50 protein-coding genes and 1 riboswitch (1 of these 51 cut by a window edge) are annotated in these 57,526 nt (G+C 68.3%); of the genes, 31 read left to right on the top strand and 19 right to left on the bottom strand.

The annotated features are described in order from the left end of the window. From nuoN to V7778_RS02870, 12 genes are all read left to right on the top strand, one after another. Positions 1-718, top strand: the 3' portion of a protein-coding gene (gene nuoN / locus V7778_RS02925; protein WP_335551960.1) for an NADH-quinone oxidoreductase subunit NuoN. It extends 791 nt beyond the left edge of the window; only the last 718 of its 1,509 coding nucleotides appear in the window; its start codon lies off the left edge, out of view; it ends in the stop codon at positions 716-718. 4 nt (positions 719-722) lie between these two features. Next, on the top strand, positions 723-1,046 hold the full coding sequence (locus V7778_RS02920; RefSeq protein WP_335551856.1) for a DUF2818 family protein: 324 nt from the start codon (positions 723-725) through the stop codon (positions 1,044-1,046). Between the two features lie 100 nt (positions 1,047-1,146). Then, entirely contained in the window at positions 1,147-1,704 is a 558-nt protein-coding gene (locus V7778_RS02915) for an NUDIX hydrolase (RefSeq protein WP_335551855.1), read from the top strand. Positions 1,705-1,708: 4 nt separating this feature from the next. Continuing rightward, the gene (locus V7778_RS02910) at positions 1,709-2,416 is read left to right on the top strand and encodes a hypothetical protein (RefSeq protein ID WP_335551854.1); all 708 of its coding nucleotides are present in this window, start codon (positions 1,709-1,711) and stop codon (positions 2,414-2,416) included. Then, positions 2,413-3,135, top strand: a complete 723-nt coding sequence (gene ispD / locus V7778_RS02905; protein WP_335551853.1) for a 2-C-methyl-D-erythritol 4-phosphate cytidylyltransferase — start codon at positions 2,413-2,415, stop codon at positions 3,133-3,135. Before V7778_RS02910 ends, ispD begins: the two co-directional genes overlap by 4 nt. A 6-nt stretch (positions 3,136-3,141) precedes the next feature. Continuing rightward, positions 3,142-3,651, top strand: coding sequence for a 2-C-methyl-D-erythritol 2,4-cyclodiphosphate synthase (gene ispF / locus V7778_RS02900; protein ID WP_211520208.1), 510 nt, complete (start codon positions 3,142-3,144; stop codon positions 3,649-3,651). Positions 3,652-3,884: 233 nt separating this feature from the next. Then, on the top strand, positions 3,885-5,141 hold the full coding sequence (locus V7778_RS02895) for an MFS transporter (protein ID WP_335551852.1): 1,257 nt from the start codon (positions 3,885-3,887) through the stop codon (positions 5,139-5,141). A gap of 2 nt (positions 5,142-5,143) precedes the next feature. After that, on the top strand, positions 5,144-5,452 hold the full coding sequence (locus tag V7778_RS02890) for a hypothetical protein (RefSeq protein WP_335551851.1): 309 nt from the start codon (positions 5,144-5,146) through the stop codon (positions 5,450-5,452). Positions 5,453-5,531: 79 nt separating this feature from the next. After that, positions 5,532-6,086 carry an NADPH-dependent FMN reductase gene (locus V7778_RS02885; protein ID WP_335551850.1) on the top strand — a complete coding sequence of 185 codons (555 nt, stop codon included), beginning with the start codon at positions 5,532-5,534 and terminating at the stop codon, positions 6,084-6,086. Then, on the top strand, positions 6,073-6,501 hold the full coding sequence (locus V7778_RS02880; RefSeq protein WP_335551849.1) for a VOC family protein: 429 nt from the start codon (positions 6,073-6,075) through the stop codon (positions 6,499-6,501). The genes V7778_RS02885 and V7778_RS02880 overlap by 14 nt, the downstream gene beginning before the upstream one ends. After that, entirely contained in the window at positions 6,498-7,388 is an 891-nt protein-coding gene (locus tag V7778_RS02875; RefSeq protein WP_442920691.1) for an ion transporter, read from the top strand. Before V7778_RS02880 ends, V7778_RS02875 begins: the two co-directional genes overlap by 4 nt. Before the next feature lie 140 nt (positions 7,389-7,528). Further along, positions 7,529-8,095, top strand: coding sequence for a phasin family protein (locus tag V7778_RS02870; RefSeq protein ID WP_335551848.1), 567 nt, complete (start codon positions 7,529-7,531; stop codon positions 8,093-8,095). On the opposite strand, the gene V7778_RS02865 is transcribed toward V7778_RS02870, so the two are convergent. From V7778_RS02865 to ribA, 7 genes are all read right to left on the bottom strand, one after another. Next, the gene (locus V7778_RS02865; protein ID WP_335551847.1) at positions 8,092-9,330 is read right to left on the bottom strand and encodes an acyltransferase family protein; all 1,239 of its coding nucleotides are present in this window, start codon (positions 9,328-9,330) and stop codon (positions 8,092-8,094) included. The two genes, V7778_RS02870 and V7778_RS02865, sit on opposite strands and share 4 nt — an antisense overlap. A 182-nt stretch (positions 9,331-9,512) precedes the next feature. After that, complete coding sequence (locus V7778_RS02860) at positions 9,513-10,223, bottom strand: LytR/AlgR family response regulator transcription factor (protein WP_335551846.1); 711 nt, start codon at positions 10,221-10,223, stop codon at positions 9,513-9,515. Next, entirely contained in the window at positions 10,211-11,281 is a 1,071-nt protein-coding gene (locus V7778_RS02855) for a sensor histidine kinase (protein ID WP_335551845.1), read from the bottom strand. The genes V7778_RS02860 and V7778_RS02855 overlap by 13 nt, the downstream gene beginning before the upstream one ends. 652 nt (positions 11,282-11,933) lie before the next feature. After that, on the bottom strand, positions 11,934-12,170 hold the full coding sequence (locus V7778_RS02850; RefSeq protein ID WP_335551844.1) for a hypothetical protein: 237 nt from the start codon (positions 12,168-12,170) through the stop codon (positions 11,934-11,936). A 100-nt stretch (positions 12,171-12,270) separates the two neighbouring features. Beyond that, positions 12,271-13,206: an FHA domain-containing protein gene (locus V7778_RS02845; protein WP_335551843.1), complete on the bottom strand. Its 936-nt coding sequence runs from the start codon at positions 13,204-13,206 to the stop codon at positions 12,271-12,273. A 20-nt stretch (positions 13,207-13,226) separates the two neighbouring features. Beyond that, complete coding sequence (locus V7778_RS02840; protein WP_335551842.1) at positions 13,227-14,651, bottom strand: S1 family peptidase; 1,425 nt, start codon at positions 14,649-14,651, stop codon at positions 13,227-13,229. Positions 14,652-14,735: 84 nt separating this feature from the next. Further along, positions 14,736-15,368 (bottom strand): GTP cyclohydrolase II, encoded by a 633-nt coding sequence (ribA, locus tag V7778_RS02835; protein ID WP_335551841.1) that lies wholly within the window; start codon positions 15,366-15,368, stop codon positions 14,736-14,738. Between the two features lie 196 nt (positions 15,369-15,564). On the opposite strand from ribA, the gene V7778_RS02830 reads away from it, so the two are divergent. Then, positions 15,565-17,877: an ATP-binding protein gene (locus tag V7778_RS02830; protein ID WP_335551840.1), complete on the top strand. Its 2,313-nt coding sequence runs from the start codon at positions 15,565-15,567 to the stop codon at positions 17,875-17,877. A gap of 79 nt (positions 17,878-17,956) precedes the next feature. Here the strand turns inward: V7778_RS02830 and V7778_RS02825 are convergent, their stop codons facing one another. The 5 genes from V7778_RS02825 to V7778_RS02805 all read right to left on the bottom strand — a co-directional run bounded on the left by V7778_RS02825 (position 17,957) and on the right by V7778_RS02805 (position 22,850). Next, entirely contained in the window at positions 17,957-19,612 is a 1,656-nt protein-coding gene (locus tag V7778_RS02825; RefSeq protein ID WP_335551839.1) for a hypothetical protein, read from the bottom strand. Positions 19,613-19,618: 6 nt separating this feature from the next. Next, positions 19,619-21,043 (bottom strand): glycosyltransferase family 2 protein, encoded by a 1,425-nt coding sequence (locus V7778_RS02820; RefSeq protein WP_335551838.1) that lies wholly within the window; start codon positions 21,041-21,043, stop codon positions 19,619-19,621. Further along, positions 21,040-22,089: a HEAT repeat domain-containing protein gene (locus V7778_RS02815; RefSeq protein ID WP_335551837.1), complete on the bottom strand. Its 1,050-nt coding sequence runs from the start codon at positions 22,087-22,089 to the stop codon at positions 21,040-21,042. Before V7778_RS02815 ends, V7778_RS02820 begins: the two co-directional genes overlap by 4 nt. A gap of 45 nt (positions 22,090-22,134) precedes the next feature. After that, entirely contained in the window at positions 22,135-22,533 is a 399-nt protein-coding gene (locus V7778_RS02810) for a response regulator transcription factor (RefSeq protein ID WP_335551836.1), read from the bottom strand. 101 nt (positions 22,534-22,634) lie between these two features. After that, positions 22,635-22,850: a DUF3820 family protein gene (locus V7778_RS02805; protein ID WP_335551835.1), complete on the bottom strand. Its 216-nt coding sequence runs from the start codon at positions 22,848-22,850 to the stop codon at positions 22,635-22,637. Positions 22,851-22,912: 62 nt separating this feature from the next. Between V7778_RS02805 and V7778_RS02800 the strand changes: the two genes are divergently transcribed. Further along, positions 22,913-23,332, top strand: coding sequence for a DUF1810 domain-containing protein (locus V7778_RS02800; protein ID WP_335551834.1), 420 nt, complete (start codon positions 22,913-22,915; stop codon positions 23,330-23,332). 161 nt (positions 23,333-23,493) lie between these two features. Here the strand turns inward: V7778_RS02800 and V7778_RS02795 are convergent, their stop codons facing one another. Continuing rightward, on the bottom strand, positions 23,494-23,919 hold the full coding sequence (locus tag V7778_RS02795) for a DUF7684 family protein (RefSeq protein WP_335551833.1): 426 nt from the start codon (positions 23,917-23,919) through the stop codon (positions 23,494-23,496). A gap of 132 nt (positions 23,920-24,051) precedes the next feature. Between V7778_RS02795 and V7778_RS02790 the strand changes: the two genes are divergently transcribed. The 10 genes from V7778_RS02790 (at position 24,052) to V7778_RS02745 (ending at position 42,427) form a co-directional block, all read left to right on the top strand. Then, positions 24,052-25,494 (top strand): NYN domain-containing protein, encoded by a 1,443-nt coding sequence (locus V7778_RS02790; RefSeq protein WP_335551832.1) that lies wholly within the window; start codon positions 24,052-24,054, stop codon positions 25,492-25,494. A gap of 104 nt (positions 25,495-25,598) precedes the next feature. Further along, the gene (locus tag V7778_RS02785) at positions 25,599-26,018 is read left to right on the top strand and encodes a hypothetical protein (protein WP_335551831.1); all 420 of its coding nucleotides are present in this window, start codon (positions 25,599-25,601) and stop codon (positions 26,016-26,018) included. A gap of 93 nt (positions 26,019-26,111) precedes the next feature. After that, positions 26,112-27,587 carry a sodium:solute symporter gene (locus V7778_RS02780; protein ID WP_335551830.1) on the top strand — a complete coding sequence of 492 codons (1,476 nt, stop codon included), beginning with the start codon at positions 26,112-26,114 and terminating at the stop codon, positions 27,585-27,587. 33 nt (positions 27,588-27,620) lie between these two features. Next, on the top strand, positions 27,621-29,480 hold the full coding sequence (gene sppA, locus V7778_RS02775; protein WP_335551829.1) for a signal peptide peptidase SppA: 1,860 nt from the start codon (positions 27,621-27,623) through the stop codon (positions 29,478-29,480). A gap of 257 nt (positions 29,481-29,737) precedes the next feature. Further along, a complete protein-coding gene (locus V7778_RS02770) occupies positions 29,738-31,117 on the top strand; it encodes an efflux RND transporter periplasmic adaptor subunit (protein ID WP_335551828.1) in 1,380 nt (459 codons plus the stop codon). Positions 31,118-31,262: 145 nt separating this feature from the next. Further along, on the top strand, positions 31,263-34,358 hold the full coding sequence (locus V7778_RS02765) for an efflux RND transporter permease subunit (protein ID WP_335551827.1): 3,096 nt from the start codon (positions 31,263-31,265) through the stop codon (positions 34,356-34,358). Further along, entirely contained in the window at positions 34,355-37,600 is a 3,246-nt protein-coding gene (locus V7778_RS02760; RefSeq protein ID WP_335551826.1) for an efflux RND transporter permease subunit, read from the top strand. The genes V7778_RS02765 and V7778_RS02760 overlap by 4 nt, the downstream gene beginning before the upstream one ends. A 5-nt stretch (positions 37,601-37,605) precedes the next feature. Then, on the top strand, positions 37,606-39,018 hold the full coding sequence (locus V7778_RS02755; protein ID WP_335551825.1) for an efflux transporter outer membrane subunit: 1,413 nt from the start codon (positions 37,606-37,608) through the stop codon (positions 39,016-39,018). 139 nt (positions 39,019-39,157) lie between these two features. Next, positions 39,158-40,138: an HDOD domain-containing protein gene (locus tag V7778_RS02750; RefSeq protein ID WP_335551824.1), complete on the top strand. Its 981-nt coding sequence runs from the start codon at positions 39,158-39,160 to the stop codon at positions 40,136-40,138. 117 nt (positions 40,139-40,255) lie between these two features. Further along, on the top strand, positions 40,256-42,427 hold the full coding sequence (locus V7778_RS02745) for a TonB-dependent receptor plug domain-containing protein (RefSeq protein ID WP_335551823.1): 2,172 nt from the start codon (positions 40,256-40,258) through the stop codon (positions 42,425-42,427). Here the strand turns inward: V7778_RS02745 and V7778_RS02740 are convergent. Continuing rightward, the gene (locus V7778_RS02740; RefSeq protein WP_335551822.1) at positions 42,337-42,978 is read right to left on the bottom strand and encodes a hypothetical protein; all 642 of its coding nucleotides are present in this window, start codon (positions 42,976-42,978) and stop codon (positions 42,337-42,339) included. The two genes, V7778_RS02745 and V7778_RS02740, sit on opposite strands and share 91 nt — an antisense overlap. A gap of 216 nt (positions 42,979-43,194) precedes the next feature. Here V7778_RS02740 and V7778_RS02735 point away from each other — a divergent pair, with 216 nt between their 5' ends. The 3 genes from V7778_RS02735 (at position 43,195) to V7778_RS02725 (ending at position 46,541) form a co-directional block, all read left to right on the top strand. Beyond that, positions 43,195-45,333 (top strand): S46 family peptidase, encoded by a 2,139-nt coding sequence (locus tag V7778_RS02735; protein WP_442920687.1) that lies wholly within the window; start codon positions 43,195-43,197, stop codon positions 45,331-45,333. A gap of 87 nt (positions 45,334-45,420) precedes the next feature. After that, positions 45,421-46,026 carry a nicotinamide riboside transporter PnuC gene (gene pnuC / locus V7778_RS02730; RefSeq protein WP_335551821.1) on the top strand — a complete coding sequence of 202 codons (606 nt, stop codon included), beginning with the start codon at positions 45,421-45,423 and terminating at the stop codon, positions 46,024-46,026. Further along, positions 46,023-46,541, top strand: a complete 519-nt coding sequence (locus tag V7778_RS02725) for an ATP-binding protein (protein WP_335551820.1) — start codon at positions 46,023-46,025, stop codon at positions 46,539-46,541. Before pnuC ends, V7778_RS02725 begins: the two co-directional genes overlap by 4 nt. A 3-nt stretch (positions 46,542-46,544) precedes the next feature. Here the strand turns inward: V7778_RS02725 and V7778_RS02720 are convergent, their stop codons facing one another. The 3 genes from V7778_RS02720 to V7778_RS02710 form a co-directional block, all read right to left on the bottom strand. Beyond that, a complete protein-coding gene (locus tag V7778_RS02720) occupies positions 46,545-48,662 on the bottom strand; it encodes a TonB-dependent siderophore receptor (RefSeq protein ID WP_335551819.1) in 2,118 nt (705 codons plus the stop codon). 79 nt (positions 48,663-48,741) lie between these two features. Beyond that, positions 48,742-48,840, bottom strand: a riboswitch (TPP riboswitch). Between the two features lie 177 nt (positions 48,841-49,017). Then, positions 49,018-50,175, bottom strand: coding sequence for an iron-containing alcohol dehydrogenase (locus tag V7778_RS02715; RefSeq protein WP_335551818.1), 1,158 nt, complete (start codon positions 50,173-50,175; stop codon positions 49,018-49,020). 72 nt (positions 50,176-50,247) lie between these two features. Next, positions 50,248-51,168, bottom strand: coding sequence for a DUF535 family protein (locus V7778_RS02710; protein ID WP_335551817.1), 921 nt, complete (start codon positions 51,166-51,168; stop codon positions 50,248-50,250). A 322-nt stretch (positions 51,169-51,490) separates the two neighbouring features. Between V7778_RS02710 and V7778_RS02705 the strand changes: the two genes are divergently transcribed. Then, complete coding sequence (locus tag V7778_RS02705) at positions 51,491-52,198, top strand: glutathione S-transferase (RefSeq protein WP_335551816.1); 708 nt, start codon at positions 51,491-51,493, stop codon at positions 52,196-52,198. Positions 52,199-52,204: 6 nt separating this feature from the next. On the opposite strand, the gene dkgB is transcribed toward V7778_RS02705, so the two are convergent. Then, positions 52,205-53,005, bottom strand: coding sequence for a 2,5-didehydrogluconate reductase DkgB (gene dkgB / locus V7778_RS02700; protein WP_335551815.1), 801 nt, complete (start codon positions 53,003-53,005; stop codon positions 52,205-52,207). Between the two features lie 35 nt (positions 53,006-53,040). Then, positions 53,041-54,246, bottom strand: a complete 1,206-nt coding sequence (locus V7778_RS02695) for an MFS transporter (RefSeq protein WP_335551814.1) — start codon at positions 54,244-54,246, stop codon at positions 53,041-53,043. Positions 54,247-54,348: 102 nt separating this feature from the next. On the opposite strand from V7778_RS02695, the gene V7778_RS02690 reads away from it, so the two are divergent. The 3 genes from V7778_RS02690 to V7778_RS02680 all read left to right on the top strand — a co-directional run bounded on the left by V7778_RS02690 (position 54,349) and on the right by V7778_RS02680 (position 57,355). Beyond that, positions 54,349-55,245 carry a LysR family transcriptional regulator gene (locus V7778_RS02690; protein ID WP_335551813.1) on the top strand — a complete coding sequence of 299 codons (897 nt, stop codon included), beginning with the start codon at positions 54,349-54,351 and terminating at the stop codon, positions 55,243-55,245. Between the two features lie 42 nt (positions 55,246-55,287). Then, on the top strand, positions 55,288-56,055 hold the full coding sequence (locus V7778_RS02685) for a hypothetical protein (RefSeq protein WP_335551812.1): 768 nt from the start codon (positions 55,288-55,290) through the stop codon (positions 56,053-56,055). A gap of 112 nt (positions 56,056-56,167) precedes the next feature. Further along, positions 56,168-57,355, top strand: a complete 1,188-nt coding sequence (locus V7778_RS02680) for a PEP-CTERM sorting domain-containing protein (RefSeq protein ID WP_335551811.1) — start codon at positions 56,168-56,170, stop codon at positions 57,353-57,355. Positions 57,356-57,526 lie beyond the last annotated feature (171 nt).

The raw sequence follows: 57,526 nt of genomic DNA, 5'->3' as shown, positions 1-57,526 counted from the left end.
CTTCGCCATGGTGATCCGCGTACTGGTCGAGGCGCTGCCTTCGGTGGCCTTCGACTGGCAGCAGATGCTGATGGTCCTGGCCGTGCTGTCGCTGGCCTTCGGTAACCTGACCGCGATCGCCCAGACCAACATCAAGCGCATGCTGGCCTACTCGACCATCGCGCAGATGGGCTTCGTCCTGCTCGCCATGGTGGTGGGCGTGGTCGACGGCAATAGCGAGAACGCCGCCAGCGCCTACAGCGCCGCGATGTACTACGCCATCACCTACGTCCTGACCACGGTCGGCAGCTTCGGCCTGATCATGATGCTGGCGCGCGCCGGCCACGAAGCCGAGCACATCGTCGACTTCAAGGGCCTGGGCAAGCGTTCGCCGTGGTTCGCGATCGTCATGACCATCCTGATGTTCTCGCTGGCGGGCGTGCCGCCGATGGTGGGCTTCATGGCCAAGTGGGCCGTGCTGCAAGCCGTCGCCAACGCCGGCATGGTGTGGCTGGCCGTCGTGGCGGTGATGTTCTCGCTGATCGGCGCCTTCTATTACCTGCGCATCGTCAAGACCATCTGGTTCGACGAAGCGGTGGACACCAGCGCGATCCACACCCCGGCGGATATGCGCGCCGTGATGTCGCTCAACGGCATCGCCGTGGTGGTGCTGGGTATCGTTCCGGGCTGGCTGCTGGCGGTGTGCTACACCACCATGCAGGCAACCCTCGCAAAATAAGCTGGTGGACGTTTCACTGGCTGTCTGGCTGGTGGTCGCCCTGAGTGTGGCGGCCGCCAACCTGCCTTTCCTCACCGAGCGCGTGTTCGGTTTCATTCCCCTGAAACCCACGCCCGGTGGTGAAGCGCGTTTGAAGCGCTTCCCGCTGCGCCTGCTCGAGTTAATTGTTTTATACTTCCTTGTCGGCGCGGTAGCCCGGCTGCTGGAATCCCGGATCGGTGGCGCCTTCGCGCAGAACTGGGAGTTCTATGCGGTGACCGGATGCCTGTTCCTCGTGCTGGCGTTTCCCGGATTTGTCTGGCGTTACCTGCGCAAGCATCGCGCTTGAACGGCCTGAGGGCCGTTTTTTCGTTGCGCGGTCGGGGCATGCCGGTTGAACGCGTCGGCGGCGAAGCCGCCAACCCTACGTTTCCCCAAATGGAGCCTGCATGACCGTGGAATTGAAAGAAATCCGCCTCGACGGCGGCGTCGTCTACGATGGTCCCTTCCTCAAGGTCGAACGCGACCGCATCCGCTTGCCCAACGGTGCGGAAAGCCACCGCGAATTCATCCGCCACCCCGGCGCGGTCGTGATCCTGCCGCTGCTGCCCGATGGCCGCGTGCTGCTCGAGCGCCAGTTCCGCTATCCGAACTCCCAGGTCTTCATCGAATTCCCGGCCGGGAAGATCGACCCGGGTGAGGAGCACCTGGCCTGCGCCAAGCGCGAGCTGGAAGAGGAAACCGGCTACACCGCCGCCAGGTGGCGCTTCGTGTGCACCATCCACAACGCGATCGCCTATTCGGACGAGCACCTCGAACTCTTCCTGGCCGAGGACCTGACCGCCGGCGAGCAGAAGCTCGACGACGGCGAGTTCCTCGAGACCTTCACGGCCACCGTCCCGGAACTGCTGGGCATGGTCCAGCGCGGCGAGATCACCGACGTCAAGACCATCATCGGGACCTTCTGGCTGGAAAAGATCCTCTCGGGCAGCTGGACGCCGGCTTGATGCGATGAAGCCGCTGTCTGCGCTCCTGCTGACCTGCTCGCAGTTGGTGGCGCAGGAAGCGGCGGCGCAGGCGCGCACGCCCTTGCAGGCGCGCTGCGAAGACACCCTCGAGCGCGCGGTGTCGGTGGTCGTCAGCCGCCAGCAGGGCTACCGTATCGATCACACCCGCTCCTACCACGACCTCACGCGCATGAAGGGCGGGGCGCGCGCGAATGCCTATGTGCTCGGCCTGACGCATACCGAATCGCGGGTCGGCATCAAGGTGGGCGGGCGCATGCTGAGCGACCCCGCCAGCGGCTACGAATGTATCGCCGCGCGCGTCGAGGTCAGCCTGACCTACCTGCCGATCGTGGTCTATATCGGACGCGAGTTTCCGCCGGGCTCCTGCGCTTACCAGGAGGTGCTGGCCCACGAGATGCGTCACCTCAACACCTACCTCGACTACCTGCCCAAGGCCGAGGCCAGGGTGCGCGCCGCGCTGGCCCAGCGCTTCGAAGCCAAGCCCCTGTACGCACGCCTGGGGCAGGCGCAATCCCTGCTCCAGCGCGAGCTCGACAGCGGCTGGATGGCCTATATCAAAAGCGAAATGGCGCGCGTCGAAAGCCTGCAGGCGGCGATCGATTCGCCGCAGGAATACGCCCGCCTCGGCAAGGTTTGCGCAGGTGAGGTACAGTCTCTGATTAAACAGGCAAGACGAAGCAAGACCCAATGACGAACACAGCAATTCCCAGCTACGTGGCGCTGATTCCGGCGGCCGGGGTCGGCGCGCGCATGGCGGCCGGCAGCCCCAAGCAGTACCTGCCGATCAACGGCAAGCCCATGCTGCGCCACACGATCGACGCTTTCCTGTCCAGCCCCCTGATCGCCCACACCTATGTCGTGGTCAGCCCCGGCGACGCCTACATCGACGGCATCCTGCCGGAGCAGGGGGCGCAGTTGCCCGTGACTGTGCTGCGCTGCGGCGGCGCGACCCGCATGGAGTCGATCCGCAACGGCCTGCGCCATCTGGGCGGCACGCTCACCGAGCACGACTGGGTGCTGGTGCACGACGCGGCCCGTCCCGGCCTGAACGCCGAATTGATCGCGCGCCTGATCGAAGAGACGGGCGACGACCCGGTTGGCGGCCTGCTGGCCCTGCCGGTGGTCGACACCGTGAAGCGCAGCGTGGCCGGGGAGGTGAGCACCGTGCCGCGCGACAGCCTGTGGCTGGCCCAGACCCCGCAGATGTTCCGCCACCGCCTGCTGCTGCGCGCGCTCGACGCGGCCACCGACCCGGGAGCGATCACCGATGACGCCAGTGCGGTTGAAGCGCTCGGACTGGCCCCCAAGTTAGTGGAAGGACACCCCTGCAACCTGAAGGTGACGCTGCCGGCAGACATCCGGATCGCCGAGATGTACCTGGCGGCGTCGCAACCGACTGAGAAGAACTGAGAAGATATGGCACTCGCATCCTACAATCCCACTCCGCCGTTCCGCATCGGGACCGGCTACGACTGCCACGCGCTGGTCGAAGGGCGCAAGCTCATCGTCGGCGGCGTGACCATCCCCCACCGTCTCGGCCTGCTCGGCCATTCGGACGCCGACGTGCTGCTGCACGCCATCATCGACGCCATGCTGGGCGCCGCGGCGCTGGGCGATATCGGCAAGCACTTTCCCGACACCGACCCCATGTTCGCGGGCGCCGATTCGCGCACCCTGCTGCGCGAGGTGGCGCACCGCGTGCTGAACGCCGGCTACACCATCGGCAACATCGACGCGACCATCATCGCCCAGGCACCCAAGATGGCGCCGCATATCCCGCAGATGGTGTCGCGCATCGCCGAGGACGTGGGCGTGTCGCCGCAGCAGGTCAACATCAAGGCCAAGACCAACGAAAAGCTCGGGTTCCTGGGGCGGGAAGAGGGCATGGCGGCGGAGGCGGTGGCGCTGTTGATTCGGGCAGAGTGATGCTCGGAGCGCAATTGGGTGTAACTGCACTATAATCCTTCCATTCACCGTCGGGTGGATGGCAACGGCGGTCGTTAGCAGAAAGACCGTCGTTCCGGCGGAGGCCGGGACCCAAGTTAAACGCTGCATCAGCTCGCGCAGAACTTAGGTTCCGGCCTTCGCCGGAGCGACGTTCATACGCTGCCTCATTCCATTACCGTTCACCCAAGGTTTGTGCCAATGAGGAGATAAACATGAGCACCGCCCAACCCGAGATGACACCACGCGCAGCCTGGGCCCTGATCCTGGCCGCCAGCGCCATCCTGATGATCACCATGGGCGCGCGCCTGACCACCGGCCTGTTCATGTCCCCCATCAACACCGCCACCGGACTCGGCATCGCCTCCATCAGCTTCGCCATGGCCGTCGCCCAGCTCCTGTGGGGCGCCTCGCAACCCATCTTCGGCGCCGTCGCCGACAAGTACGGCCCCGGCCGCGTGCTGGTGCTGGGCGGGGTGATGCTGGCCGCGGGCACCGCCGCGACGCCCTTCATGAGCAGCGAGTGGGGCCTGATATTCAGCATGGGCGTGTTGTCGGCCGCGGGCGCCGGCGCGGGCAGCTTCTCGATCCTGATCGGCGCCACCGCCCAGCGCCTGCCGCCCTCGCGCCGCGCCTTCGCCTCGGGCTTCATCAATGCCGGCGGCTCCTTCGGCCAGTTCGTGTTCGCTCCGCTGATGCAGGCGATCATCGCCGGCGCCGGCTGGGTCTGGGCCATGCTGACCATGGCCGCCGCAACCTTGCTCACCATTCCGCTGTCCTGGCCGCTGCGCCGCAAGAAGGCCGCGGCATCGCCCACGGTGAGCAGCACGGCGATTCCGCTGCCCACCGCGATCACGCTCACCGAACAGCTGCGCCAGGCGATGCGCGACCGCAGCTACCTGTGCCTGCACGCGGGCTTCTTCACCTGCGGCTTCCACATCGCCTTCCTGGTCACCCACCTGCCGGGCGAGGTTGCCCTGTGCGGCCTGCCGGCCGGCGTCTCGGCCACGGCACTGGCCCTGATCGGCCTGTTCAACATCCTCGGCAGCCTGCTGGCCGGCGCGCTCTCCTCGCGCTACCGCATGAAGCACCTGCTGGCCATCATCTACGGCAGCCGCGCCTTGATCATCGTTGCCTACCTGATGGCGCCCAAGACCGCCTGGACCTTCTACATCATGGCCGCCGCCCTGGGCTTCACCTGGCTGGCCACGGTGCCGCCGACCGCGGGGCTGGTGGGCAAGCTGTTCGGCATGCGCTACCTGGCCACCCTGTTCGGCCTGACCCTGCTGTCGCACCAGATCGGCGGCTTCTTCGGCGCCTGGCTGGGCGGCCTGTCCTTCGTGCACAGCGGCGACTACACCTGGATGTGGTACGCCGACATCCTGCTGGCCCTGGCGGCGGCCCTGGTCAACCTGCCGATCCGCGAAGCGGCGCCCCGGCAGGCGGCCGGCCTCGCCCCCGCGCAAGGCTGAGCATGGCGCGCGAAGCCTGGGCCTACCGCGACGTGGCCGTCGAGTCGGTGGCGGATCCGCGCAGCGGCCGCCTGCGCATCCGTCCCATGCCCGGCCAGGCCTATGCGACCAGCCTGCGCGTGCAGTGCGCGCGCGCGCTCAGCGACCCGCAGCGGTATCCGGCCGGGACGCGCTTCCTGCTGTCGGCCAAGCTGACCGACCGCCAGGGCGGGGAGCCCTTCCTCTATGCCTGGCACGGCGACCCGGTGCGGGTGCTGGGCAAGCGCGAGTCCGCGGTCTTCCTCGAGCAGTACCGGCGCCTGCGTCTTTGATGCGGGCCCGGCGCCAACACGGCGCCGAAAAAGTGGTTACCATCTGGACTCCACCACCGCACACACGGAAAGGAGCACCATGGCAACACGGAATATCGCCGTCATCGTCGGCAGCCTGCGCAAGGAGTCGTTCAGCCGCAAGGTCGCCAACACACTGATCGAACTGGCCCCCGCATCGCTGCACATGGAGATCGTCGAACTGCGCGATCTGCCGATGTATAACGAGGACGACGAAACGGCCGACCCGCCGGCCGCCTTCACCGCCTTCCGCGAGCGCATCCGCCAGGCCGACGGCATCCTGTTCTGCACCCCCGAATACAACCGCTCCATTCCCGGCGTCCTGAAGAACGCCATCGACGTCGGTTCGCGCCCCTACGGCAAGGCGGCCTGGACCGGCAAACCCTGCGCCATCGTCAGCGTCTCGCCCGGCGCCCTGGGCGCCTTCGGCGCCAACCACCACCTGCGCCAGACCCTGCCTTTCCTGCAGATGCCGGCCTTGCCGGCCGAGGCCTATCTGGGCGGCATCGCGGCCAAGTTCGACGGCGCCCGCATGACGGACGACTCGACCCGCGCCTTCCTCCAGGCCTATGTCGACAATTTCGCCGCCTGGGTGGAACGGCATGCAGCGCGCTGACCGCCACGCCATTCCTGTGCGCGGGCTCGACCACATCGTGCTGCGCGTTTCCGACCTCGAACGCATGGTCGGCTTCTACGGCCAGGTGCTGGGCTGCCCGGTCGAGCGCCGCCAGGACGAGATCGGCCTGGTGCAACTGCGCGCCGGCAGCGCCCTGATCGACCTGGTGCCGGTGACAGGCAAGCTGGGCCGCATGGGCGGGGCCGCGCCGGGCCCGGAGGGGCGCAACCTCGATCACCTGTGCCTGCGCGTCGAGCCTTTCAACGAGGCCGCGATCCGCGCCCACCTGGCAGCGCACGGCGTCGAGGCCGGCCCGGCCGAGCCGCGCTATGGCGCCGAAGGCGAGGGGCCGTCGATCTACCTGCAGGATCCCGAGGGCAACACGGTGGAGCTCAAGGGGCCGCCTTGCCATTGAGCCCGCTGGAAGCCCCGGCGCCCTCGGACCTGCCCGACGTGCTGGGCAGGCCCGCCGGCGGCTGGCGCAGGACGATGTTCGACATCATCTTCGGCATCGACACCCCGGCAGGGCGGCGCTTCGATATCGCCCTGGTGTGCGCCATCCTGCTCAGCATCCTGGTGGTGGTGCTGGACAGCGTGCCTTCGATCGGCAAGCGCCACGCGGGCCCGATGGCGGTGCTGGAATGGGCCTTCACCCTGCTGTTCACGGTCGAGTACATGGCGCGCCTGGCCTGCGTCCGGCGCCCGCTGCGCTACGCCACCAGCTTCTATGGCGTGATCGACCTGCTGTCGGTGCTGCCGACCTATTTCTCCCTGCTGGTGCCGGGCGCCGAACTGCTGATCGACATACGCATCCTGCGCCTGCTGCGCGTGTTCCGCATCTTCAAGCTCACGCTCTACATCGAGGAATACACGCGCCTGGGCGAAGCCCTGGCGGCGAGCCGGCGCAAGATCCTGGTGTTCCTGTCGGTGGTGCTGATGCTGATCCTGATCATGGGCACCGTGATGTACGTGGTCGAGGGACCGCAGAACGGCTTCACCAGCATTCCGCTGTCGATGTACTGGGCCACGGTGACGATGACCACGGTCGGCTATGGCGACATCGCGCCCCAGACCACCCTGGGGCGGGCGATCGCTTCCTTCATGATGCTGCTGGGCTGGGGCATCCTGGCGGTGCCGACCGGCATCGTGACGGCCGAGATGACGGCGCGCCGCACCGACCGCCGCGGCGGCGAGGAAAGGCCGCGCCAGCCGGCGCGCGATTGCGCGGCATGCGGCAGCGAAGGACACGAGGCGGCGGCCCGTTACTGCAAGGATTGTGGCGCGCCGCTGGACGCGGCCTGAGGATCGTACGTCCTTGGCCGCGTTTGGCGCACATCAAGCCTCGCATAGGGCGTCGGGCTAGCCTATCAGGCTCGTGCCGAATCGCCGCGCCGTGGACGCCGTCCGGCACCCGTCCAACCATCATTTCAGCGAGGAACCGCATGTACCCATTTCCGCAATCCGCGACCCCGGCTGTGCGCAGCCACCTGGACGCGCACGCCGCCTTCGTCAACGAGATGTCGAAGTCCCTGTTCCGTTCCTTCCAGCACATGTGCGACCTGCATATCCAGCTGGCCCAGACCCTGCTGGAGGAAACCACCCTGGCCAGCCAGCAGGTGCTGAGCGCCGACCGCCAGACCGAGCTGCTCAGCGCCGCCGCGGCGCGCGCCCAGCCGACCACCGAGAAGCTGCGTGCCTACCAGCAGCACATCGCGCGCCTGGCGGCCGAATCCCAGGTCGAGCTGGCGCGCGTGACCGAGCAGCACGTGCAGAACACGAGCCGCACGGCGCGCGCCCTGGTCGACGAAGTGGCGCGCTCCACCGCCGAGGAAACCGAGCGCGGCATCCGCTCGCAGCAGGAGGCGATGCGCAGTATGGCCGACCCCTTCGCCCGCCCGAACAGCGAGGCCCAGCCTCCCATGGGTGGAAACGGCGGCGACAAGCCCGCGCCGCCGCCCCCGGCCCAGGCTGGAAAGGAGTCGCGCTCGTCCGGCAGCACCGCCCACTAGGCAGCGCGTTCCGGCGCGGATTCCGTCAGTGCTACGACGTCCTGCCCCGTGCGCGCACCGGCAGGTGCGCACAAGGGCGCCAGGCCGAAGAGCGGGCGCAGGAGCCGCACGCGCCGGACCGCCTCGAACAGGGCGAAGCAGCCGCCGATGGTCAGCACCGCCAGCACCAGCGCTTCCAGGCCCGGCGCCAGGCGCAGAGGCTTGAAGGCATGCGCCAGCACCACGATCAGGGTCTGGTGGGCGATGTACACGGGGAACACGGCTTCGGTGAGGTAGCGCCGCGCCGGGCCGTCGCGGTCGAGGTGGCGGCGTGCGAAACCGCAGGCGGCCACGATGGCGCTCCAGGCACACAGGGTATAGACGCAGCGGGCGGCCGGCGTGAGCAGCGCCATGATTTCCTCGTCGGGACCGGTGCGCCAGGTCGCGTACCACAGGATGATGGCGGCCCAGCCGGCAAGGGCCAGCACCAGCGCCTGCCAGCGCAGCGCCGCCAGTCCGTCCCAGAAGCGCAGGCGGCGCGCCATCAGGGCGCCGAGCAGGAAGGGCAGGAAGTAGGCCGCGTGGTTGTACCAGTCGTCGACCAGGGCGTGGGTGGTCTCGAAGCGGTCGAGCAGCAGGATGCGCACCACGCCGAGCACGAGCGCCGGCAGGACGATCAGCCGCCAGCCGCTGAGCAGCCGGTCCAGGCCCTCGGCCAGCGCCTCGATGCGCGCGGCGGGCAGCAGCGCCGCCAGGAAGCCGAGCACCATCGTGTACACCCACAGGTAGGCCACGAACCACAGGTGGTTCCAGGTGGGCAGGTCGAGGCAGTCCTCGCGGCAGAAGCCGCCATAGGCACTGTAGTAGAGGCGCATGAAGGAGAGGAAACCGTCGCCGTAGGCGAGCTTCTCGACCACCTCCAGGTAAGGCTGGGGCGGCACGATCACGGCCATGCCGAACAGCAGCGGCACCAGCAGGCGCAAGCTGCGCTGGCGCAGGAAGGATGCCGTGCCGAGGCGCTCGATGAGGAAGCGCGACGCGGCGCCGGCCACGAAGAACAGCAGGGTCAGGCGCCATGGCGAGGACAGCATCATGAAGGGCTCGGGTCCGTCGGAGGCGAAGGGGCTCTTCACGTGCCAGTCCCAGCTCACGTAGTACATGCCGATGTGGTAGGCGATCAGGACGAAGAAGGCGAGGATGCGCACCCAGTCGAGGAAGTAGAGGCGCGCCGCCGGCTGGTGGGGGAGAGTTTGCATGGTCCGCTCACGAAGTGAAGATGGCGCCAGCTTGCGGCCGCCTGCGCGCGCGGGCCAGCGGAAAGGGGCGAAGCGGGAGTGGGGCGGGGTGAACCGGAAGGCGCCCTCCGGTCAGCTTCGCCAAGGCCTCACGCATCGGCTGGACGCGTCGGCGGCGGAGCCGGCTGCGCGCCCGGCCAACCCTAGGGCTGGAGCTTTTCCACCAGCTCGGCGCGGTATTGGCGGCTGCAGGGCACCCTCGCGCCGCTGCGCAGCACGACCTCGCCATCGCCCTTGTCGAGCGCCACGATCCTGTCGATGCAGCTCAGGCGCACCGCCGCGCGCCGGTGGCAGCGCACGAAGCCGGGACCGAGCCGTTCGAGCAATCCGCCCAGGGTCTGGCGCAGCAGCGGCGCGCCCTGGGCCGTATGCAGCGCCACGTAGTTGTCCGCCGTCTCGAGCCACTCGATATCGGCCACCGGCACCACCCGCGTCCCGCCACGCTCGCTCACCAGCAGCTGGCGCGGCGGCGCCGACGGCAGGGGCGAGGCATGGCCCGCCGCCAGGCGCGCGCGCAGGCGTTCCAGCGCCCGGTGCAGGCGCGCCTGGTCGAAGGGCTTGAGCAGGTAGTCGACCGCTTCGGCATCGAAGGCGCGCAATGCATACTCGTCGTAGGCGGTCACGAACACCACCAGCGGCGCCGGCGCGGGCAGCGAGGCCGCCACGTCGATGCCCGACAGTTCCGGCATCTCGATGTCGAGCAGGAGGGCATCGGGCGCGAATGCGGCGATGCGCTGCAAGGCCTCGACGCCGTCGCCCGCTTCCTCGACCGCCTGGATGCCGGCTTCGAGCGCCAGCATGCGGCGCAGCCGGTCGCGCGCCGGACGTTCGTCGTCGACGATCAGGATGCGCATGGCACCCGCATTTCCGCGCGCACGCCGGCCGGCTCCAGCTGGAACAGGTCCAGGGCGGCGCGGCCGTCGTGCAGCGCCGCCAGCCGCGTGCGCAGGTTGGACAGGGCGATGCCGGACCTGCAGCCGGCGTCGCCCGGTCCTGCATCGAGCCGCCCCGCATCGTCGTCGACGCGCAGGACCAGCATGCCCTCGCGGCAGGCCGCGCTGATGTCGATGCGGGTCGGCGCGCGGCGCCGTTCGACGGTGTGCTTGAACACGTTCTCCAGCAGGGGCTGCAGGCTGACCGCGGGCAGTGCCACCCCGAGCGCCTCGTCGGCGATGTCCCAGGAGAGGTTCACACGGCCTTCGAAACGTTCCGCCATCACGGCGGCATAGCCGCGCGCCAGCCGCAGTTCGTCGGCCAGGCTGGCCTGGGGCCGTTCGCCCAGGGCCAGGGCGGCGCGCAGCACCTCGGCCAGCTGCACCAGGGTGGCGTCGGCGCGCGCGACGTCCTGGTGCATGAGCGACGAGATGGTGTTGAGGGCATTGAACAGGAAGTGCGGCTGCATCTGGCGCGTCAGGCGCTCGAGCTGGGCTTCGCGCAGCAGCGCCTGGGCCTGCTGCGCACGCTCCCGCTCGCCGAGCAGCTGGCGGTAGGACAGCAGTCCGAAGCCGATGGCCGTGAACAGGCCGACGAAGACCGTCATCTTGAGCGCTTCATAGACGAACACATCGCCCCAGGGTTCGTGCTCGTAGCTGGCGCCGGCCAGCGCGTACACCGCATGGCGGATGCCGAATACCAGCGGCGCGAAAGCGATCCAGTACAGCGGCAGCCAGCGCGCCTGCACCAGGGCCCAGCGCCAGGGCGTGGCGATCAGGCCGTCGTGGCGCGCCGTGAAGCGGCGCTGGAGCAGCAGCAGGGAGGTCGCCACCAGGGCCGAGGAAGTCTCCCACAGGATGGGCTGCCAGATCGCCTGGCCCCCATCGCGCCGGAAGTCCTCGACGGCGACCAGCACCATCAGGAGCCAGAACAGGCTCCAGGCGAGGATGGCGGCGATGGTACTGCGGTTTGGAAGCATGGCGGCGGCATGGATGCGCGATGGCCGATGATCGGCCATCAGCCGCCGCTTGTCAAAGTGACGTACGGAACGTACGTCACCCCCGCGAAGGCGGGGGCCCAAGTTCGCAAGCACCTTAGTACGTCGTCCCCGGCCTCGGCGGCCCCCTTGGCGGGGATCCAAGTAATCTTATATGGAACGTATGTCGTTACCGCCACTGGCGGTAACGACCCCCCGCGAAGGCGGGGGCCCAGGTTTGCCAGCGCTTCGATAATGCTGACAACACGTGGATTCCCGCCTGCGCGCACTGCTGTCCGGGATAATCGCTATCCCTGCATTAGCAGGGTTTTGTTCGCAACACTGGCAACGTAAGTAATTCCAAGGACTAATTTACAGCCATTATCTCGTCGTGCCGGGACGCCTAGTCCCGGAACGACGATTTTCAGCTAGATGAAATATCCCGGACAGCAGTGCCCCTGCGCGGGAAGTCATTGCCTCGAGTGGAGGGTATGACGATTTTCAGCCAAGTGAGATTACCCACGACAGGAGTGAGCAAAGGCGGAAGCAGGTCCTGGACAGCAGTCGGCAACGTCGGGACGTAAATCCTGCTCCGGCGAGAAACGATACCGCCCGATCTGCTCATCCTTGCCGATCGCCAGGTGGGCGATCCTGCCTAACTGGCGTTCCGTCTGTTCAAGGGCAAGATGGCCTCCGTTACGCATTGCTCGGGCGTCAGCTTGCGGCGCTGCCCCGGTTGCGTGAGCGTGCGCTCGATTACCGGCTCGGGCACCTGCTTGTGCTCCATGTAGCGGCGCGCGACGAAGGCGTCGCGCACCGACAGGATGTTCAGCCCGCGTGCCACGGCATTCGCCGTGGCCTGGTCGGAGCGTCGCTGGCGCGGTTCGGACATGTCTCCAATCTCCCCTTGACCCATCTGATGCATCTTTTTTTATCAAGGACAGCACTATACGCGCTCATGCGGGCTCGCGCTACGCATGCGGAAAGGCAACTCAGCCGTCGTCGCCCGGCCGCCGCTTGCGCTCGGCGTCGATCTCGGCGCGCATCGCCTTGACCTGGCCGATGAACTCGGCCACGGGCGCATCCGGGCTGGCGCGCATCTCGGGCGGCAGCAGCACCGACATGTAGAGCTCGTCGGCCACGCGGCCGTGGCGCTGCTGGTTGCCGACCAGCACCAGGCCGGAGGCCAGCATGGCCAGCGCCGCGCACATGGCGCGCAGGCGGCGCCGCAACTGGGGTTTGACGGTGGCCAGGTGAAAATAGATAACGCCGGCGACCGTGAGCACAGCGGCATGCGAACCGTAGCGCGTCAGCCATTCCCAGGAATACGCATAGGCCAATACGCTCTCCAGCAGCCGGAAACCCAGCAGGGCGGCCATGCCGCAGCCGAAGATGAACATGTGCCGCCCCAGGCGCGCGTGGCGTCCGAACACGCGGTTGTTGAAGGCCCACATGCCGCTCCACAGCAGGCCGATGCCGATGCCGGCCGCGAGGGCTTGCACATAGCGTTCCAGTTCAAAGCCGCCGCGGTCGGTCAGCCAGGCCGCCAGCAGCGCCACCAGGCCGGTGAGCAGGGCGCCGGCCAGGCCCGGCAGCAGGCCCTCCCAGCCGTGCATGGTGCGGTCGCGCAGCTCGGCCGGAACCGGATAGTCGGCGCCGCGCACGCGCAGGCTGGTGTGGCCCATGCGCACCACGGTGTCGCCGTCCAGCCCGAGCTCGGTGACGCGGCGGCCTTTGTGCACGATGCCGTTGCGGGTGCCGAGGTCGCGCAGCATCAGCTTGCCGTCCTCGCCGGCCTCGATCAGCACGTGGTGGGGCGCCGTATAGTCGTCGTCGACGATGAAGTCGTTGTCGTAGGCACGCCCGACCCGGATCGGCAGGGCCGCCACGCGGTAGCGGTGCAGCACCTCGCCGTTTCGGGCCAACATCTCGATGGTCCAGGGGCCTTTCATCGGCGGCCGCTGCGCCCGAAGGCGCCCAGGAAGGCCTGCGTCACGCGCAAGCCGTTTTCATACGACACGCCGGACACGTCGACCCGGCTTTGCAGGCTGGCCTGGGCCGCGTCGGTGCTGGCCGTGAGCAGGGTGAAGTTGTACAGGCCCTCGAACTTGCGGTAGCCGCGCACGCAGGTGACGGCGCGCAGGGGCAGCGAGCGGGTGTGCACGAAGCGCTCGGTGCAGAAAGGCTTGGTCAGGCGCGGGTCGCCGATGTTGCCGAAGCCTTCGACCCCGAACAGGTCCCCGGCCAGCGCGGCGAAGCGCAGCGGCTCCATGCTGCCGGAGCGGATGTAGCGGTGGCTCACCGCCACCGCGCCGGTCTGCTGCGAGTCCGACACGAACACCGCCGATTGCATCACGCAGTTCATGGCGTCGACGCTGAAGGCGGTTTGTGCCTTGACGGTCGAACGCCCCCAGCAGCGCACCTGGCCCGATTCGCGCACCGGCACCAGGTAGGGACCCATGCCCTTGAGCGTGAGCGGCTCGTCCAGCAGGCGGTCGACCATGCCGCCCTGGTGCGCCAGCAGCTGCTGGGCGATCAGCGGGTTGAAGTCCCTGGGCGGCGCGGGCTGGGCGGCCACCTTGCGCAGCAACTCCTGGGCATACTTGACCGGCACCAGGAAGCTGACCGATTCGCCGTCCAGGCGGCGTGCCACATTGATGCCGGCCACGGTGCCGCCGGCGGTGATGGTCGGGCCGCCGCTCATGCCGGAGTTGATCGGGCCGCTGAAGATCAGGCGGTCATAGAAGCTGCGCTGCAGGACGCCGTTGTACGAGCCTTCCGAGATCGCGAAGCCCAGGTCGAGCGGATTGCCGAGCGCGTACAGGTACTGGCCCTGGCTCAGCTTCACGGGGCGTTCCGGCACCTTGAAGAAGCCGCTGCCGTTGCGGTTCACGCGCACCACGGCCAGGTCGTGCAGCACGTCGACCGCCATCAGCTCCACCGGGCCGGTGTTGCCGTCGGTGTCGATGTATTCGGCGGTGTAGACGTCCGGGTCGAGCGCCATCTGCGACACCACGTGATAGTTGGTGACCGCCAGGTTGTTGGTGCCCACCAGGAAGCCCGAGCCCACGGTCGACTGGGTGCGGCCGTTCTTGAGCAGCATGCGGATCTGCAGCAGGTCGGTGCGCGCTGAGGCGTACAGGTCCTGGGCGGCGGACGAGGGCGGCGGCAGAGGCTCCAGGGCCTCGACTTCGCCGGGATCGGGCGCGGGCGGGGTGGCGGCGGGCGGCAGTGCCTGCGCGGCCTGGCCGCCTGTGGCGGCAGCCTGCGAACCCTGGTTCGCGGGGCGGGAGGCGGCGGGCGGCGCACTTGGCGCGGTCGCCGCGCTCAGCCCGATACAGGACAGTAGAAGAGCGATGACAACCCGTTTCATGCAATCTCTTGATGGCAAGACTAAGGACTCTATCTTGCCACCAGATCAAGGCTGAAAGCGCGCGTTAGGCGCCCCGGGGAGGCATCAGGCGGCGTCGGACGCGGCGAGCGGCGTCATCATGTGGCCCAGCTTGGCCTGCTTGGTGTTCAGGTAGCTGTTGTTGAAGGCATTGCGGTTGACCAGCAGCGGCACGCGCTCGGCCACCTCGATGCCGAGGCGGGACAGGGCGTCGATCTTGCGCGGGTTATTCGTCATCAGGCGCACCGCCTTGATGCCGAACTGGTCCAGCATCGGTCGGCACAGCTCGTAGTTGCGGGCGTCCGCGTGAAAGCCCAGCTGCAGGTTGGCCTCGACGGTGTCGGCGCCGGCTTCCTGCAGGCGGTAGGCGCGGATCTTGTTGACCAGGCCGATGCCGCGCCCTTCCTGGCGCAGGTAAAGCAGGATGCCGCGGCCTTCCTCGGCGATACGCTGCAGCGCGCCTTCGAGCTGGGCGCCGCAGTCGCAGCGCTGCGAGAACATCACGTCGCCGGTCAGGCACTCGGAATGCACGCGCGCCAGCACCGGTTCGCCGTTCGACAGGTCGCCCAGGGCCATCGCCAGGTGTTCCTTGCCGGTCGCCGGCTCGACCCAGGCGTGCAGCGTGAACTGGGCCCAGGGCGTGGGCAGGGTGCACGAGGTGGCGTAGTCGAGGATGGCGGGAGTGGCGGTGGCTTGCATGACGGTGTTTCCCAATCGGTGGCGTGATTCCATGTAACACGCAAGTTTACCGGAAATCGGCTGTGGCCGTGCGGAATGCGGGGCTTTCCGGCGGGCGGGCGGGGCCAGGCTTACCCGTGGCGGGTAGGTGCGCTCGTCAGGGGCGCAGCGCCGGCATGGGTGTGTTACGCTGTAGATACCGCCTTTTACCTGCGCCATGGCAACCTTCCTAGCCCGTTTCCTTGAACCCTTGCGACCGCGCGGCCTGGGAGCGTGGCTGGCGCTGGCGTTTTCCACGCTCACCGTGGTGCTGACCCTGCTGCTGGTCGAGGTGGTGGAAAGCGCCTCCACCGAGCAGGTCAAGAACAGCATCGGCCACGGCCTGGGCGAGATGGCGATGCAGACCGCCGACAAGCTCGACCGTGGTATGTACGAGCGCTACCGCGAGGTCGGCCTGATGGCGCGCCGCCGCGACCTGGTCGACCCGGGTACCACCCAGGCCGAGCGCCGCAAGGTGCTGGCCGACATGCAGGAAACCTACTGGTACTACGAGTGGATCGGTATGGCCGGCCTGGACGGCAAGGTGCTGGTCGAGGCGCGCGGCCTGCTGGAAGGCGCCAATGTGGCGCAGCGTCCCTGGTTCCGCGATGCGCTCAAGGGCATCCACGTGGGCGACGTGCACGAGGCCGTCCTGCTGGCCAAGCTGCTGCCGGCGCAGGACGGCGAACCGCGCCGCTTCGTCGACGTCGCCTTTCCCTATGCCGACGCCCAGGGCCGGCCGGCCGGCGTGCTGGGGGTGCACCTGTCCTGGCAATGGGCGCGCGACGTCGAACGCTCGATCATCGCGCCGGTGCAGATGCGCGGCAAGGTGCAGGCCCTGATCGTCAGCGCCGAGGGCGTGGTGCTGCTCGGCCCCGAGGACCTGCAGGGCAAGACCATCGACCAGCCCAGCCTGCGCGAAGCGCGCCAGCGGCGCACCGGCTACCTGGTCGAGGAATGGCCGGACGGCCGCTCCTACCTGGTCGGCTACGGCGCCACGCGCGGACGCGGCATCTATCCGGGCCTAGGCTGGAACGTGCTGGTGCGCCAGGATATCGGCGATGCCTACCAGCCGGTACGGCGCCTGCGCGCCCGCGCGTTGTGGAGCGGGGCCGCGCTGGCGGTGCTGTTCTCGGTGGCCGGCGTGCTGGTGGCGCGCCGCATCACCCGCCCGCTCGGCGAACTGGCCGATTCGGCCGACCGCCTGCGCCGCGGCGATACCACGGCGCTGGTGCCGAGCCGGGACGGCTACGACGAGGTGCGCAAGCTGTCCGGCGCCTTGAATGCGCTGGTGAACAACCTGGTGCAGCGCCGCGCCGAGCTGCAGGACCTGAACGCGACCCTGGAACGGCGCGTGGAGGAACGCACGCGCGACCTGGAGCGCGCCCTGGCCGCCGTGCGCGCCAGCGAGCAGCGCATCGGCGCCATCGTCGACGCCGCCCAGGACGCCTTCCTCGCGGTCGACCAGCGCGGCATGATCGTCGACTGGAACAAGGCCGCCGAGCGCATGTTCGGATGGCGCCGGCAGGAAGCCGTGGGCTGGCCGCTGGCCGAGCTGGTGGTGCCGGAGCGCTACCGCGCCAGCGTCGGCAAGGCCTTGCACGCCTTCCGCCAGACCGGCCGGCTGGGCGCATTGGGACGGCGCCTGGAGCGCACCGTGATCAACCGCCAGGGTTTCGAATTCACCATCGAGATGACGGCGGGGCTGGCGGGCGAAGGCGAGGACGCCTTCTTTAGTGTCTTCCTGCACGACATCTCCGAGCGCAAGAAGATCGAGCGCCTGAAGAACGAATTCATCTCGACCGTCTCGCACGAGCTGCGCACGCCGCTCACCTCGATCCGCGCGTCGCTTTCGATGCTGGACGAAGGCATGGCGGGCGAACTGGCGCCGGACGTGGCGGGCCTGATCCGCATCGCCAGCCAGAGCGCGGAGCGGCTGGTGCGCATGGTGAACGACCTGCTCGACATCCAGAAGATGGAGTCCGGCATGATGGAATACCGGCGCGCCGCCCAGCCGCTGCTGCCGCTGGCCGAGCACGCGCTGGCCTCGATGCAGGGCCAGGCGCGCGAGGCCGGCGTGCTGCTGCGCCTGGACCGGCCGCAGGGCGCGGAACAGATCCGGTCCGAGGTCGACCACGACCGCATGGTGCAGGTGCTGGTGAACCTGCTGTCGAACGCGATCAAGTTCACGCCGCAGGGCAAGGCGGTGACCCTGGGGCTGTCCCAGCTGCAGGGGCGGGCGCGCCTGACGGTGACGGACGAGGGGCCGGGGATTCCGCCGGAGTTCCGCGGCAGGGTGTTCGAACGGTTTGCGCAGGCCGATTCGGCGGATACGCGGCCCAAGGGCGGGACGGGGCTGGGGCTGAGCATCAGCCGGGCGATCGTCGAGGAGCATGGGGGGACGATCGCGTTCGAGACGGAGATGGGGAGGGGGACGCGGTTCGTGGTGGAGTTGCCCCTGGCGGTGGCGGCTGCGCACCAACTTGCCTGATCCAGCCCGCTCTCTACAAACGCCGTTCCGGCCTTCGCCGGAACGACGAGCTAACGGTACAAACGCGGCTGTCGGCGACTCACCGCCACTCGTGCAAGGCCATCCCCCCAAATCCCTTCCACGCCCCGAACACCGCCTCCAGCTTCGGCAGCAGGCGCCGCAGCGCCTCCTTATCCCCATGAAAGGTCGTCGCCGACCCGTCGATGCGCCGCGTTCCGGCTAAGGTGAAGGCCTGCGCCTTCGGATGCGCCGCCGGCTGGCGCAGCAGCACCAGCAGCGGCTGCCCGTCCAGCTCCACCAGCAGCATGTCCCCCGCCGCACCTGGCGCCGCGCGCCGGTAGCGGCGCTGGGTCTCGGCCCCGATCGGTCCCGCTTCCAGCGCGATGCGCACCTGCTTGCCGTGCGCGTCCGCCCAATCCAGGAAGGGCACGGCGAAGCGGTAGATCTGCCCGGGATCGGTGCGGTAGTCCATCACCGACAAGGCGTCGGCCGACTGCGCCAGTTCGCGCAGCAGCGCGGTCTTGCTGTCCCACCAGAAGGGCACCACGAACTCCAGCCGCATCGTTCCCGCCGCCTGGCGCAGCCGGGCCGCCAGCTCCAGGTAGCGGCGGTCGCGTTGGGCGGGCGGCAGCACGTGCGCGGGAATCAGGTAGGGTTCGACGTCGAACTGCATGCCCTTCAGGCGTGCAGCCGGTTCGGCCTGGGCATTGTAGGCGGCATAAGCGCGCGCGCGGGCGGCGGTGGGCGCCTGCTGCTCCGGCATCACCATGTGCGGGTCGCCTTCGACCGCCGTGATCGCGATCCCGCGCGCGCCGGCCGCCTTGATGAAGGCAGCCAGCGCCTCCGGCTCGGCCACCTGGCCTTCCGCCAGCGGCACGGTGATGAAGATCTCGCCGATCCTTTCGCCGGCTGCCCAGTCGATCATGGCCTGGCCCCGTTCGCGCCATTCGGTGCGGCTCCAGATCCAGGTCGAGCGCGGCGCAGGGTGGGCGGCGGCCGGTTCCAGGCTCAGGGCGTCGAGCGACAGGCTGGCCGCCTGCTGCGGGCACAATACGGTGAAGTGGCGCCAGGCGCCGCGCTCCAGGCCGGGCGGCAGGGCCAGGCGCCCACCGGCGGACAGGCTGCCCATGTCGAGCGCGCCTTCGCGCGCGGCGCGCGCCTCGTCCGCCGCCTGCCACAGGAATTGCCCGCTGCCGGAAAACCGCGCCTGCAGCGCCGCCTCGGCGCGCGGCAGGTACCAGGGGCCGCGCAGCAGCACCCCGGCCGGCTTGGCGCCGGCCTTGCATTCGACGCGCAGGCGGCCGCCGGCCAGCGTCGCCGTCACCCGTTCTTCCACGCCGAAGCTGCGCACTTGCATCGATGCGAGCAGGTTTTCGCCGAAGGGCATCGGCGCCGGCGGATCGGGCTCCGGCCTCGAGGCAATCAAAGTGTGCTCGCTGACGTCGAGCGCGCCTTTCGTGTCGTCGCCCTGCAGCAGAATGGCCTGTTCCAGCTTGGCGTCGCGCGGCAGCGGGTACACGGCTTCGATCCGCGCGGCTTCCATGCCGAGGTCGAACTTGCGGCAGCCGGGCAGCGGTGCGGCGTCGGCGATGAGGGCGCGCAGGCGCGTGCCGTCGGGCGCGGTGATGCCGGCGCCGATCGACGCCTGCGGCGCCGTGTCGAAGGGGCACAGGTAGAGCGAGGCGGCGTGGGCCGGTGCGGTCATGAGGAGCAGGGGAAGGAGATAGCGGGACATGATCGCCTACTTGGGTGCATTGCTTTGCCAGGTGCCCTTGCGTTTCATCGTGCCCCAGGTCGATTCCTTCTGCACCAGCCAGCGCCACAGGCCGGTCAGGCGCCAGACCGAATTGAGCTGGCGGTAGCCGAAATTCTCGAGGATCACGACCAGGCCGAGGGCCAGCAGCTGCTTGCCGCGCGGGTAGATGTGGAAGGACATCTCTTCCAGCAGCAGGCCCGAGGCCGACAACAGGATGCCCAGGCCCACCGCCACGAACAGGAAGGCGCCGAAGGCCTGCCACGATACCATGCCGGTGAAGAAGGCCCACACCATGAACACATAGCCGCCCAGTTCCACCAGGGGGCCGAGCCACTCGAACAGCAGCATGAAGGGGAAGGCCACCCAGCCCGGCACGCCGCCGTTGCGCGAGAAGGGCAGGCCCCAGTTGGCGTTCAGGCTTTCGGCCAGGCCGCGCTGCCAGCGGATGCGCTGGTTCTTGAGGGTGCGGTAGTCTTCCGGCGCCTCGGTCCAGCAGACCGGGTCCGGGACGAACTCGATGCGGTAGGGCTGGCGCCGCTCGCGCAGCAGGCGGTGCATGCGCACCACCAGCTCCATGTCCTCGCCGATAGTGTCGCGGCGGTAGCCGCCGGCCAGCACCACGGCGTCCTTGCGGAACACGCCGAAGGCGCCCGAGATGATCAGCATGCCGTTCATCGACGACCAGCCCAGGCGCCCGAACAGGAAGGCGCGCAGGTACTCGACCACCTGGAACAGGGCCCAGATGTTCTTCGGCAGCCCGACCTGGGTCAGGAAGCCGCCGCTGACCTGGCAGCCGTTGGCCACACGCACGGTGCCGCCGGCGGCCACCACGGCAGGGTCGCGCAGGAAGGGCTCGGTGACCTTGGCCAGGCTGTCGCGCTGAAGGATCGAATCGGCGTCCACGCCGCAGAACAGCGGGTAGCGCGAGATGTTGATGCCGGCGTTGAGCGAATCGGCCTTGCCGCCATTGAGCTTGTCGATCACGCGCACGTTCGGGTAGCGCGTGGAGCGGTAGACCTGGCGTACTTCCTGGGTCGGGATCTGGCGCCGGTAGGCCTCGGGGAAGGGCAGCAGGGCGAACTCGCGCTTGAGCACGTCCAGGGTGCCGTCCTTCGAGCCGTCGTTGATGATGACGATCTCGAACTCGGCGTAGCTCAGCTGCAGCATCGAGCGGATCGAGGCGGCGATGGTCGCTTCCTCGTTGTAGGCCGGCACCAGGATGCTGATCGGCGGCTCCAGGCCCGAGTAGGCGCGCGGCAGTTCGGCCATGAACAGCTCCTGGCCCTTGCGCCGCAGCGCGCGCAGCGAGAACAGGTTGAGCGTCAGGTAGCCGACGTTCAGCGCGATGAAATAGCAGAACACGAACCAGGTGATGAAATCGACCAAGAGATTGCCAAGGCTCGTGTTCATGCAACTTCCTCCTCGGCCAGCACCTGCTGCAGCATGTCGGCCGCGAAGCGGTCGGTGAGCGAGTCGCGCAGCTGCTCCAGGTCGGCGCGCGACAGCGCCGGCAGCTCGCGCAGGGCCTGGGCCGCGCGGTAGCGCACCCACCATTGCGGATCGGCCAGCAGGGCGCGCAGGCGCTCGGCGTCCTCGCGGGCGCCGATGCGGCCCAGCGCGCGCGCCGCCTGTACCCGCACCTGCCAGTCCGCGTGGGCCAGGAGGGCGCGCACGTCCTCGATGGTCTCGGGCGTGATCACGCTGCGCAGCCCGGCGATCACGACCGGCACCGCGCTGCCGCGCAGGGCGCCGGCCAGCACCGGGCCGGGCAGCGGCACGCGCAGCGCCTCGGCGATGCGCAGGGCGCGCGGCAGGCGCTCGCCGGGCAAGTTGGGCAGTACGCGGCCCAGCACCGCGGCGGTGGGCGCGGCGGCCTGCTGCAGGATGCCGGCCACGTGCGACAGCGCCCAGTCCTCGCGCTCGATGAACAGCGGCGTCAGGTACTCGGCGGCGGCGTCGGGATCGACCCGCACCAGGGCCCACAGGGCCGTCAGGGACAGCGCGCTGTCGCTCAGTTCCGCCAGCGGCAGCAGCTGTGGCCAGGCTTCGCGGTCGCGCAGATGGCCCAGCACCAGCACCGCCAGCAGGCGTTCCTGGCGCGGGCCGCGCGCCAGCATCGCACGCGCCAGGCGGTCGGCGCCCAGCGCGCGCGCCATGCTGTTCAGGGCCTCGGTGGCTTCGCCGCGCAGCGAGCCCTGCAGGTGCACCCACAGGCGCAGGAAGGGCAGGCGCTCCCCCGGTTCCAGGGCCGGCAGGCTGGGATGTTCGCCGACGATGGCCTGGTTCAGCAGCGGGCGCCAGCGCGCCAGCACCCGCGCCTCGCGCCGCTCGCGGCGGCGCAGCGACAGGCGCAGCAGGATGATCTGGATGCTCAGCAGGAGCGTGAGGGCGAGCGCGATGGCGCCCGTCCAGACCGCGACGGTAACGAAGGTGTCAGACGACTGGGCGATCGCCAATGCCGCCTCGGGTGGAAGTCGGGACGCGGACCACCGCCAGGCAGCTCATGCGGCGGGCCTCATGAAACGGCGCACGCGCGCCAGCAGCTCGTTCGGCTGGAAGGGCTTGATCACGAAATCGTTGGCGCCGGCATCCAGGGCGCGTACCGTGTCGCGTTCGGTGTTCTTGGCCGTCAGCATGAGGATGGGGACGGCGGCCCAGTCGGCGCGCTCGCGCGCCAGGCGCACGACTTCGAAGCCGTCGATATAGGGCAGCATCACGTCGAGCAGGATCAGGTCGGGCGCGGCCGTGGCCGTCTCGATATGCTCGCTGGCGGCACGCCCGTCCGCAAGGTGGGTGACCCGGTATCCCTGGCGTTCGAGCATGAAGCGCAGGACCTGGGCGATGTGGTCGTCGTCCTCGACGACCAGCACCAGCGGCGTGGAAGCAGTATCGTTCGGCATCGGTGTAGGCGAGTGGCGTTGCCCGGATTATATAGCGGCAAGTTCGTGCGTGATCTTAGCCGCCAGTATAGACGAGGGACACGCTGACCCGTTTCCGCTTGCTAGGGACGTGCGCGTAGAGGGTGGAGCAGGGCGCGCAGGTCGTTGTGGTCGAGCTCGTACATCAGGGCCAGCAATTGGCCCAGCTCCCCTTTGGGAAAGCCTTCGCGTGCGAACCAGCCCAGGTAATGGCCGGGCAGGTCGGCGATCTTGCGTCCTTTGTATTTGCCATAGGGCATCTCCCGGACCAGGAGCAGTGTCAGGTGTTCGGAATTCATCGTGCGATACTGTAGCAAACAAAGAGGGACCCATAGCATCTAAGCGACAGGGAGGGGAAATCATGACAGACGAATTCAACCTGAAACGTTTCGTCGATGCGCAGGCCCCGGTCTATGACCAGGCCGTGGCCGAGCTGCGCGCGGGACGCAAGCGCAGCCACTGGATGTGGTTCATCTTTCCGCAGATCGCGGGCCTCGGGCAGAGCGAGATGTCGCAGCGCTACGCCATCCGTTCGACCGACGAGGCGGCGGCCTACCTGGCCCATTCGCTGCTGGGTGCGCGCATGAACGAGTGCGCGGGCATCGTGGCGGCGCTCGACGCCGATGCCATCGAGGAGGTGTTTCCGCCGCCGGACGACCTCAAGTTCCATTCGTCGATGACCTTGTTCGCCGACGTGGCGCCGGATGTGGCGGTGTTCCAGGCGTGTATCGACAAGTATTTCGATGGGGCGCCGGATCGGAATACGCTGGCGCGCTTATGAGGGATGATGGTGCGGTACCGCAGAGCGTTCTTCAATCGTTAGCCGAAAAACCGTCACCCCGGCGAAGGCCGGGGCCCAAGTTCGTGGCGTTGCGTTAGCTCATGCAAAACTTGGACCCCGGCCTTCGCCGGGGCGACGGGAAGAGCCGCGGGACTGACGTGTCACGCCTGCGCGTACTGCTTCTCCAGCACATCCTTGCGCCCCCGCTCGGCGACATGGACGATCACCGTATGCGACAACACCAGCGTCGGATGCCGCGCGCGGTGCTTGGCGAACCAGAACACCTCGTCCAGCTCCTCTTCCTCGTGCGAGGTCGTCATGACCAGCTTCTCCTCTGGAATGTCCTCGTAGTCGAAGGCTTCGAGGTTGGCGTCGTCGACCGATTCGGCCCAGTCTTCGCAGTACTGGCCCCAGGCCAGCACGTAGCGGCAGGAGGAGGCGGCCAGCCAGCGGCTGGCTTCCCAGCGCCACATCTCCTCGCAGACCTCGTCGATCACGAGCACGGCAAGGAAGGGCGGGAACTGCTCGAGCAGGGGCAGCTCCTCGTTGGGACGAACATGGAGATAGCTCAGGGTCGGTTTTTGCATGGTGGATGGAGAGGCGCGTGGACCCCGCCATTATCCCAGATGCGGGCTTGCGCAGCCCGTAACGTGCCGCAAACGCCTAGTTGCGTATAATCGCCCTTGAATCTCACAACATTTTCCAGAAAATAACAATTCATGGCTTCATCCTCCGACAATATCAGCATGGCGGTGTTCTGCGACTTCGAGAACGTCGCACTGGGCGTTCGCGACGCCAACTACGAAAAATTCGACATCAAGCCCGTGCTGGAGCGTCTCCTGCTCAAGGGCAGCATCGTGGTCAAGAAGGCTTATTGCGACTGGGACCGCTACAAGGGCTTCAAGTCGACCATGCACGAAGCGAACTTCGAGCTGATCGAGATCCCGCACGTGCGCCAGTCGGGCAAGAATTCCGCGGACATCCGCCTGGTGGTCGACGCGCTCGACCTGTGCTACACCAAGTCGCACGTCAACACCTTCGTCATCATCAGCGGCGATTCCGACTTTTCGCCGCTGGTCTCCAAGCTGCGCGAGAACGCCAAGCAGGTGATCGGCGTGGGCGTGAAGCAGTCGACCTCGGACCTGCTGGTGGCCAACTGCGACGAATTCATCTTCTACGACGACCTGGTGCGCGAGCAGCGCCGCACCGCCGCCAAGCGCAAGGAAGAGCAGGACGCGCGCAAGGGCCAGCCGCAGAACAAGCGTCCGAGCGACGACCGCCGCAAGGAAGAACTGGAAGCGCGCAAGGTGCAGGCGCTGGAAATGGTGGTCGAGACCTTCGACGCCCTGGTGGCCGAGCGCGGCGATACCGGCAAGATCTGGGCCTCCCTGCTGAAGGACACCCTCAAGCGCCGCCGTCCGGACTTCAACGAGACCTATTTCGGCTTCCGCACCTTCGGCAACCTGCTCGAGGAAGCGCAGACGCGCGGCCTGTTCGAGTTCGGCCGCGACGAGAAGTCGGGTACCTATGTCTACCGCAGCGCCCATGCGCCGGTCCTGGTGCCGGCTGCGGAGCCGCTCGGGGATGCGGCGGACGCCTATGCGGAGCAGGCCGAGGCCGGCGAGCCGCGTGGCGAGGCTGTTGCCGAGGCGCCGCAGGACGAAGCGCTGCGCGAACCGCGCCGCCGCGGCCGTGGCGGACGCAAGCAGGGTGGCCGCGGCGAGCAGGCGCATGCCGTGCCTGAGGTCCAGCCGGAAGCCGAGGCGGCCGCGCCCGAAAGCGCAGCCGATGCGGTACCCGAAGCGGCGCCGCTGGAGATGCCGGCCGAGTCGCCGGCCGCCGAGGAAGCACCGGCCGCCGAGAAAGCGCCGGCCAAGGAACGCCGCCGCGCACCGCGCAAGACCGCGGCGCAGAAAGCCGCCGAGGCTGCCGCTGCCGCTGCCGCTGTTGCCGCTGCCGCGGCCGCCGAGCCCGTGACCGCGGCCGAGCCGGCCCCGGAGCCGGCCATGGCCGACGCCGGGCAGACGGAAGAAGGTGAGACCGACGCCGCCACGCCGGCGCGCAAGAAGTCGACGCGTTCCGCGCACAAGGCGCCGGCCCGCAAGCCGGCCGCGCGCGGACGCCGTCCGGCCAAGCCGAAAGCGGGCTCCGAGAACGGCTGACCCGGCAGCGGGACGCGCGTGCGCCGCGCGCGCGTCCCCCCTGCAATAATGGACAGGCCTGCGACGGCGCAGGCGACGCCGCACCGACCGCCGAGGAGCCTGCCATGCGAGTGCCTGCCGGACTGTTGCTGTTGTTTGCCCTGAGCGGCCTGGCGGTGGCAGCGCCGCCGGCCGACCATCCCATCCTCGGCATCTGGCGTCTCAGCCTGCCCGAGCTGGGCTGCTCCGAGACCTACCGCTTCCGCGGCGACGGCACCACCCTGGTCACCAGTGCCGAGGAAGTGTCCGAGAGCGAGTTCAAGATTCCCGACAAGCCCAGTTCCAAGGGCTTCTACCGCCTGGAAGACCGCATCACCAAGGACAACGGCAAGAAGGATTGTTCCGGGGCGATCATGAAGGTCGGCACGCGGGCGACCAACTTCATCCGTTTCCATCCGTCCGGGTCGCTGTTCCTGATGTGCTCGGACGAAACGATGGAGTCCTGCATCGGCCCCTTCGAGCGTGTGAAGGGCGAGGAAGCCTAGAACCTGCGGGTATAGGTGTTGCCGCGTCGGCAATAGGCGGGGTCATCGCTTCGGTGTATATTGCTGTGCGAAACGACAACCCCATCCCGCCCTATGTCCCCGGTTCTTCTCTTCATCATCCTCATCGCGTATTTCGCCTTGCTGCTCGCCGTCGCCTGGGTCACCTCGCGCAACGCCGACAACGACAGCTTCTTCATCGGTAACAAGAGCAGCAACTGGATGCTGGTCGCCTTCGGCATGGTCGGCACCACCTTGTCCGGCGCCACCTTCATCAGCGTGCCGGGCAACGTGGGCGCGGACGGCTTCGGCTATGCCCAGATCCTGATCGGCTACGTGATCGGCTACATCCTGGTGGCCTACCTGCTGCTGCCGCTCTACTACCGCCTGAAGCTGACCTCGATCTACCACTACCTGGACGTGCGCCTCGGGCGCCGCGCCTACCAGAGCGGGGCGGGCTTCTTCATCGTTTCGCGCCTGCTGGGCGCCACCGCGCGGCTGTACCTGGTCGTGAACATCCTGCAGGCGATCATCCTGGACAGCCTGGGCATCCCGTTCTGGATCACGACCCTGGTCATCCTGGCCATGATCCTGATGTACACCTATCAGGGCGGCGTCAAGACCATCGTCTGGACCGACACCCTGCAGACCAGCTGCATGCTGTTCGGCCTGTTCGCCTGCGTCTGGTTCCTGCTGAACGAGCTGGGCATGTCGGTGCCCGAGAGCCTGAACGCCATGCAGTCGCAAGGCCTGTCGCGCATTTTCACCACCGACTTCGACAGCCCGAACTTCTTCCTCAAGCAGATCGTGGCCGGCGCCTTCATCGTGCTGACCATGACCGGCATGGACCAGGAAATGATGCAGAAGACGATTTCCGTCAAGACCGTGGGCGACTCGCAGAAGAACCTGCTGACCCTGACGGGGGTGCTGGTGGTGGTGCTGATGGCTTTCCTGTTCCTGGGCGGGCTGCTGTACCTGTACGCGCCTAGCGTCGGCGTGAGCGCCACCGGCGACAAGATCTTCCCGGCCGTGGTGATGGGGCACCTGCCGGCCACGGTGCAGATCATCTTCCTGATCGCCCTGATCTCGGCCCTGTTCCCCAGCGCCGACGGCGCGATCACGGCGCTCACTTCGTCCTTCTGCATCGACATCCTGGGCATCAAGCGCCGCGACGACCTGAGCGAAGCCGGCAAGGAGCGCCTGCGCCGCCACGTCCACCTGGGCTTCGCCTTCCTGTTCCTGCTGCTGGTGCTGGCCTTCAAGGCCGCCGACAACCCGAGCATGATCGTCGTCATCCTGAAGCTGGCCAGCTACACCTATGGTCCGCTGCTGGGCCTGTTCGCCTTCGGCATGCTGACCACGCGCACCCTGACCGACCGCCTTGTACCCTATGTGACGATTGGCGCACCGATTCTTTGCGCGCTCCTTGAGTACAATCAGGCATACCTGCTCGGCTCTTACCGACTCGGGCTGGAATTGCTCATGGTAAATGGCATACTCGTCTATGCCGGCTTGTTCGCGATTTCCCAGCGCGCACGGGCCGGAGCCGGACCGGCAGCCGTTGCCGCCTGATAGAACCGCGTACATATATATATCGGAGTTTCGATGGCCTTCAAGCCCTTCAGCGCCCTGCGGCGCGGCTTCAGCTGGTTGTGGGGCGCGCTCGACGCGACGCGCCGCACCTTCTTCAACCTCTTGTTCCTGGTCTTCATCATCCTGCTGGCCTGGATGATCTTCGGCGGCAGCGGCGTCAAGCCGATCGGCAACAACACCGCCCTGGTGCTCGAGCTCAAGGGCGACCTGGTGGAGCAGTACCAGACCACCCTGCGCGAAACCGTGCTCGACAGCGTCGGCGGCGACAGCAAGCGCACCGTGCGCCTGCGCGACGTGCTGCTGGTGCTGGACAAGGCCGCCAAGGACCCGAACATTTCCACCGTCGTGCTGCTGCTCGACGAGATGGAAGGCGGCGGCCTGGCCATGCTGCGCGAATTCGGCGCCGGGGTCGACCGCGTCAAGGCCGCCGGCAAGAAAGTGGTGGCCTGGAGCGGCAACTACGACCAGAAGCGCTACCTGGTGGCCTCGCACGCCAACGAGGTCTACATGCACCCGATGGGCATGGTGATGATCGAGGGCTTCGGACGCCACAAGAACTACTACCGCGACGCGCTCGACAAGCTGGGCGTGACGGTCAACCTGATGAAGGTCGGCACCTACAAGAGTTTCGCCGAGCCCTATATCGCCAACGGCCCGTCGGACGCCGCGCGCGAAGCCGACACCTTCCTCTACAACGCCTTGTGGACCAGCTATACCGCCGAGGTCGAGAAAAACCGCAAGCTGACCGGCGGAGCGGTGGCGAGCTTCGTCGAGACGCTGCCGCAGCAGATGGAGGCGGCCGGCGGCAGCTTCGCCAAGGTGGCGCTGGCCAACAAGCTGGTCGACGGGCTCAAGACCCGCGACGAGATGCGCGCGCTGCTGGTCAAGCGCGGCGTGTACGAGGAGGACATCAAGTCCTTCCGCCAGATCGGCTTCTATGACTACCTGTCGCGCCACCCGCAGAAGCCCTTCGGCAGCGCGGTGGGCGTGATCGTCGCGTCCGGCAATATCACCGAGGGCGTCGGCGGCCCGGGCGTGGTCGGCGGCCTGACCACGGCCAACCTGATCCGCCAGGCGCGCGAGGACGACGAGATCAAGGCTGTCGTGCTGCGCGTGGATTCGCCCGGCGGCAGCGCCTACGGCTCCGAGCTGATCCGCCGCGAACTGGAACTCACCCGTGCCGCCGGCAAGCCGGTGGTGGTGTCGATGGGCAGCCTGGCGGCCTCGGGCGGCTACTGGATCTCGATGGCGGCGGACGAGGTGATCGCCGACCCCTATACCATCACCGGCTCGATCGGCGTGTTCGCCATCCTCCCGACGGCCGAGAAGGTGCGCGACAAGCTGGGCATCCATACCGACGGCGTGACCACCACCTGGCTGGCCGATGCCTATAACCCGCTGCGCCCGCTCGACCCGCGCTTCGGCCAGGTGGTCCAGAGCAGCATCAACCATGTCTACAGCGAGTTCACCACCAAGGCCGCGGCCGCCCGCAAGACGACGGTCGCCAAGATCGACGAGGTGGGGCAGGGCCGGGTCTGGACCGGCGCCCAGGCCAAGGAGCGCGGCCTGGTCGACCGCCTGGGCAGCTATGGCGACGCCCTGGACTCGGCCGCCCGCCGCGCCAAGCTGGAGGGCGACTACCGCGTGAGCTATGTCGAGCGCCCGGTGACGCGCGTCGAGCGCTTCCTGCAGCTGATGGGCGCCTCGGCCGCGCAGGCGGTGACCATCCAGGTCAAGCTCGGCCTGCTCGAGGAGGCCTTGCCCGCGGGGCCGGTGGCCCAGGTGGCCGAGGACATGGCCTTCCTGTCGGAACTGACGAAGGAACGCAAGCCCTTCACGGCGGTGACCCACTGCCTCTGCGGGCTTCCTTGACAAGTCATGTAGCGAGTTTGTAACCGTTTCCTACAAGGGAAAAACGGGCGCGGAACAGGGTTCCGCGCCCGTTTGTCGTTTACCTCCCGTGAACAGGCGGGGAACGGTGTAAATCGGTGTTAAGCCCTCCGTTTCACGGGCCGGATCGAGGTGCGCGCAATGTACGTTACGAAACATAACGCACAAACACCCCATGCTACAGTCAACCGGACATCGCATGACACAAAGGCATTCTGGCCGGAAAGACAAGGAAGAGCATGGACGCGCCGACCACACCCCGAACACCCCTGACGCACGGCCCCGTACGCACGCCGCGCAAGCGCCGTGCCCGCATCGTCGGCAGCCTCATCGCCGTGCTGGCGATGATCGGCCTGGCGGCGCTGGCGTGGTACCTGACGCACCGTCCGGCCGCCGCGCCCGGCGGTCCGGGAGGACCAGGCGCCGCGGCGGGCCGTCCCACGGCCGGTGGTCCGGGCGGCGGAGGTGGGCGGGGACGCGGCGCCCCGGCGACCACGGTCGGCGTGGCGACCGCCGAGCAGGCCGATATTCCGGTCACGCTCGAGGCGCTCGGCACGGTGGTCCCGGCCGCCACCGCCACGGTGCGGCCGCAGGTCTCGGGCGTGATCCAGAAGATCCACTTCAGCGAGGGGCAGATGGTGAAGGAAGGCCAGGTACTGGCCAGCATCGATTCGCGTCCCTTCGAAATGGCCCTGATGCAGGCGCGCGGCCAGCGCCAGCGCGACGAGGCCCAGCTGGAAAGCGCCCGCGTCACCCTGGCGCGCTACCGCACCCTGCTGGAGCAGGATTCGATCGCACGCCAGGAAGTCGACACCCAGGCCGCGCTGGTCAAGCAGCTGGAGGGCACGGTCATGACCGACCGCGCCTCGGAAGGCACGGCGCGCCTGAACTTGGGCTATGCCTCGGTCAAGGCGCCGATTAGCGGCCGGGTGGGCCTGCGCACGGTCGACATCGGCAACCTGGTGGGCAGCGGCGACGCCAACGGCATCGCAGTCATCACCCAGCTCTCGCCGATCGACGTCGAATTCACGGTGCCGCAAGACCAGCTGCCGGCGCTGCAGTCGCGCATCGCGGCCAGGGCGACACTGCCGGCGACGGCGCTGGACCGCACCCGCACCCGGGAACTGGCCAGCGGCGCCTTCAGCGCGCTCGACAACCAGGTCGACGTCCAGACCGGCACCGTGCGCGCCAAGGCCCGCTTCGCGAACGCCGACGGCAAGCTCTTCCCCAGCCAGTTCGTCAACCTGCGCCTGCAGGTGAACACGATCGAGGACGCGGTGGTGGTGCCGGTGACGGCGCTGCGGCACGGGGCGAACGGGGACTTCGTGTATGTGCTGAACGCGAAGGAGAAGACGGTCTCGCTGCGCAATGTGACGCGGGGCGAGGCGACGGTGGACAAGGTGCAGGTCAGGACCGGCTTGAAGGCGGGTGAGCAGGTGATTACCGAGGGGGCGGACCGTTTGCGCGATGGGGCCAAGGTCACGTTGCCGGGTGATCGTCCGGCCGGCGCGCGCGCGGGACACGGGCGAGGCGAAGGTAGAGGCGAAGGTAGAGGCGAAGGTAGAGGAGAAAGTAGAGGAGAAGGTCAAGGCCGTCAGCGCCAGGGAGCGCAGCAATGACGAGTCGTCTCCGCATCGCGCCCGCGACCGATAAACCGTCATTCCCGCGCAGGCGGGAACCCAGGTTTGCATGCGTACCCGGCTGCTCGACGAACCTGGATTCCCGCCTGCGCGGGAACGACGGGGTGGGCGAGGGCTAACACTGATGAGCCCCTCCGCCCCCTTCATCCACCGCCCGGTCGCGACAGCCCTGCTCATGCTGGCCATCGTCCTGGCCGGCCTGGTCGGCTACCGCTTCCTGCCCCTGTCCGCGCTGCCCCAGGTCGACTTCCCGACCATCCAGGTACAAACCCTGTACCCCGGCGCCAGCCCCGAGGTGATGGCGCGCACCGTGACCGCCCCGCTGGAACGCCAGTTCGGCCAGATGTCCGGCCTGACCCGCATGAGTTCCACCAGCGCCGCCGGCGTCTCGATCGTCACCCTCCAGTTCGCCCTGGGCCAGACCCTGGACGTGGCCGAGCAGGAAGTGCAGGCCGCGATCAATGCCGGCGGCTCGCTGTTGCCGACCGACCTGCCGGCGCCGCCTGTCTATGCCAAGGTGAACCCGGCCGACGCCCCGGTGCTGACGCTCGCCATCACCTCCGACACCCTGCCGCTGACCGAGGTGCAGAACCTGGTCAATACCCGCCTGGCCCTGAAGATCAGCCAGGTCTCGGGCGTCGGCCTGGTCACGCTCTCGGGCGGCCAGCGGCCCGCCGTGCGCATCCAGGCCGATACCCAGGCGCTGGCCTCCTACGGCCTGGGCCTGGACAGCCTGCGCAGCGCCATCACGGCGGCCAACGCCAACAGCGCCAAGGGCAGCTTCGACGGTCCCACACGCTCGTATGCGATCAACGCCAACGACCAGCTGCTCACCGTCCCCGACTACAAGAACCTGATCGTCGCATATCGCGACGGCGCACCGGTCAAGCTGGAGGAAGTGGCGCGGGTGGTCGACAGCGCGGAGAACGTGCGCCTGGGCGCCTGGGCCAACATGAAGCCGGCCATCATCCTGAACGTGCAGCGCCAGCCCGGCGCCAACGTGATCGCCACCGTGGACGGCATCAAGGAGCGCCTGCCGGAACTGCAGGCCGGCCTGCCGGCCTCGGTGCGCATGGACGTGCTGAGCGACCGCACCGCCGGCATCCGCGCCTCGGTCGAGCACGTGCAGATCGAGCTGCTGCTGGCCGTGGTGCTGGTGGTGCTGGTGATCTTCGCCTTCCTGCACAGCCTCCGCGCCACCGTGATCGCCAGCCTGGCGGTGCCGATTTCGCTGATCGGCAGCTTCGGCATCATGTACCTGCTCGGCTACAGCCTGAACAACCTGTCGCTGATGGCGCTGACCATCGCCACCGGCTTCGTGGTCGACGACGCCATCGTCATGATCGAGAACATCGCGCGCTACATCGAAGAGGGCGAGCGGCCGATGGCGGCCGCCCTCAAGGGCGCCACCCAGATCGGCTTCACCATCATTTCGCTGACCGTATCCCTGATCGCGGTCCTGATTCCGCTGCTGTTCATGGGCGACGTCGTCGGCCGCCTGTTCCGCGAGTTCGCGGTAACCCTGGCGATCACGATCCTGATCTCGGCCGTGGTGTCCCTGACCCTTGTGCCGATGATGGCGGCGCGCTGGCTGCGCGCGCGCGAGGACGAACACCCGGGCCGGCTGGCGCGCCAGACCCAGGCCTTCTTCGACCGCGTGATCGAAGGCTACGACCTGGCCCTGGGCTGGGTGCTGGCGCGCCAGGGCCTGACCCTGGTCGTGGCGCTCGGCACCCTGGTGCTCACCGCGCTGCTGTGGGCGGTGATCCCGAAGGGCCTGTTCCCGACCCAGGACACCGGCCAGTTGCAGGCGCGCCTGGAAACGCGCCAGTCGATCTCCTACCGCGACATGGCGGCCCTGCAGCAGGCCGCGGCGCGCGAGATCCTGCGCGACCCCGAAGTCGCCTCGCTCAGCTCCTACGTGGGCGTGGACGCGGCCAACAACACCATGCTGCACACCGGGACCATGCTGATCAACCTGAAGGCGGACCGCGGCGACCAGGAAGAGACCATCGAGCGCCTGCGCGCCCGCGTGGCCAATGTGGCCGGCGTGACCCTCTACCTGCAGCCGACCCAGGACCTGACCATCGACGCGGAAAGCGGGCCGACCCAGTACCGCCTGTCGATCGAGGGCGCCGACAGCGCCACCGTGAACCAGTGGGCGCACAAGCTGGCCGAGAAGATGCGCACCCTGAAGCAGCTGCGCAACGCCACCACCGACGCCGGCGCCCAAGGGGCCGCCGCCTTCATCGACATCGACCGCGACACCGCCTCGCGCCTGGGCGTGACGGCCGCCTCGATCGACGACGCCCTGTACAGCGCCTTCGGTCAGCGCATCGTCTCGACCATCTTCACCGAGACCAACCAGTACCGGGTCATACTGGAAGCGGAGCAGGACCAGGCCATGTCCCTGGACGCCCTCGGCAACCTGCAGCTGCGCACCAGCTCCGGCCAGCCGACGCCCTTGTCGGCGGTGGCCACCATCACCGAGCGCCAGGCGCCGCTGCAGGTGACCCACGTGGCCCAGTACCCGGCGGCCACGGTCGGCTTCGACACGGCCTCCGGCGTGTCGCTGGGGCAGGCGGTCGACGCCATTCGGCTGGCTGCCGAGGAGATCAGGATGCCGGCCTCGGTATCGATGACCTTCCTCGGCGCCTCGGGCGCCTACCAGGCCTCGCTGTCCAACCAGCTGTGGCTGATCCTGGCGGCCGTGGTCTGCGTCTACATCGTGCTGGGCGTGCTCTACGAGAGCTACATCCATCCCCTGACCATCCTGTCGACCCTGCCGTCCGCCGGGGTGGGCGCGCTGCTGGCGCTGTGGGTGACCGGGCAGGGACTGGGCGTGATCGGCATCATCGGCATCATCCTCCTGATCGGCATCGTCAAGAAGAACGCCATCATGATGATCGACTTCGCCATCGAGGCCGAGCGCGACCAGGGGAAATCGCCGCTGGACGCGATCCGCCAGGCCGCGCTGCTGCGCTTCCGCCCGATCCTGATGACGACCCTGGCGGCGCTGTTCGCCGCGATCCCGCTGATGCTCGGCTGGGGCGAGGGCGCCGAGCTGCGCCGGCCCCTGGGCCTGGCCATCTTCGGCGGCCTGATCGTGAGCCAGCTGCTGACCCTGTTCACCACCCCGGTGATCTACCTGGCCTTCGACCGCGCCGCGCGCCGCTGGTCCGGCAAGGCTCCCCATCAAGCAAGCGAGGCGGGCGCATGAATCTCTCGCGGCCCTTCGTCGAGCGCCCGATCGCCACCGTCCTGCTGACCCTGGGGATTGCCCTGGCCGGCATCGCCGCCTTCTTCGTGCTGCCGGTTTCGCCGCTGCCCCAGGTCGACTACCCGACCATCTCGGTGTCGGCCTCGCTGCCCGGCGCCAGTCCGGAGACCATGGCCTCGAGCGTGGCCACGCCGCTCGAGCGCCGGCTCGGCACCATCGCCGGCGTCAACGAAATGACGTCCAGCAGCAGCACCGGTTCGACCCGGGTCAGCCTGCAGTTCGACCTGAACCGCAAGATCGACTCGGCCGCGCGCGAGGTGCAGGCCGCCATCAACGCGGCGCGCGCCGACCTGCCGGCAACCCTGCGCAGCAACCCGACCTACCGCAAGGCCAACCCTTCCGACGCCCCGGTCATCATCCTGGCATTGACGTCCAAGACGCGTACGCCGGGCCAGATCTACGAGTCGGTGTCGAACATCGTGCAGCAGCGCCTGGCCCAGGTGAAGGGCGTGGGCGAGGTCGAGATCGGCGGCGGCTCGCTGCCCGCGGTGCGCGTCGAACTGGTGCCGTACTCGCTGAACCGCTACGGCGTCTCGGCCGAGGACGTGCGCGCCGCGATCCAGGCCAGCAACCCGAACCGCCCCAAGGGGGTGATCGAAGGCGGCGGCACGCGCTTCCAGATCTATTCGCAGCCGGCCATGACGGGCAACGGCCGCAGCGCCGCCGACTACCGCGACCTGGTGGTGGCCTGGCGCGACGGCGCCGCGATCCGCCTGCGCGACGTGGCCGAGGTCATCGACGGCCCCGAGAACATCAACACCATCGGTCTGTTCAACGGCCAGCCCGCCGTGATCGTGCTGGTCACGCGCCAGCCGGACGCCAACGTGATCGAGACCGTGGACGGCGTGCGCGCGCTGCTGCCTTCGCTCCAGGCCCAGCTGCCGGGCGACGTGGCCCTGCAGGTGGCGTCCGACCGCACCAACTCCATCCGCTCCTCCCTGCACGAGATCGAATTCACCCTGCTGCTGTCGATCCTGCTGGTGGTGCTGGTGGTGAGCGTCTTCTTGCGCAGCGTGCGCGCCACCGTGGTGCCGGCCGTGGCCACCGTGGTCTCGCTGCTGGGCACCTTCGGTGTCATGTATTTGCTTGGCTTTTCGCTGAACAACCTGTCGCTGATGGCGCTGACGGTGGCGACCGGCTTCGTGGTCGACGACGCCATCGTGGTGCTGGAGAACACCAGCCGCCACATCGAGCAGGGCATGGACCGCATGAAGGCCGCGCTGCTGGGCGCGCGCGAAGTCGGCTTCACGGTGCTCTCGATCTCGCTGTCGCTGGTGGCGGTCTTCATTCCGCTGCTGTTCATGGGCGGGCAGGTGGGGCGGCTGTTCCGCGAATTCGCCGTCACGTTGTCGGCCGCCGTCATGATCTCGCTGGTGATCTCGCTGACCACCACGCCGATGATGTGCGCCTCGCTCCTGCGCCGCGACGATAAAGCGCGCAAGCCGGGACGCCTGGCGCGCTGGACCGCGCAGTTGTCAGAACGTGGTTTCGGCCGCGTGCTGCGCGCCTACGAGCATGCGCTCGACTGGGCGCTGGACAGCAAGCTGCTGGTGATGTTCAGCCTGGTGTTCGTGATCGGCCTGAACGTCTACCTGTTCGCCGCCGCGCCCAAGGGTTTCTTCCCCCAGCAGGACACGGGCCAGATCAGCGGCGGCATCCGCGCCGACCAGAGCATCTCCTTCCAGGCCATGCAGGCCAAGATGCGCCAGCTGGTCAACATCATCAAGCGCGACCCGGCGGTGGACACCGTGGTCGGCTTCACAGGCGGCGGACGCGCCGGGGGCGGCTTCATGTTCATCAACCTGAAGCCCGCCGACCAGCGCAGCGAGGCAGGGCAGGCCGTGATCGCCCGCCTGCGCCCGCAGCTGGCGCGGGTGACCGGCGTGTCGCTGTTCCTGAATCCGGTGCAGGACCTGCGCATGGGCGGGCGTTCCAGCAACTCGACCTACCAGTACACCCTCAAGAGCGACAACGCGGCCGACCTCAAGCTGTGGGCCGGCAAGCTGGCCGAGTCCATGAAGCGCCAGCCGGCGCTGGTGGACGTGGACACCGACCAGGCCGAGAATGGCGTCGAGACCTTCGTCACCATCGACAAGGACAGCGCCGCGCGCATGGGGATCAGCACGCGCGACGTGACCAACGCCCTGTACAACGCCTTCGGCCAGCGCCAGGTGGCCAACATCTACGACGAACTGAACCAGTACCACGTGGTGATGGGCGTGGCCCAGCGCTATGCGCAATCGCCGGAGGCGCTGCGCGACGTGCACGTGCCGGCCAGGGGCACGGCGGCCCAGCAGGCCGCCGCCACGGGCGCGCCATCGACGCCCGCCAACCTGACCGCCGCGCGCGATCCGTCCAGCGGCCAGGCCCTTGGGGCCAGCGCCACCACCATGGTCCCCCTGATGGCGCTGGCGCGCTACGAGGAAAGCTCGACCCCGACCTCGGTCAACCACCAGGACGGCGAGCTGGCGACGACGGTATCGTTCAACCTGGCCGAAAACGCCAACCTGGAGGACGGCCAGGCGGCGGTGCGCCAGGCGGAAGCCGACATCGGCATGCCCACCAATGTGCGCGGCAGCTTCCAGGGCACGGCCAAGGCGGCGCAGGAATCGAACAAGGAGCAGCCTTTCCTGATCGCGGCGGCCATCATCGTGATCTACATCGTGCTCGGCATCCTGTACGAAAGCCTGGTGCACCCGGTGACGGTGCTCTCGACCCTGCCTTCGGCCGGGGTGGGCGCCGTGCTGGCCCTGCTGCTGTTCCGCATGGAGTTCTCGATCATCGCCCTGATCGGGGTCTTCCTCCTGATCGGCATCGTCAAGAAGAACGCCATCCTGATCATCGACTTCGCCCTCGAGGCCGAACGGGCGCGCGGCTTGACGGCCGTCGAGGCGGTGCGCGAAGCCTGCCTGCTGCGCTTCCGTCCGATCCTGATGACCACCCTGGCCGCGGCCCTCGGCGCGCTGCCGCTGGCGATCGGCTTCGGCGAAGGCTCCGAGCTGCGCCGCCCGCTGGGGGTGGCCATCATCGGCGGCCTGATCGCCAGCCAGATCCTGACCCTGTTGACCACGCCGGTGGTCTATGTCCTGCTCGACAAGCTGCGCACCAGGACCGCGTCCGAGCGCGAGCTGACCCGGCATCCCCTCGACGACGAGGACGGTCCTTCCCTAGCCAAGCCATGAAGCCTATGCGAAACTTTCCCATCCTCCGCCTGCCTATCCGTGTCTTGGCCACCGCGCTGGCCGCTGCCCTGGCGGCCGGCTGCGCCGTCGGACCAGCCTACCAGCGCCCCAGCACGCCCGAACCCGCCGCCTTCAAGGAAGCCGAGGGCTGGGTGCCGGCCGCGCCGGCCGATGCCCTCGAGCGCGGACCTTGGTGGCAGCTGTTCGCGGACGCGGAACTGAACCGCCTGGCCGACGAGGCGGCGCGCGCCAACCAGGAAGTGGCCGCCGCGGTCGCCAACTACGCCCAGGCGCGCGCCGTGGTGGCCCAGCAGCGCGCCGCGCTGTTCCCGGTGGTGTCGCTCGGCGCCGGGGCCGACCGGGCAGGGGGCGGCGATCGTTCGCCGTCGAACCAGTACCGGGTGTCGATCGGCGGCAGCTGGGAGCCGGACCTGTTCGGGCGCCTGCGCAATTCCGTCAGCAGCGCCCAGGCCGGCGCCGAGGCGACCGCCGCCGACCTGGCCAACGTGCGCCTTGCCGTGCAGGGCGAGCTGGCCAGCAACTACTTCAGCCTGCGCCAGCTAGACGCCCAGCGCGCATTGCTGGCGACCACGGTCGAGGGCTACGAGCGCGTGCTGCAGATCACGCAGAATCGCTTCAACGCCGGCATCGCGGCCAAGTCCGACGTCCTGCAGGCGCAAACCCAGCTGGCCAACGCCCGCAACGAAGCGCTTGGCCTGGCCCGCCAGCGCGCCCAGCTCGAACACGCCATCGCTGTGCTGGCAGGCCGCGCGCCGAGCGAGTTCACCTTGGCGCCGGTATCCTGGACCGTGACGGTACCCGAGGTGCCGGCCGGGGTGCCGGCGACCCTGCTGCAGCGCCGCCCCGACATCGCCGCCGCCGAACGCGACGTGGCGGCCGCGAACGCCGAGATCGGCGTGGCCCGCTCCGCCTACTTCCCGAACATCGGCCTGAGCGCCTCGTACGGCGGCGCGGCCAGCAAGGTAGGGGACTTGTTCTCCGCTTCCAGCGCGGCCTGGTCCTTCGGCCTGTCGGCGGCCCAGGCCCTGTTCAATGCCGGCGCCACGCGCGCCGGCGTGCAGGGCGCCGAGGCGCGCCACCAGGCGTCCGTGGCGCGCTACCGCCAGACCGTGCTGGACGCTTTCGCCGACGTCGAGAACCAGCTCTCGGCCACGCGCGTTCTGGCCCAGCAGCAGGACCTGCGGCGCCAGGCGGCGGAAGCGGCCAACCTGGTCGAGGAACAGATGCTGAACCGCTACAAGGCAGGGCAGGTGAGCTATACCGAGGTGGTGCAGGCCCAGGCGACGGCGCTGTCGGCGCGGCGCGCCCTGGTGCAGGTGCAGGCCGACCGCCAGACGGCGGCGGTGGCGCTGATCCAGTCCCTGGGCGGCGGCTGGCGCGCCGGCACGGCGCCCTAGGGATAGGCCGGCCGCGCTTGGATGATGCTATCGGAAGCGGGTCGGCGTAGACTACGGAAGAGGGGTAATCACTCCGCGCTGGAAGTTTCCATGCGGAAAGATTACAATCGACGAGTTCGCTGACGTATTCGCCACCGCTATGAAAAAATGGATAGGCCGCTTGCTGGGCGGTTCGGAAAAAGAGACACCGGTCCCGGAGGCTCCGGAACAGGAGCAGGACGAAGCACAGCAGGATCCCGAGCTGGGAGCCCTGTCGCGCGAGGTCGACGCCACCTACTACCGCTGGCTGACCGCGGCGGCCGGCTACGACGCCTCCAAGGAACTCCAGCACCGCATCCTGGACGGGGTGCGCATGCTGGTCCACGATCCGGACAGCGCCGCCGAGCTGGTGCCGCGCGTGCCGGAGCTGATCCCGAAGCTGATGCGCAGCCTGATGGACGAGAACCTGTCCGCCACCGAGCTGTCGCGCGAGCTGGCGCAGGACCCTGTGCTGGTGGCGGAAGTGATCCGCGAGTCGAATAGCGCCTACTACCGTCCGCTCACGCCGATCAAGACCCTCGAAGCGGCCGTCATGATGCTGGGCCTGAACGGCGTGCGCATGCTGCTGGCGCGCATCGGCCTGCGTCCGCTGGTCAGGATGGAAGTGGACGGCTTCGCGCGCCACGCCTTGCCGATCGTCTGGGACCAGTCCGAGAAATGCGCCTTCGCCGCCAGCATGCTGGCGCCGGGCATGTCCGCCAGCGTGTTCGAAGCCTACCTGGCGGGCCTGATGCAGAACGTCGGCCTGATCGTCGCCTTCCGCATGGCCGGCCGTCACTGCGAGGGCGGCCGGATGCCGGGCTCCAGCGAGTTCGGCCTGCGCCTGCTGAACATCAGCCGCCAGCTGTCGGCCGTGATCGCGGCGCACTGGGACTTCCCGCCGCAGGTGGCCGAAGCCATCGTCCACGCCGGCCGCCCAAGCACGCCGCTGGCCGAGGCGCTCGCGCACGGCGACCGGGTGGCCAAGCTGCGTCTCCTGATCGACGCCGAAGTGATCCCGGCCGACGATCCCTTCGTCACCTCGGGGCTCGACAACTTCCAGCGCCGCTGCCTGGGCAAGCTGGGCGACCTGGATGACTGACCGATATCGGCCGCCGCGCCGATGCGGGGTGAATATTTTGCGGTAGGGAGCGCGCGCGCTATGCGCTTGGGGCAGAATACGCATCCCTGACCGTTTTTGCATTGTTCCGCACCATCCATGCTTCGCCCGACCGCCGCCGCACTCTTGTTCGCCGCCCATTCCGCCCACGCGCAAACCAGTCTTGATGCGGCGCCCGCGCCGGCCCAGGATCCGACAATCCAGACCGTCGAGGTCAAGGCCGACGCCTCGGCCTACGACCCGCGCCGCGACGACACCGCCAGCAAGATCGTCGTCGGCAGCGAGGAAATCCGGCGCTATGGCGATACGTCGGTGCTGGACGTGTTCAAGCGCCTGCCCGGCATCACGGTCAGCGGCGCGGCCGGCCGCGGGGGCGGCGAGGTGCGCATGCGCGGCCTGGGCAGCGGCTACACGCAGATCCTGATCAACGGCGAGCGGGCGCCGGCCGGCTTCGCCATCGACGAGCTCTCGCCCGACGCCATCGAACGCATCGAGATCCTGCGCGCGGCGAGCGCCGAGTTCTCGACCCAGTCGATCGCCGGCACCATCAACATCGTGCTCAAGAAAGCGATCCAGAAGGCGCAGCGCGAACTGAAGCTCGGCGTGGGCAAGAGCAGCGACGCCAGCAACCCGAACGCCAGCCTGCAGTTGTCCGACCGCGCCGGCAAGATATCGTATTCGCTCAACGCCAGCGCCTGGCGCTTCCACTTCGACCGCCCCGCACCCGCGGAGGAATCCGCGACCGCGCCACATGGCGCAGTGACGATGCAGCGCCGCGCCCTCCAGCGCGACGAGGGCAGCCCATATGGTCTGAACCTGACGCCGCGCATCAACTGGAACCTGGAGGAGGGCGATACGCTCACCTGGCAGTCGCTGGTCAATCACAACCGCAACAGGTACCACGGCCATGTCGTCACCGACACCCTGTTCGGTCCGCGGCCGCTGTACGACGCGCGCGACATGCGCTCGACCGGCCGCAATACCATCGCGCGCACCGACCTGAACTGGGTGCGCAAGCTGGGCGACGGCGCCAGGCTGGACCTCAAGCTGGGCCTGAACGGCCTGCGCAGCAAAGGCCTGTACCGCGAGCAGGACGACAGCCTAGGGCTGCGGGCGCGCGATTCCACGGTGTGGAGCGCGACCCGAGAGCGCGGACTGTCCAGCACCGGCAAACTGTCCATGCCCTGGCGCACCGGTCATGCGCTGGCGATGGGCTGGGACGGCGGCTATAGCCTGCGCGACGATGCGCGCATCGAACACGAGGTCTTCCCGCTGACCGGCCGCGTCGTCGACCCTGACGAAGCCTATGAAGCGCGCGTCAAGCGCCTGGCGCTGTTCGCCCAGGACGAATGGAACCTGGCGCCGCGCTGGTCGATGTACGCCGGCCTGCGCTGGGAAGGGCTGGACACCACCAGCGAAGGCAGTACCTTCTCCACCGTCAGCCGCCGCAACAGCGTCTGGAGTCCGTTGGCCCAGACCCTGTACAAGCTGCCGGACAGCCGCGACCAGTTGCGCCTGGCCCTGACCCGCACCTACAAGGCGCCCGGCGCCAGCAGCCTGATTCCGCGCCGCTTCACCACGCCGAACAACAGCCAGACCGAACCCGACTTCCGCGGCAATCCGGATCTCCAGCCCGAACTGGCGACGGGCATCGATGCCTCCTACGAGCACTACTGGGCCGAGAAGGCGCTGCTGAGCGCCAGCTTCTCGGTGCGCCGCATCCGCGATTTCACGCGCCAGGGCCTGATCCTGGAGAATGGACGCTGGATCCAGACCCCCGTCAACGACGGCAGCGCGCGCACGCGCAGCCTGGAACTGGAAGCCAAGTTCCCCTTGTCGGCGGTGATGAAGGACGTGCCGGACCTCGACCTGCGCGCCAGCATTGCGCGCAACTGGTCGCGGGTGGACGCCGTGCCCGGGCCGGACAACCGGCTCGACCAGCAGACGCCGCTGTCCGGCACCCTGGGGGTCGACGTCAAGACGTTTGGGGGCAAGCTGACCGCCGGATCCAGCTTCGCCTTCAAGAGCGGCGGTCCGGTGCGCATCAACCTCAACCAGCTGGGCTACCAGAGCGTGCGGCGCGACCTCGACGTCTACACGCTGTGGAAGTTCAATCCGCAGTACCAGCTGCGGGTGGCGCTGTCGAACCTGCTCGGCCAGGATTTCGTGTCCGACGCGCGCTACCTCGCGGCCGACGGCGGCTCGCTGCGCCGCACGATGGTCTTCCCGGGCACGACGATGGCGCGGGTGACGCTCGAGACGCGCTTCTGACGCGCGCCGGCCGCCGCGAGCAGCAATCCGGCGGCCAGCATCGCGGCGAACGGCGGTTCGCTCACCGGCGGCGGCACGATGGCGAAGCTGGTCTGCTCCGTCCACAACCAGGTGTCTTCATAGCTGAAGAAGGGCGGCCGGAAACCGGTCTCGCCGCGTTCGACATGGCTCAGGCCCGTGATCGTCTTCGAAGAAGCAATCGTGGCCTCGTCGGAGTAGCCCCATTCGACATCCATGAAGAGTTCGCCGCTGCCGAGCGCGTAATTGAACCGCTTGAGTTCGCAGCGGGCGCCATAGCAGCCGCCTTCGGGACGGCTGAAATAGTCGTAGCCGTTCCAGAAGAAGCCATCGAGCTCGGCGAGTTCGAGCATGCCGTCCCGGTCCGCATCGCTCCCCCGGAAGGCGCCGTCGAGCCGCATGACGGGATCGAATCGCCCCGTTTCCTGGACCAGGAAGCCGGTATAGCTGAAGTTCCGCCAATCTTGCGCCTGGAGCGGCGGGGCAAGGCAGGCGGCTGCGGCGAACAGGGACGACAGGACGCGTTTCCACATGGTTTCCTCCATCGGGACGTCGAACGGAACAGTGCGCAAGCGGCTGGTCCAGACTAGCAAAATCCGCCTGCGCCAGCCATCCGCGCGCAGGCGTGCGCGCGCGGGCGTTGGAAACGGACCACGACAGTAAGGCCCCGTCAATACGCCTGAAAACCACCTCACCCCAACTCAACAAGGCTATACTCGCGCTTTGTTTTTTTCATCCAGGGGAACGTCTTGTTCAAATCCATCGTCCTGCCCGTTGTCTTGATGGGCGCAGCGAGTATCGCCATCGCCGACGAAGGCCAGTGGCAGCCGCACCAGCTGCCGCAGCTGAAATCCGAACTCAAGCGCATCGGCATCACCATGCCGGCCGAGAAGCTGGCCGACCTGACCAAGCATCCGATGAGCGCCATCGTGTCGCTGGGCGGCTGCTCGGCGTCCTTCGTCTCGCCCGACGGCCTGGTGGTCACCAACCACCACTGCGCCTATGGCGCCATCCAGCGCAACTCGACCCCTGAGAAGAACCATATCGTGAACGGCTTCCTGGCCAAGACCCGCGCCGAGGAGCTGCCGGGCGGCCCGAACACGCTGGTGTACGTGACCGAGAAGGTCGAGAACGTGACCGACCGCGTGCTCAAGGGCCTGTCGCCGACCATGTCCGGCCGCGAGCGCCACGAGCTGGTCGAGTCGCGCGTCAAGGCGCTGATCGCCGAATGCGAGACCGACAAGTCGGTGCGCTGCTCGGTGCCGGCCTTCCACCGCGGCCTCGAGTACTACCGCATCAAGCAGCTGATGATCCGCGACGTGCGCCTGGTGTATGCGCCGTCCGACCGCATCGGCAACTTCGGCGGCGACATCGACAACTACGAGTGGCCGCGCCAGACCGGCGACTACGCCTTCCTGCGCGCCTACGTGGGCAAGGACGGCCGCCCGGCCGACCCGTCGCCCGATAACGTGCCCTACAAGTCGAAGGACTTCCTGGTGGTCTCCGCCGAGGGCCTGAAGGCCGGCGATCCGATCCTGCTGGCCGGCTATCCGGGCCGCACCAGCCGCTACAAGCTGCCGTCGGAAATCCGCTTCGCGCGCGATGTCGACTTCCCGGCCAAGGTGGCCACCATCACCGCCGACCTGTCCGTGATCGCCGCCGCCACCATGGGCAACCCGGCCTGGAACGTGCGCTACGCCAGCGTCGACAAGAGCCTGAACAACGTCCTCAAGAAGACCCAGGGCCTGCTCGACGGCTTCGCGCGCAAGGACATCGCCGCCATCAAGGACGTGCAGGACGCCGAATTCCGCGCCTGGCACAAGCAGCATGGCAACGGCGCGAAGAAGCTGCTGGCCGAACTGGATGGCGTGATCGCCGCCGAGATGGCGCAATCGCGCCAGGAAGCGGCGTGGCTGAAAGCGACCCACAGCGACCTGCTGAAGAGCGCGCGCACCCTGTACCGCCTGGCGCTGGAGCGCCAGAAGCCGGACGCCCAGCGCGAAAGCGGCTACCAGGAACGCGACCTGTCCTTCATCAAGGCGCGCCTGACCCGCCTCGAGCAGTCCTTCGTGCCGCAAGTCGACGAGGCCCGCTACGGCGCCGCGCTGCAGCGCTATGCGCGTATCGACGCCAAGGTCCGCCCGCAAGGACTGGACGCGCTGCTGCCGGCGCCCGCCGCACTCAATGCCATGTATAAAGCGAGCGAGCTGTCGGACACCGCCAAGCGCCTGGCCTGGATCGGCAAGGACCCGGAAGCCTTCCGCAAGTCGGGCGACCCCTTCATCCAGCTGGCCGTGCGCCTGCACGATACCGGCATGGCGCTGGAGGACAAGCGCAACGAGATCGACGGCAACCTGGAACGCGTGATTCCCCAGTACATGACCGCCGTCATCGCCTGGAAGAAGTCGCAGGGTAAACCGGTGTATCCGGACGCGAACTCGACCCTGCGCGTGACCTACGGCACCGTGGCGCCCTATGCGCCGCGCGACGGCCTGCTCAAGGGCCCGTTCACGACCGTCGAAGGCATCACCGAGAAGGCGAGCAACAAGGAACCCTTCATCGTCCCGAGCGCGCTGGGCGAGGCGATCAAGGCCAAGCGCTACGGCGTGTTCAAGGACCCGGTGCTGAAGACCGTGCCGGTCAACTTCCTGTCGAGCGCCGACACCACCGGCGGCAACTCCGGTTCGGCGGTCATGAACAAGCGCGGCGAACTGGTGGGCCTGAACTTCGATTCGACCTATGAATCGATCACCAAGGACTGGTACTTCGACAGCGCCATCACGCGCGCGATCCACGTCGACATCCGCTACATGCTGTGGGTGATGAAGGAAGTCGACCGTGCCGACAACCTGCTCAAGGAAATGACGGTCAAGTACCCGAAGAAGTAAGCGGGCGACCAGTTTGACCGGGCCGCGGCGACCACCTCGCCGCGGCCTTTTTGCTTCCCGACTCCGCTGCCTATACACTGTCGCCGCATGAACGACTTGCTCCAACTGGGCCCGTTGGCCACCACGCCGCTGGAACTGATCTCCTTCCTGCTCGCGGTCACGACCGTCGTGCTCAACATCCGCCAGAAGCACTGGGCCTGGCTGTTCTCGATCGCCTCGTCCGCCACCTATGCGGTGGTGTTCTACGAGGCGCGCCTGTACGGCGACATGGGATTGCAGTTCGTGTTCATCGGGGCCTCGCTGTGGGGCTGGTACCAGTGGCTGCATGGCGCCGGCGATGGTGCGGATAAGGCGCCGCTGGTGGTCACGCGCCTGGACCGCAAGGGCTGGGGATGGTCGCTGGCCGCGTGGCTGGTCGGCTTCCTGCTGCTGTCGACCTTCCTCGACCGCTACACCGATACCGACGTACCGCATGCGGACGGCTTCCTGACCGCCGGCAGCCTGGTCGGCCAGCTCCTGCTGGGCCGCAAGAAGGTCGAGAACTGGCATGTCTGGATCGTGGTCGACATCCTCTACGTCGGCCTGTACGTCTACAAGGGCCTGATGCTGACCGCCTTCCTGTACGCCGTGTTCGTGCTGCTGGCCTGGACCGGCCTGCGCGCCTGGGGCAATATCGCGCGGAGGGATGCATGACGCCCGTTCAACGCATCGCGATCCTTGGCGCCGAATCGTCCGGCAAGTCGACCCTGTCGGAAGCCCTGGCTGCCCATTACGGCACCGTGTGGGTACCGGAATACCTGCGCGAGTTCGTCGACACCCAGGGCCGCGTGCCCTACGAGCACGACCAGTTCGGCATTGCCCGCACCCAGCGCGAACGCGAGCAGGCCGCGCTGGAGCGCGCGAACCGCTTCCTGTTCTGCGACACCACGCCCCTGATGACGGCGCTCTACAGCCGCGTGTATTGGGGCAGGGTGGATGCGGGGCTGGCGCAACTGGAAGCGTGCCACGACTACGACCGCACGTTCGTGACGGCGCCCGACAGTCCGTGGGAACCGGACGGGCTGCAGCGCGAATCGGAAGCGGTGCGCCAGATGGTGCACCGGATGCTGCTGGAGACGCTGGACGCAAGGGCCATCCCTTACATCCTGCTGGAGGGGAGCCTGCCGCAGCGGCTGCGGCAGGTGGAGGGGCTGCTGGGTCCCGCCTAGCGTTTAGAAATCAAACTGGGCCGACACGCGGAAGGTCCGCGGCGCGCCGGGCAGCAGGTAGCCGCCCAGCGCCTGCGTCACGTCGCGCCAGTAGAACTTGTCGAAGGCGTTGTCGACGCGGGCGCGGATCGTGGTGTGCACGCCGCCCAGGCGCAGCGCATACGAGCCGCCGAAACCCGCCACGTGATAGCCCGGCACCGTCACCCGGTTGCTCGGGTCGAAAGCCTTGTTGCCCGAGTACTGCCACAGCGCGTCCAGCTTCAGGCCCGGCAGCTGCGGCAGCGCGTATTCCACCCAGGCGGCCGAGCGGAACTCGGGCACGTTGGTGACGCGCTTGCCTTCCACCGCCGGGTCGCCGGTGCCGTTCTGCTCGGCGTCGAGCCATGAGGCCGATACGCTGTAGCTCAGGTTCTGGGTCGCCTTGCCCTGGGCCGTCAGCTCGATGCCGCGGTGGCGCTGCTCGCCGGCGCGTACGAAGGCGTTGGCGCCGTCGATGTATTCCAGGCCCTGCTTGACCTCGAACAGGGCCGCGCTCACCATCATCTGCTGGTTGACGATGCCTTTCACGCCGAACTCCGCCTGCTTCGAGCGGCTTGGGGGCAGGGCCGCGTTCTGGTTCGCGGTTTCCATGGGCGCGATGCCGCCGTATTGCAGGCCGTGGACCAGCGAGCCGTACACCGACCAGTCGAGCGAGGGCTTGTAGACCAGGGCCACGCTCGGCAGCACGAAGGAATCCTCGGCATGCACCCAGGGCAGCTCGAGCTCGGCCAGCTCGTCGCGCTTGAGCTTGACGTAGCGCGCGCCGGCATGCAGCGTGAGCATCGGCGACAAGCTCACCACGTCCTGCACGAACAGCGAGCTTTCCTGGTTGGCGCGGCGCTCCATCACGGGGCCGGTGCGCGGGTTGCCCGGCGCGGGATCGACGACCAGGTTCTGGTAGATGTTGCTGTAGCCGGCGTAGTCGTAGACATAGGCGCCGAAGCTGTCGTGGCGCTCCGCATAGCCCGCGCCCAGGTTGAGGGCGTGGCGCAGGCTGCCGGTGGCGAAGCGGCCCTGCACCAGGGCCTGGATGCCGAACGGGGTCTTGCGCTCGCCGACGCTCTGGTAATCGTAGACGTCGTAGTCGCCGTTCGAGCAGTAGCCCGGATAGAAGCCCTCGGCCTCGTTGCTGCAGCCGTAGGGGAAGGCGGTGTAGTCGTCGCGCTTGAACCAGTGCTTGTTGGCGGTGACGGTGGCGTTCCAGTCCGGGCTGAAGCGGTACTCGAAACGCAGGCCCAGGTTGCTGCTGTCGGTGTCGACCGGGCGGGTCCAGGGCTGGGCGTTGAGCAGGGTCTTGGCCGACACGTTCGCCGGCAGGACTTCGTTGCGGATCAGCTGGTAGCCGGGCGCGGTGACCTGCGACTTGTGCTGGTGGTCGACGTCGAGCTGCAGCAGGGCATCCGGCGAGATTTGCCAGTCGAAGGCGGCGGAGACGAACTGGCGCTCGCCGTCGGCGCCGCGCACGTACGATTTCAGGTCCTCGGCGGCGGCGTTCAGCCGAAAGCCGAAGCGGCGGTCTTCGAAACGTCCGCCCAGGTCGATGGCGCCGTACAGGGTGCCGCGCTCGCGCGCCTCGACGGTGACGGAGCGCAGGGGCGCCGCGGTCGGGCGCTTGGTGACGAAGTTGACCATGCCGCCCGGCGCGGCCACACCCGCCTGCAGGCCGGACAGGCCGCGCAGGATCTCGAAGCTTTGCTTGTTCTCGAGCGGGATCTGGGTGTCGCCCGGAATGGCGACCATGTCCTTGCGGTAGCTGGTGGCGTTGTCGAGGGCGAAGCCGCGGATGGAGAACTGCTCGGCGTAGCCGACCGCGTTGTAGGCGTCGCCGACCGAGGCGTCGAAGCGTACGGCCTCGGTGGCGTTGCGCACCGACAGGTCCTGGAGCTGGCCCAGGGTCATCGCGGTGATCGAGGCAGGGGTGTCCAGCAGGGGTGTGTCGGAGAAGCCGCCGATGACGGCGCGGTCGGTGGCGACCCATTTGCTGCCGGTGACGACGACCGACTGGACCTGGTCCTGCGCGGTTGCGGAGAAGGCCTGCAGGATGGCGCAGGCAAGGGCGGTGTGTTTCAGCGTGAAATTCATGGTGTGCTCGTCTTCGCGCGCCACGGGGCGCGCTGCTTTTTAAAAGCCGGAGCCAACGTGGGGGAAGGGCAAACAAGGAGGGAACTGCGTTGCGCTTTCCTTCGCTGGCATTATCCAGATCAGGTACGAAGGGTATGTCTCACCCGGAACGTTGGTTCCAGGACCCCTAGCGAAGGCGCGAGTGTAGCACGTCCGTGCGGGACGTGGTGGAAGTGGCAATGCGCGTCAGTCCAGACGGTAGGGTTGGCGGCTCCGCCGCCGATGCGTTCGACGGGCGCCGGACCGGACGCGGCGGGCGAGGCGAGCGTATCCCCGCGGCGGCGGCGCCGGCTGCGCGCCCCGGCCAACCCTGCGCTTATACGGCCAGCTCGAGCACCTTGCGGCTGACCTCGAGCGTGACGCCGCGATCCTCGCCCAGCTTGGTGAGACGGTGCGCCTCCAGCGCCGCCAGCACCGGTTCGACGTTCTCCTTGCCCAGCCCATAGCCCGACAGCCTGGTCGGCACACCCACGCTCTCGAAGAAGGCCTCGGTGCGTTCGATCGCCGCATCGATGCGCGCGTCTTCGTCACCATCCGTGAGATTCCACACGCGCGCCGCGTACTGCAACAGCTTGGCGCGCTTGGCCTCGCGCCGCACGCGCAGCATGGCCGGCAGCACCACGGCCAGGGTCTGCGCGTGGTCCAGGCCATACAGCGCGGTCAACTCGTGGCCGATCATGTGGGTGGCCCAGTCCTGCGGCACGCCGACGCCGATCAGGCCGTTCAGTGCCAGGGTCGCGGTCCACATCAGGTTGGCCCGCACGTCATAGTTCTCCGGCTCGCTCAGGGCCTTGGGGCCGTCCTCGACCAGGGTCAGCAGCAGGCCCTCGGCGAAGCGGTCCTGCACCTTGGCGTCGACCGGCGTGGTCAGGTACTGCTCCATCACGTGCACGAAGGCGTCGACCACGCCGTTGCCGACCTGGCGCGCCGGCAGGCTGTAGGTCTTGGTGGGGTCCAGCACCGCGAAGCGCGGGAACACGTGGCGCGAGGCGAAGGCGCGCTTTTCCAGGGTGGCCTTGCGGGTGACCACCGCCGCCGAATTCATTTCCGAGCCGGTGGCCGGCAAGGTCAGCACGGCGCCGAAAGGCAGGGCCGCGTGGATGTTGGCCGCACGCTGTTCGAAGATGCTCCACGGGTCGCCGTCGAGCAGGGCGCCCGCGGCGATGAACTTGGTGCCGTCGATGACCGAGCCGCCGCCCACGGCGAGCAGGAAGTCGACGCGCTCGGCGCGCACCAGTTCGATGGCCCGCATCAGGGTTTCGTAGGTGGGATTCGGTTCGATGCCGCCGAATTCGAGCACAGTGTGCCCGGCCAGCGCGGTCTTGACCTCGTCGTAGACGCCGTTGGCGCGAATGCTCCCGCCGCCGTAGAGCATCAGGACGCGGGCGCCTTCCGGCACCAGGGTGGACAAGGTGGCGATCTGGCCCTGGCCGAACAGCACCCGGACCGGATTGTGGAAATCGAAGTTATGCAAGGCGAACCCCTCTTTGTAATCAAGCAAATCAGACAAAGAGGGGATTATCGCCGAATCGCGCCGGCGCCGCCTTTATGCCTCGGCAGTGGCCGTCGCCGTGGCCTGGCCGGCGCTGGCCGCCTGGTGCTGCACCATGTGGCGCAGCAGGGTGCTGCGGGTGGAGTCGCCGATGGCGCGCCAGTGCTCGCGCCGCTGCGCCGCGCGCTTGCGGTGCTTGGACGGCATGTCTTCCAGCGGCTTGAGGTAGAAGGGCAGGCGGATCAGGAAGCTGCGCTCGTCCTTCTCGGTGCCGCCCAGGATGCGCCAGAAGCCGTCGTAGGCGTTCTCGAAGTGGCGGGTGTCCTGCGGATCGTAGGCGATGTGGGCGGTGCAGCGGATCGCCACCACGCGGTCCATGCCCAGCGCCTGGGCCACGCCCTGCATCGCGGCAAAGCAGAAGAAGCTCGGCGAATTATTGGGGAAGACCTTGTCGAAGGCCTCGAAGGCGGCGCCGGAATCGGCCCAGCGGCCCTGGTTGCGGCTCAGGAAGGGCACGGTCGGCATGTCCACCCCGACCATGGCGCCGTCGACCCAGGTATAGGACAGGCGGTGCAGGTACTGGCCGTCGGCCACCAGCGAAATGGTCAGGTCGCCCTCGGCGTCGTGGCGCGGCGCCATCTCGAGGCGCAGGACGAAGTGGTGTTCCTCGCCTTCGTGCTGCCAGAGGTTGAGGCCGCCGCCGCCGTACACGGCGTCCTTATACGCGCTGTTGAAGCGGGCGTCCTCGAAGCGGTAGTGCGACAGCACGCATTGCACGCGTTCGCGCGCGCTCAGGCCGCGCATCAGGAAGTCGCGGTCGCCCAGGTGGTCGAAGGGATCGCCGTTGGGCGAGGCTTCGGCGAAACGGCGGATCAGGTCCAGGCGGCTCAGCGCCTGGTGTTCGCGCCAATAGCGCAGCATGCGCAGGCGGCGGGCAATGCCGTGCACGGGATTCGGAAGGTGAGCGATGTTCATCGGACGCTCCAGTCGGCGTAAAGTGTCGGCCGCCACAACAGGACGGCCAGTCTTTATCACGCGTCCACACGACGTGGACGTGCTCGGCGGAATGTTAATTCCGCTTTGCAATTATCCGCTGAAACGCTAACTCGTGCCCGGATGAAACGAATAGAGTGGTGGGGAACCAACGAAACGGGACGTGTTCATGGTCTGGTCTCTCTCTCGCATGTTGACTTTTTGTTTTTGCCAGGCAGGCACTACAAGACTACCATGTTTGTGCGGCGACAGGCTTCTAAATCATCACCGATAATGCGCGGACCGATGCAGACCGGAGGTGGCGATGGTGTATGAACTCTATTATTGGCCCGGCATCCAGGGGCGCGGGGAATTCGTCAGGCTGGCGCTCGAGGAGGCCGGCGCCGACTATGTCGACGTGGCGCGGCGCGAAGGGGGCATGGACCTGCTCACCGCCGCCCTCGACACCGGGGAATACCCGTCCTTCGCGCCGCCTTTCCTGAAGGCCGGCGAGATGACGGTGGGGCAAGTCGCCAACATCCTGATGTACCTGGGCGAACAGCACGGCCTGGCCCCGCGCACCGACCCCGGCCGCCTGTGGGCCCACCAGCTGCAGCTGACCATCGGCGACCTGGTGTCGGAAGTCCACGACACCCACCATCCGATCGCCACCTCGCTCTACTACGAGGACCAGAAGCCGGAAGCGCTGCGGCGCGCCGCCGACTTCGTCGAGACGCGCATCCCCAAATTCCTCGGCTACTTCGCGCGCATCCTGACCAACCCCGAACCGCGCGACTTCCTGGTCGGCGACAAGCTGAGCTACGTGGACCTGTCGCTGTTCCAGGTCATCGAGGGCCTGCGCTACGCCTTCCCCAAGGCCACGCGGCGCATGGAGCGCGAGTACCCGGCCCTCACCGCCTTGCGCGACCGGGTGGCGGCGCGGCCCAACATCGCGGCCTACCTGGCATCGAAGCGGCGCATTCCCTTCAACCAGAACGGCGTCTTCCGCCACTACCCCGAGCTGGACCAGTAGGCTTGCTCAATCCCACTGCGGCCCGAAGTCCGGGCTGACCAGGCGCTCGCCGCGGTCGAGGGCGTCGAGGGCCGCCAGGTCTTCCGGCGCCAGGGCCAGCGCGGACGCCTCCAGGTTGCTCGCCAGGTGCGCGCGCCTGGTCGAGGACGGGATCACCGCATGGCCCTTGGCCAGCAGCCAGGCCAGGCTCACCTGGGCCGGCGTCGCCTTGTTGCGCGCCGCGATGGCTGCGATCACCGGGTCGTCCATCACCTTGCCGTAGGCGAGCGGCATGTAGGCCGTCAGGTGGATGCCGGCTTCCCGAGCGAAGGCCGCGAGCGCGCGGTTCTGCAGGTACGGATGGAACTCGACCTGGTTGGTGGCGATGTTGGCGGCGCCGGCGGCGGCGATCGCCTCGCGCATCAGCGCGACCGGGAAGTTCGAGATGCCGATCGCGCCGGTCAGGCCGGCTTCGCGCGCGGCCAGCAAGGCCCCCATCGTTTCCGCGACCGGCGCCGCGGCGCCGGGCGAGGGCCAGTGAACCAGGGTCAGGTCGACCCGCTCGAGGCGCAGCTTGCGCAGGCTTTCCTTCAGGCTGGCGCCGAGCTTGCCGGCGGCCAGGTGCTCGGTCCAGATCTTGGTGGTGACGAAGACCTCGTCGCGGGCGACGCCCGATTCGGCGAGGGCCTGGCCGACCTCGGCCTCGTTGCCGTAGATCTGGGCGGTGTCGATGTGGCGGTAGCCCAGTTCCAGGCCGTTGCGCACGGAATCGATGGCTTGTTGGCCCTGGAGGCGGAAGGTGCCGAGGCCGAGTTGCGGCATGTGCATGGTGAATCCTTTCTGACGTGGTTTTTCTGACGTAATCAATGGGTAACGACGCCGCGGCCGGCTTCGAGCCTGGCGGGCACGCCGTCGCGGCGGTCCAGCCAGCCGGCGAGGGTGGTGAGCAGCAGAGCGCCGACCACGACCAGGGCGCCGATCCAGGGCGTGGCCATCAGGCCCAGCTTCGCCACGATCAGGCCGCCGCCCCAGGCGCCCAGCGCGATGCCGACATTGAAGGCGGCGATGTTCAGGCCCGATGCCACGTCCACCGCCTGCGGGGCGTCGCGTTCGGCACGCTGCACCACGTAGACCTGCAGGCCGGGCACGTTGCCGAAGGCGACCGCGCCCCAGGCCAGCACGGTGAGCAGCACCAGCGGCTTGCTCGGCGCGGTAAAGCTCAGCACCAGCAGGACCAGGGCCAGCAGGGCGAACACGATCTGCAGGGCGCCGACCGGCCCCTTGCGGTCGGCCAGCTTGCCGCCCCAGATATTCCCGGCCGCGACCGAGACGCCGTAGACCAGCATCACCAGGCTGACGGTGCCGGCCGCGAAGCCCGCGACTTCCTGCAGGATCGGCGCCAGGTAGGTAAAGGCGATGAAGGAGCCGCCGTAGCCGAGCGTGGTCATGGCGTAGACCAGCAGCAGGCGCGGCTTCTTGAGCACGGCGAGCTGGGTCAGCAGGCTCGATGGCGGGCTGCCGGCGATGTTGGCGGGCACCAGGATGGCGCTGCCGATCATCGCGATCACGCCGAGCAGGGACACGGCCAGGAAGGTGGCCTGCCAGCCGAAGTGCTGGCCGATGAAGGTCCCGAGCGGCACGCCGGTCACCAGGGCCACGGTCAGGCCGGTGAACATCAGGGCGATGGCGCTGGCGGCCTTTTCCTTCGGTACCAGGCTGGTCGCGATGGTCGAGCCGATCGAGAAGAACACGCCGTGGGCCAGGCCGGTGAGCACGCGGGCCGCCATCAGGGCGCCGTAGTTCGGCGCCATCCAGGCGACCAGGTTGCCGAGCGTGAATAAGGCCATCAGGCCGAGCAGCAGCTGCTTGCGCGGCACGCGGCCGGTGAGGGCGGTCAGCACCGGCGCGCCGACGGCCACGCCCAGGGCGTACAGGCTGACCAGGAGGCCCGCCGACGGGACCGAGACGCCCAGGCTGGCGGCGATGGTGGGAATCAGGCCGACGATGACGAATTCCGTCGTGCCGATGGCGAAGGCGCTCAACGTGAGCGCCCAGAGTGCGAGAGGCATGGTGTTTTCCTTGTGGTGCATTGACGAGGCCTGCAGTGTGCCGTGCTGGCGAGCAAGGAAAAATGGGCGGACGTACAATATACTTTTGATCTGGAGTCACGAATGATCGATGTAGATGCCTTGATTGTATTCTCCGCTGTCATAGATGCTGGCTCTTTCTCGGCCGCGGCGGAACGTCTGGGGCAGACACCTTCGGGCGTCTCGCGCACCATCTCGCGCCTGGAGGAGAAGCTGGGCATGGCCCTGATGCGGCGCACCACCCGCCGCCTGCAACTGACCGAGGAAGGCACCTGGCTGCTGGGCCGCGCGCGCAGCCTGCTGGCGGACCTGGCGCATACCGAGGCGGAAGCGGCCGCGCGCCGGTCCCAGCCCGCGGGCCTGGTGCGCGTGAACGCCGCCACGCCCGCGCTCGACCACTTGCTGGCGCCCCTCGTCCCGGCCTTCCTGGATGCCTATCCGCTGGTGCAGCTGGAGCTGGTCAGCGGCGAGACTTATGTCGACCTGATCGAGGAACGGGCCGACCTGGCGATCCGCATCGGCGCGCTGCCCGATTCGACCCTGAACGCGCGCCGCCTGGGCTGGAGCCGCCTGCGCGTGCTGGCCGCGCCCGGCTACCTCGAACGGCACGGCGCGCCCGCCACGCCGGCCGGGCTGGAGCGCCACCGCTGCCTCGGTTTCGCGGCCCCGGCCTCGCTCAACACCTGGCCCTTGCGGCACGAGGGCGCGGAGGGCTGGACCATCACGCCGGCGGTGACGGCCACCAGCGGCGGCACCCTGCGCGAGCTGGCGCTGGCGGGGGCGGGCATCGTCTCGCTGTCGGACTTCCTGACCCGCGGCGACTTGGCCGCGGGCCGCCTGGTCGAGGTGCTGCCCGGGCACAGCCTAGCCTGGGGCCAGCCGGTGTGGGCGGTGTTCTACAAGCAGGGCGCGCTGGCGCCGCGGGTGGCGGCCCTGGTCGACTTCCTGGCGGCGCGCCTGGGCGAGCTGCTGGAGCGCTGAGCCTTGTGTCAGAATACCGGCCTGGATGACATCGACACGTGTATGGAAAAGCTGATTTCGGCATTGCGCCGGCTGTACCTGCCGGCGGACGGACCATCGCTGGAGGCGCTGATGCGCCACCTGCGCGGGGAGGAGACGCTCGCCGTTTCACTGGCCACGGACGGGGGCATGGCCCGCGCCGTCCGTATCCCTTTCAGCAAGAGCGGCAAGAGCGGAGACCCGGAGGCGCACTGGACGCGGCTGTGCGCGGCCGCCAACGCCCTGCAGCAGGAGCTGGACTTGCCGGCGCCGGCGGTGAGCATCGGGGGCGACGGCGCCTACGGCCTGTGGCTGTCGCTGGAGCAGCCGGCGCCGGTGGCGCAGCTGGCCGAATTCGTGGCGTTGCTGCGCGCGGACTACTTCCCCGAGGCCGAACTGGACACCGGCCGGCTGTTCGATCCGGTGGAACTGCCGCCTTGCCTGCACCGCGCCAGCGGCAAGTGGGCGGCCTTCATCCATCCCGGCATGGGCGCATCCTTCGCCGACGAGGAAGGCCTGGACATGGCGCCTCCGGCAACCGGGCAGGCCGCTTTCCTGGAAGGACTGGAACAGATCGGCCCGGCGCAGTTCGGCCAGGCGCTGGCCAGGCTGCGTCCATCCGCGCCGGCGCCGTCAGCTGCGGCGCCGGCCCCTGCGCCGGCCCCTGCGCCGGCGCCGCGTGCTGCGGCAGCCGAGGGCTTGCTGCTCAAGGACGCCACCCTGGAAGACATCGTGGCCCACTTGCACGCCCTGAATATCGAGCCGACTTTCCGCCACATCCTGCCCCGCTGAGACGTGGCGAACTTGCCACAGTTTCTTTCGAGGAAACAAATTTTTCTTGAAAGAATGCACTTTTGACACGTCCGATGCTATCCTGTAGGAACCATCCTACAGGAAACATCCTATGTCCAGCCGCCTTCGCACCCGCCGCATCAGGCCGACCGGTTCGTCGAAACGTATCCGGCTGGCCGCGCTCGCGCTGATCGCGGCGGCGGCCACGGGCGCCGGCGCCGCGGCCTGGATCTCGGAGCCGAGCGTCCACGCGGCGCCACAGGCGGCCCTCGGCGCACCGGCGCCCGCCAGCGCGAATTCGCAGGCCCTGCCGGTCCACAGCGTCGCGGCGCCGGCCGTGCGCCGCATCTATCCGTATTCGATCGTTCCCGGCGGCGCGGCCAGCCGCGAGGAGCTGGCGCAGGCGATCAAGGCCGACAAGGTGGTCGCCGACCATTACGCCGGCTTTGACGTCGACAAGGCGCAGGTGGTGACGGTCGCCAAGCCGCGCGCCGTCTACGTGTCCTACCGCAAGGGCGACAAGGTCTACTGGACCTCGAAGAAGCTGATGCTGGCCGAAGGCGAAACCCTGCTCAGCGACGGCAAGAACGAGATGCGCACGCGCTGTGCGAACCGGATTTCCGACACGCCGCAGCTGCCGGTCGCGCCTAGCGAACCGAGCGAAGCGGAGCTCGACGTTCCGGTGGTGGAAGAGGGTAGTGTCCAGGAGATCGCGGCCGACATGATCGAGGACGGCGGCTTCGACGGCCAGGCTTACCAGCTCCAGACCTTCGCCGACGGCGCGGGCCTGGCGCCGGGCGCCGAACCGTCCACCAACGGCATCCAGTTCGCCATGAACAGTGCCGGCCCGATGCCCTATCCGCGCTACGAGACGGGCGGGGTATCACGCACCGTCACGAGCCGCGATCCGGGCGCCGCCGACAGTCCGGACGCCGCCCCCACCGAGCCGGCCCAAGGCACGGACTCGTCCGTCCCGGGCGCGCCGGCCACGCCGGGGACCGACAGCGGCACGACCGAAACGGGCGCACCGAAGCCGCCCACCGGCGGCGACGCAGATAAGCCAAATCCGCCTCCGGGCCCTGACCCCAAGCCGGAGCCGGAACAAGACCCCGCGCCGCAACCGGAGCGCGACCCGACTCCCTTCATTCCGCCGCCGCTGGGCCAGCCCGAGCTGCCGCCCGAGGGCATCGACCAGACCGGTCCTGCCGACGTGCCGGAACCGGGCACGCTCTGGCTCGGCGGCCTGGCCGGCCTGGCCATGCTGCTGCTGCGCCGCCGCCCGCTGCCGCGGCAGGGCTGATCAGCCCTCCAGCGCGCCGCTGCGTTCCAGGCGCTTGTAATACACCAGCGACCACGCGGCCGGCAGCAGCAGGGAGCCGAGCAGCACGCCCAGGCAGGCCGGCACCGGCGCCCTGGCCAGCAGCAGGAGCAGGGCCAGCGCAGCGCTCGCCATCATCGGCGCGCCGCCATG

The organism is Massilia sp. DD77 (assembly GCF_036961685.1).
In the GTDB taxonomy this organism is placed as follows: Bacteria; Pseudomonadota; Gammaproteobacteria; order Burkholderiales; family Burkholderiaceae_D; genus Telluria.
Note: the sequence above shows the minus strand (reverse complement) of the source record. Positions and strands in the feature narration are given on the sequence as shown.

Coding starts and splice junctions, on each gene's coding strand:
- V7778_RS02915 (WP_335551855.1), top strand. CDS start 1,147: ATGACCGTGGAATTGAAAGAAATCCGCCTCGACGGCGGCGTCGTCTAC.
- V7778_RS02910 (WP_335551854.1), top strand. CDS start 1,709: ATGAAGCCGCTGTCTGCGCTCCTGCTGACCTGCTCGCAGTTGGTGGCG.
- ispD (WP_335551853.1), top strand. CDS start 2,413: ATGACGAACACAGCAATTCCCAGCTACGTGGCGCTGATTCCGGCGGCC.
- ispF (WP_211520208.1), top strand. CDS start 3,142: ATGGCACTCGCATCCTACAATCCCACTCCGCCGTTCCGCATCGGGACC.
- V7778_RS02895 (WP_335551852.1), top strand. CDS start 3,885: ATGAGCACCGCCCAACCCGAGATGACACCACGCGCAGCCTGGGCCCTG.
- V7778_RS02890 (WP_335551851.1), top strand. CDS start 5,144: ATGGCGCGCGAAGCCTGGGCCTACCGCGACGTGGCCGTCGAGTCGGTG.
- V7778_RS02885 (WP_335551850.1), top strand. CDS start 5,532: ATGGCAACACGGAATATCGCCGTCATCGTCGGCAGCCTGCGCAAGGAG.
- V7778_RS02880 (WP_335551849.1), top strand. CDS start 6,073: ATGCAGCGCGCTGACCGCCACGCCATTCCTGTGCGCGGGCTCGACCAC.
- V7778_RS02870 (WP_335551848.1), top strand. CDS start 7,529: ATGTACCCATTTCCGCAATCCGCGACCCCGGCTGTGCGCAGCCACCTG.
- V7778_RS02865 (WP_335551847.1), bottom strand. CDS start 9,330: ATGCAAACTCTCCCCCACCAGCCGGCGGCGCGCCTCTACTTCCTCGAC.
- V7778_RS02860 (WP_335551846.1), bottom strand. CDS start 10,223: ATGCGCATCCTGATCGTCGACGACGAACGTCCGGCGCGCGACCGGCTG.
- V7778_RS02855 (WP_335551845.1), bottom strand. CDS start 11,281: ATGCTTCCAAACCGCAGTACCATCGCCGCCATCCTCGCCTGGAGCCTG.
- V7778_RS02850 (WP_335551844.1), bottom strand. CDS start 12,170: ATGTCCGAACCGCGCCAGCGACGCTCCGACCAGGCCACGGCGAATGCC.
- V7778_RS02845 (WP_335551843.1), bottom strand. CDS start 13,206: ATGTTGGCCCGAAACGGCGAGGTGCTGCACCGCTACCGCGTGGCGGCC.
- V7778_RS02840 (WP_335551842.1), bottom strand. CDS start 14,651: ATGAAACGGGTTGTCATCGCTCTTCTACTGTCCTGTATCGGGCTGAGC.
- ribA (WP_335551841.1), bottom strand. CDS start 15,368: ATGCAAGCCACCGCCACTCCCGCCATCCTCGACTACGCCACCTCGTGC.
- V7778_RS02830 (WP_335551840.1), top strand. CDS start 15,565: ATGGCAACCTTCCTAGCCCGTTTCCTTGAACCCTTGCGACCGCGCGGC.
- V7778_RS02825 (WP_335551839.1), bottom strand. CDS start 19,612: ATGTCCCGCTATCTCCTTCCCCTGCTCCTCATGACCGCACCGGCCCAC.
- V7778_RS02820 (WP_335551838.1), bottom strand. CDS start 21,043: ATGAACACGAGCCTTGGCAATCTCTTGGTCGATTTCATCACCTGGTTC.
- V7778_RS02810 (WP_335551836.1), bottom strand. CDS start 22,533: ATGCCGAACGATACTGCTTCCACGCCGCTGGTGCTGGTCGTCGAGGAC.
- V7778_RS02805 (WP_335551835.1), bottom strand. CDS start 22,850: ATGAATTCCGAACACCTGACACTGCTCCTGGTCCGGGAGATGCCCTAT.
- V7778_RS02800 (WP_335551834.1), top strand. CDS start 22,913: ATGACAGACGAATTCAACCTGAAACGTTTCGTCGATGCGCAGGCCCCG.
- V7778_RS02795 (WP_335551833.1), bottom strand. CDS start 23,919: ATGCAAAAACCGACCCTGAGCTATCTCCATGTTCGTCCCAACGAGGAG.
- V7778_RS02790 (WP_335551832.1), top strand. CDS start 24,052: ATGGCTTCATCCTCCGACAATATCAGCATGGCGGTGTTCTGCGACTTC.
- V7778_RS02785 (WP_335551831.1), top strand. CDS start 25,599: ATGCGAGTGCCTGCCGGACTGTTGCTGTTGTTTGCCCTGAGCGGCCTG.
- V7778_RS02780 (WP_335551830.1), top strand. CDS start 26,112: ATGTCCCCGGTTCTTCTCTTCATCATCCTCATCGCGTATTTCGCCTTG.
- sppA (WP_335551829.1), top strand. CDS start 27,621: ATGGCCTTCAAGCCCTTCAGCGCCCTGCGGCGCGGCTTCAGCTGGTTG.
- V7778_RS02770 (WP_335551828.1), top strand. CDS start 29,738: ATGGACGCGCCGACCACACCCCGAACACCCCTGACGCACGGCCCCGTA.
- V7778_RS02765 (WP_335551827.1), top strand. CDS start 31,263: ATGAGCCCCTCCGCCCCCTTCATCCACCGCCCGGTCGCGACAGCCCTG.
- V7778_RS02760 (WP_335551826.1), top strand. CDS start 34,355: ATGAATCTCTCGCGGCCCTTCGTCGAGCGCCCGATCGCCACCGTCCTG.
- V7778_RS02755 (WP_335551825.1), top strand. CDS start 37,606: ATGCGAAACTTTCCCATCCTCCGCCTGCCTATCCGTGTCTTGGCCACC.
- V7778_RS02750 (WP_335551824.1), top strand. CDS start 39,158: ATGAAAAAATGGATAGGCCGCTTGCTGGGCGGTTCGGAAAAAGAGACA.
- V7778_RS02745 (WP_335551823.1), top strand. CDS start 40,256: ATGCTTCGCCCGACCGCCGCCGCACTCTTGTTCGCCGCCCATTCCGCC.
- V7778_RS02740 (WP_335551822.1), bottom strand. CDS start 42,978: ATGTGGAAACGCGTCCTGTCGTCCCTGTTCGCCGCAGCCGCCTGCCTT.
- pnuC (WP_335551821.1), top strand. CDS start 45,421: ATGAACGACTTGCTCCAACTGGGCCCGTTGGCCACCACGCCGCTGGAA.
- V7778_RS02725 (WP_335551820.1), top strand. CDS start 46,023: ATGACGCCCGTTCAACGCATCGCGATCCTTGGCGCCGAATCGTCCGGC.
- V7778_RS02720 (WP_335551819.1), bottom strand. CDS start 48,662: ATGAATTTCACGCTGAAACACACCGCCCTTGCCTGCGCCATCCTGCAG.
- V7778_RS02710 (WP_335551817.1), bottom strand. CDS start 51,168: ATGAACATCGCTCACCTTCCGAATCCCGTGCACGGCATTGCCCGCCGC.
- V7778_RS02705 (WP_335551816.1), top strand. CDS start 51,491: ATGGTGTATGAACTCTATTATTGGCCCGGCATCCAGGGGCGCGGGGAA.
- dkgB (WP_335551815.1), bottom strand. CDS start 53,005: ATGCACATGCCGCAACTCGGCCTCGGCACCTTCCGCCTCCAGGGCCAA.
- V7778_RS02695 (WP_335551814.1), bottom strand. CDS start 54,246: ATGCCTCTCGCACTCTGGGCGCTCACGTTGAGCGCCTTCGCCATCGGC.
- V7778_RS02690 (WP_335551813.1), top strand. CDS start 54,349: ATGATCGATGTAGATGCCTTGATTGTATTCTCCGCTGTCATAGATGCT.
- V7778_RS02685 (WP_335551812.1), top strand. CDS start 55,288: ATGGAAAAGCTGATTTCGGCATTGCGCCGGCTGTACCTGCCGGCGGAC.
- V7778_RS02680 (WP_335551811.1), top strand. CDS start 56,168: ATGTCCAGCCGCCTTCGCACCCGCCGCATCAGGCCGACCGGTTCGTCG.